Below are 48,969 nucleotides of genomic sequence, written 5' to 3' on the forward strand. Positions count from 1 at the left end.
TTGTGCGCAGCAAGATCAGCACTGGTAACAGGTGTCGAGTCACTCTTGGTGTACGCTTCATACTGCTTAGTCTGATAGATATCTAAGATCAACTGACCTGCAGTACGCGCAATATCAATGACGGCAGGGAGGTGATGAGAAAGATCTGGGCTTATCGGCATAATAGTTCCTTGGGCTATGCACGTATTATGATTTTAAATATCGTAGAGCGAGCATCAATGCAGTAATACTGCGCGCTTCGCTAAAGTCGAGATGTGTTAGCAACTCTTCAGCTTGAGCCAATGGCCAGCGTACAACTTCAAGCGGCTCTGGCTCATCGCCTACCAGTTGTTCCGCATAGAGATCTTGACCGATAAATAAGGTCATTTTGCTCGAGAAATACGATGGCGCAAGCACCACTTCTTTTAATGGCACCAGTTGCTGAGCACCAAAGCCAATCTCTTCTTTTAATTCGCGATTCGCCGCTTCAATGGCGCTTTCACCGGGATCGATCAATCCTTTCGGAAAACCTAATTCATAGCGCTCAGTGCCGGCAGCGTATTCGCGCACCAACAAGAGATCACCCTGCTCTGTCACAGGCACAATCATCACCGCATGGCGGCCACTTGGGCGCATGCGCTCATAAGTGCGCTCTTCACCGTTACTAAAACGTAGCTCAAGCGCTTCAATCGAAAACAGTCGTGATTGTGCGACGGTCTGCTTAGCCAGAATTTCTGGTGGTGTCCGTTTGGCCACAATGTTTCTCCTTCTCTAAGCAATAGATTCTTAATATATGAGAAGACAATACGTTAGACCAGTTTCTCGGCCATCTAATTTGTATAAATCCGTACCAGTCGCCACATATCTCCCCCAGCCATGGTGAGATTCCATCACTTGGAGAGCCAAAACACGTAACAAATACTAGATACAAAAATGGAGCCCTAAGAGCTCCATTTGCACATTCATTCATCCTCGTTTAACGAGGATTGGTAGTGACTCATTAGTAATATGAGTGCTCACCACGGTCATGCTCAGTCGCATCGCGTACTGCAGTCAGTTCACCTTCGAACTGTTGTAGTAGCTCTTTTTCAATGCCATCTTTTAAGGTTACATCAACCATTGAACAACCGTTACAACCACCACCGAAAGCAACAATCGCAATGCCTTCTTCTGTGATTTCAACTAAGTTTACGTGACCACCGTGACCCGCTAGTTGAGGGTTCACTTGGGTTTGAATCGCGTATTCAACACGCTCAACCAGTGGTGCATCGTCAGCCACTTTACGCATTTTCGCGTTCGGTGCTTTTAGAGTTAGCTGTGAACCCATCTTGTCAGTGACATAATCAATTTCTGCATCGTCTAAGAATGGCAGGCTTAGCTCATCTACATAAGCAGATAGCATTGGGAATGTCAGTTCAGTATCAGTAGCTTCTACGGCTTCTGGCGGACAGTAAGAGACACCACACTCAGCATTTTGAGTTCCTGGATTTACCACGAACACACGAATGTTAGTGCCTTCAGGCTGCTGTGCAAGCAACTTGGCAAAGTGTTCTTGAGCGCTTTCAGTAATAGTAATTGTATTTGACACGACGAATACCTGAGTAATTTTGTAGGCTATTTGTTCACCATTCTACTCCTGAAAATTCTGAGATCTAGCCTTTTACGCATAATTGATCGTGCTGAGCTATAACCGAATCATTCAGGAGTACGGCAGATACAGTAAATATCAACACTTTTAACTCCAGCATCAAGTAGTAATTTGCATAATTGCTGCACAGTACTCCCTGTCGTCACTACATCATCAACAATCGCGACGGATTGAAGTTCAGTCACGCTTTTCGTCAGCGTAAATGCGCCACGTAAATTACGTTGTCGTTGCTGGCGATCCATACCCCGCTGTGAACGAGTAGCACGAGTACGCTTAAACAGTGCTCGGCAAGGAAGACCGAGTCGCTGCGCCAACGCTCGCGCTAGAAATTCACTTTGATTAAAGCCACGCCACAATTGCCGATGCCAGTGTAACGGTACATAAGTGATCATCTGAATATTTGGTTGGACTTGTAGAGCAAGCAGATCGGCCAATACCTCAACATAATGCAGCTGACGAGCAAACTTTAATTGCTGAACATAATCGGACAATGGCGGCGTGTAGTCACCAACACAATAGAGTTGCCGCCAAGGTGGCGGTTGCGACAAACAATGACCACATTGAGCAACCGGATGAAGCGTTGTCATACCACAACACTGGCAACGAGACGGTATGCTTAGTCCTTCCAAGCACGCTTGGCACAATAACCATGACCCAGGGCCTGGCTGGTCACGCCCCTCTATCGGCAGCAAACAGTGTTGGCAATAATGAGCCAGCACATGCTGTCTATTTTTCTGCCACCATTGGATTAACATGGACAGGGAGTTAACATAAGCAGGCTCCACTAATAAGTTACGTACATCGATGAATCACGTGGAATCACTTAGATAAAAACTTGATAGTGCCGCTTACTGCGCAGTCAAAAGGATGAATAAAGTGCGAGATACCGAGACAACCACACCAGCATTGCATTGGCAAACTCACGGCTCAGGGCCCGATCTGGTTTTGCTGCATGGCTGGGGAATGAATGGTGCCGTTTGGCAACAAACCGTCACGACATTAAGCCAACACTACTGTGTTCATGTGGTCGACTTACCCGGGTTTGGCCTGAGTCATCAAAGCCACTTTTCCACCATGGCAGATTTAACTGCACAAGTGCTGCTTGATGCGCCGAAACAAGCGATATGGCTCGGTTGGTCTTTAGGCGGCTTGGTGGCCTCTCACATTGCTTTGTACCATCCAGAACGCGCCTTAGGTTTAATCAGTGTTGCCAGCTCCCCCTGCTTCTCAGCCAAGCAAGCTAGTCGCGTTGATGAACAAGGCGATAACTCTGCACCGTGGCGAGGCATTCAAGCGAAAGTGCTCAGCGCTTTTACCGCGCAACTGATGGATGATTTTCAACTGACGATCGAGCGCTTTATGGCACTACAAGCCATGGGAAGTCCTTCGGCAAGACAAGATGTCAAAGCGCTGAAAAAAGCGGTGCTGTCGCGCCCATCTCCAAACCAACAATCGTTACTGTCCGGCTTAAATTTATTGGCTGAAATCGACTATCGTAGTCAACTCGCCAGCATTCGCGTTCCGACACTACGCTTGTATGGTCGCTTAGATGGTTTGGTGCCTATCAAGGTGGCGGAAGACGTGACAAAATTGATGCCCAACAGCCAAAGCTTTGTCTTTAATCAGTCATCTCACGCACCTTTCATGACTGAGCCTGAGGCCTTTTGCGCTCAAGTAATCGCCTTCCAAACGAACAAATTATTTGCATAAAACGCTAAATTTTTGACTCTCTCAGCCGATAGCTTATTCAACTGACAGAACGATAGCCATGTCAGTGGGCGAAGCTGAGGAGGTCTCGGTTATGATCGTGTCACCCACCAACGTGAGTGTGCCACTTATCGCCCCATCGGTTAACGTGCAAACAGAGCAAGCGGCGCGTGATAATAAAATTCGCGAGCCGATTATAGCCACGGTTGCACCAGCCAGAACTAATGCTGAACGCAAAATCAATTCAGATGATAAACGACGTCGCAATGCGGCTTGGGACCCATCTGAACATCCGAACTATGGCGCCGATGATGAGCACGCGATACTCGCCCCTCAACATGACCCGCCAGACAGTCCGTTAGATCGGTTGTTTGAACTGCTGTCTTTGGCCAGCTATAGCGAACAGCAAGGAAAAGGCTACGCAATGCGGTTTCGCTTACCAAAGCGCGTAATCGATGCAGCGATAACCGAAGGAAGAATGGCTAAACGGCGCGTAGTGATTAAGTTTCACTATGGACATGCTGTGGCACCAAACACACCTTCAGAGGTCATTGCGGTGTTGTAGTCGCTATATGTATCGGCCTAAATCCAAGAGATTGAATCCATACTCAGTGAATACCAAAAGACAAAAGCCCCACTCATTTGAGCGGGGCTTTTTTTTATTTTTAACCTGCACAAAAGCGCGAGCTAAGCCAATTAGCGTTTCGCTTTCGCAAAGGCAGCAGCAAACGCGCCACCCATAGCATTGTTGCCTGCCGGTTCTTCACGACGACGCTGTTGACCACCTTGTGGACGCGCTTGGTTTTGATTGTTACGCGGCTCAGAACTACGCTGAGTGCGATTGTCTTGTCCCGGCTCATCGTTAAGGCGCATGGAAAGGGCGATACGCTTACGCTGCACATCCACTTCCATCACTTTCACTTTCACAATGTCACCCGCTTTGACCACTTCACGCGGATCGGCAACATAACGATCGGTCAATGCAGAAATATGCACGAGACCATCTTGGTGAACACCGATATCGACGAAGGCACCAAAGTTGGCTACGTTAGAAACCACACCTTCCAACACCATGCCGACTTCAAGATCCGATACCTTTTCAACGCCTTCGGCAAAGGTTGCCGTTTTAAACTCAGGACGCGGATCGCGACCCGGCTTATCCAACTCTTTGATGATGTCGGTCACCGTTGGCAAACCAAAGCTGTCATTGGTGTAATCAACCGCATGCAAACCACGTAAGAATTCTGTATCACCAATCAAGCTCTTAACCGCTTTACTGTTCTTTTCAGCAATCGCTTTAACCACAGGGTAGGCTTCCGGGTGTACTGAAGACGCATCGAGTGGGTTTTTACCATCCATAATACGTAGGAAACCAGCACACTGTTCAAATGCTTTTGGCCCCAAACGCGCCACTTTTTTCAGCGTAGTACGCGCTTCAAAGCGACCATTCTCGTCACGGTAATCAACAATGTTTTGCGCCATGGTGGTAGACAAACCTGCCACGCGCGTCAACAAAGCGGCCGACGCAGTATTCACATCCACACCCACGGCGTTTACACAGTCTTCAACCACAGCATCAAGACGTTTTGCCAACATTGACTGGCTGACATCATGTTGGTACTGGCCCACACCGATCGATTTAGGATCGATTTTCACCAGTTCCGCCAATGGGTCTTGCAAGCGACGAGCGATCGATACTGCACCACGCAGCGACACGTCCATATTCGGGAACTCTTTCGCTGCCAATTCAGATGCCGAATACACCGATGCACCCGCTTCACTGACCATGATTTTTTGTACTTTCAGATTGCCACGAGCAATCAGATCGCCAACAAAGCTATCGGTTTCACGTGAAGCAGTCCCGTTACCAATCGCAATCAAGTCAACGTTGAACTTACGCACCAACTTATCGACCACTGCCATCGCTTGGTCGTACTGTTTTTGTGGTGGATGTGGGTAAATGGTTTCCGTCGTCAGCACTTTACCAGTCGCATCAACCACGGCAATTTTAGAACCAGTACGTAAACCCGGATCTAAGCCTAGTGTGGCGCGAGGGCCAGCAGGCGCCGCCATCAATAAATCTTTTAGGTTGGTGGCGAATACTTCAATTGCTTCGATTTCAGAACGCTCTTTTAGCGCCCCCATCAGCTCAGTTTCCATGTGCATCGAAACTTTGATGCGCCATGCCCAACTGATCACCTGCTTACGCCATGCATCAGCCGGCGCTTGGCTCAATGAAATGCCGTAGTGATCTGCAATTAACGTTTCACAGTAAGATTGGCGTACGCCTTCTTCTTGCGCCGGATCAGCATTCATTGCCAGAGTCAGAAAGCCTTCATTACGACCACGTAGCATTGCTAATGCACGGTGTGATGGCACCTTGCTCAACGCTTCATTGTGCGCAAAGTAATCTTTGAACTTCTCACCCGCTTGCTCTTGGCCTGTCACCACGCGCGAGGCCAATTCAGCATGGCGCGTTAAGTAACTGCGTACTTTTTCTAGTAAGTTGGCGTCTTCCGCAATGCGCTCCATGATGATCGCACGTGCGCCGTCGAGTGCCGCTTTATTATCCGCGATACCTTTATCGGCAGAGACGTATTTTTCCGCTTCGCTCTCAGGTTCAGTTTGTGGATGATTCCACAGCGCATCCGCTAATGGCTCAAGGCCCGCTTCAATTGCAATTTGACCTTTAGTACGGCGCTTAGGCTTGTATGGCAGGTATAAATCTTCCAAACGAGTTTTGCTGTCCGCTTGTTGAATCTCTTGCTCTAACGCGGCCGTTAGCTTGCCTTGATCTTGAATCGATTTCAGAATCGTCTGGCGACGATCGTCCAACTCACGCAGATAGGACAAGCGGCTATCTAAATTACGTAATTGGGTATCATCCAATCCACCCGTTACTTCTTTGCGGTAACGAGCAATAAAGGGAACCGTATTGCCGTCGTCAATTAAGTTAACCGCGGCAGTCACTTGCTCAGGGCGAACATTCAGTTCTTGAGCAATCAATTTACAGATAGCTTGGCTCATCCGTTGAATCTCTATTTTAAAAGGTGTTTGAGTATATATTAGGGCGAATCGTAAAAAATCCAGCTTCGTGTCAATATTGCCTGCTTGTTAAGTTAAAAGTTGACGGTTCGCACTTACCATCCCCTCATATTTTGTGTTTAGCGCTATTTTACCTTTAGATTATGATCGGCAAGTTCAGCAAGCAGAAAATCTAACCAAGCGCGAACATGTGGTTTGGGATATTCCGACCCTTTATAGATCGCGTAAATTTCACCACTGCCTCCTTCACCATGACTGGCGATCCAATCTGGCAGAACCTCCACCAACTGTCGGGATTGCAAATATGGCTCGACCATCCAGGTGGAGAGCAATAACAACCCTGAACTTTGCAAAGCCGCACTCAACAGTGGTGAACCGCCTCTTGACGCCAAATTACCACTCACTGGGATCCGGCGCTGTTGCGCTGTCTGTGGTGATTGATGCAGGCGATGAGCAAAATAGAAATAGTGTCGCTGGCGAGATTGGCTGATCAGCAAACAGTTATGTTGTTGCACATCTTCGGGCTGCTCAATAGGTGGGTGAGAATTCAGATAGTCTGGTGTCGCCACCAAAGCGGTGAGGTTGTCCATCAACTTACGCGCTTTCAAACTGCTGTCTTGCGGCGTGCCAATGCGAATCGCAACATCGACATTCTCACGATTCAAATCGACTACATTATTATCTAGATCAAGCTCAACCGAGACTTTCGGGTAGCGAGCAAGAAAACGCGGCAAGATCGGCGCGAGCACCAAGTTACCAAAGCTTTCAAAGACCGAGATACGCAGCGTACCTTGTGGCTCGGCGCGATCACCTTTCATCTCACTGATCAGCTTATTAGTTTCTGCCACTATTTTACTTGATTGCTGGTAGAAGTATTCGCCCTCTTGGGTTAGCGAAACATGTCGTGTACTGCGACGAAACAATGTTGATTGCAACCGATGCTCGAGATTATCAATCGCTCTTGATACCGAGGACGGCGCCATGTTGAGTGCGCGTCCCGCTTGGGAAAAGCTGCCTGACTCAACCACTTGTTCGAAGATTTTTATTTGATGTAGCATTTATCACCTTTGCAAAATACGCAAAACTCATTTAGCCACAAGTGCGGTTCTGCTCGTTGCCAGTTTAGCGCACAATTCTCCCCGTCGCTGAGACAGTTCAAGTAAATAAAGGGCAACATTATGAGCAACCGTATCGATATCGCACAAATCCAACCTCAAGCACTACAAGCCTTACTAGGTATAGAAAACTACCTTAGTACGGTGACTCTCAGTGCCGAACTAAAAGAATTGATCAAACTAAGAGCCTCGATGATTAACCAATGCGCTTACTGTATCGAAATGCACAGCAAACAAGCATTAGTTTTAGGTGTGGATGCACAGAAGATCTTTGCACTTTCCGCATGGAAGGAATCACCTCGCTTTGAGGAAAAAGAACAAGCATTGCTGCAACTGGTCGATGAAATGACCCTAATCCAGCAAAACGGTGTCGCAGAATCAACCTACCAAGCATGCATCGACCATTTGGGAGAACAAGGCGTTGCAGAAGCGATGATGCAAATCATCATGATAAACGCGTGGAACCGTTTTGCACTCGCGAGCAAGATGCAACACGTATAAAGCGTCCATGCATGATGGCTTATGCATAACAATCAAATGCTAACGCAGACAAAAAACGGAGCTTAAATAACAGCTCCGTTTAAAGTTGTTCGAACAGTCAAACCAGACTATTGCTGCACGCTAGTATCGTATTCAATCGAATTGATAAACCACTCTTTTTCACCTTCTGGTGTGCGCACGACAAATTCATCATCGATTTCTTTTTTCAATAACGCCCGCGCCATCGGTGAATCAATCGAGATATAACCTTTCGCATCACCATAGATTTCATCTGGCCCAACGATGCGGAATTTTTTACAGTCTCCCGCTTCGTTCTCAATCTCCACCCAAGCACCGAAGAACACTTTACCTTCCTGTTGAGGAGAGTAGTCGACCACCGTGACCTGCTCTAAACGCTTACGTAAAAATCGCACCCGACGGTCTATCTCACGCAAACGCTTTTTGTTGTACTGATAGTCTGCGTTTTCGCTGCGATCGCCTAAGCTCGCCGCCCAAGTCACTTTTTTAGTCACTTCAGGACGATCTTCACGCCAGAGGTAGTCGAGCTCTTTTTTAAGGCGATTGTAGCCTTCACGGGTGATCAGGTTAGTTCTCACGATTGTTATCCATCACGATTAGTATCTGTTGATTGTCGCTGTTTTTTTATCACAGGCAATAGTTAACATGCATCGGCGAGATAAATTGCTCTGCAAATAGACGCGATAAACGCGCCAATCCAGAGATAAAAAGAGCAAAACCTTCCTGATTTGAGCAAATTCATCCGGTAGAAAATGCCTCGCCAATCACGATATAGCGCCAAATTAGGAACAACTGTGCGACACTTTGTTCTGTTTTATCACACTGACAATTGTCCCATGATAAGCCTCAATACTGCGCTTAATGAGGAAAGAACAGATGGGCAATGAAATGACCGCGCCAATACACAATTTCATCGGCGAGACCGTCCTAACTGAACAACAGATCAGTCAAGGTGTGAGTCAAGTCGCTCATCAATTACAGCAGCATTTTGCCAATGAAAATGTAGTGTTTGTCGCCATGGTGCCTGGTGGCATTTTATTTACCGCCGACCTAATGCGAAAACTCAGCACCAACGTAAAACTGGATTATGTCTCTTGCTACCATACCCCAGGTTGTAGCAACAATAGCTCTGACATTATTTACCAGCAAAATGTCTCAATCCAAGATGCTCATGTGGTGTTGCTCGATGATGCAATTGAAAGTGGTGGCACCATGAAGCGTGTCGCGGCCTTTTTTGCCCAACAAGATGGGGTTAAATCGGTTTCTATCGCCACCTTGTTTGTTAAACCAGGTCGAATTGACATCCCGTATCGTCAGTTCTTTGCTTATGAAATGGAGAATGACGACCTGTTAATTGGTTATGGTTTGCCTTGGCAAGATCGTTTTCGCAACTTACCTTATGTCGCTAAATTAATTGTAGAAAACGCATAATGACTTACCTAAAGGACACCAATAAGTGCCCATCATCGTGAGCTGACTCAGTAAAACGTAAGCAGACGCTAAAATTGTAACAATTTGGGCAAGCACGCTTGGCCAAACAGTGATACATTTTTGCCTATATGCTTTGCTTTTGATTAAGGTGTTTCAATGCAAGAAATTCATAAAATTCTGGTCGTAGATGACGATGCCCGTTTACGTGCGCTATTGGAGCGATACCTATCTGAGCAAGGTTTTCAGGTACGTAGCGTTGCCAACGGCGAACAGATGGACCGCCTACTAACGCGTGAAAACTTCCATCTTATGGTGCTGGATTTGATGCTGCCGGGTGAAGATGGCCTGTCGATTTGTCGTCGCCTACGCAATGCTAACAATGAACTTCCTATTCTTATGCTAACGGCAAAAGGCGATGAAATTGATCGCATCGTCGGCTTAGAAGTGGGCGCAGATGATTACCTGCCAAAACCATTTAACCCACGCGAACTGCTCGCCCGCATCAAAGCGGTATTGCGTCGCCAAACCATTGAACTGCCTGGCGCGCCAAGCTCTGAAGAGTCAATTGTTGAGTTTGGTGAGTTCCGCCTAAACTTAGGTACGCGTGAAATGTATCGTGGTGATGAAGCGATGCCACTGACGTCTGGTGAGTTTGCGGTATTAAAAGCCCTAGTAACCAACGCACGCGAACCGCTTTCTCGCGATAAGTTAATGAACATGGCTCGTGGCCGTGAATACTCGGCGATGGAACGTTCTATCGATGTTCAGATCTCGCGTCTACGTCGCATGCTGGAAGTTGACCCAAGCAAACCACGCTATATTCAAACCGTGTGGGGCTTAGGCTATGTTTTTGTCCCTGATGGCAAAGAAGCATAAACCCACATTGATTCAATTTAGTGCGAGCTTTAGGCTCGCACTTTTTATCTTGCTGGACGAAAACCCAATAATAACTCCTATCACCAATAGGCGACGACTATGCGCATTCGCAGCTCCTTTACTCAATCCCTTGTCCTGTTCATCACACTACTGATTGCTAGCCAAGTCTATTCTTACTACGCGGTCTTCAACTATGCGTTACTGCCTAGCTTGCAGCAGTTTAATAAAATCCTCAGCTATGAAATCAACTTGATGTTGGATGACTCTGACGATCTTGAAAATGGCTTGGTGATGGATGCACCGCTGCGCCGACAAATTCTCGAACAGCTCGGGGTGACCATTCACGCCAAAGACAGCGATCTGGCCGATGAATTTCGTCATGCGATCAGTATTGACTTGATGAGTGAAGAGATGACGCAAACACTCGGCACGCAAGCTGATGTGCGCATGGTCTTGGGTGAAGAAAGCTATGTGTTATGGATGAGCCTTGAGTCACTGCCTGATTCTCTGATCCGCATTCCACTCTCCGAGCTACAAGAAGAAGATTTTGCGCCACTGTTTCGCAATAGCTTAGTGATGGCGCTGCTGATCATTGCCGGTGGTTGGTTATTTATTCGCTTACAAAACCGGCCTCTGCTCGCACTTGAGCGCGCGGCAAAAGGGGTTGGCCGTGGCGAAATTCCACCCCCATTAGCAGAAAAAGGCACCTCAGAGATCCGCTCCGTGACGCGTGCTTTCAATCAAATGTCGAAAGGCATTCAAGCGTTAGAAGAAGATCGTGCCTTGTTAATGGCCGGTATCAGCCACGACTTACGCACGCCGTTGACTCGTATTCGCTTAGCGACGGAAATGATGTCACCACAAGATAGCTACCTTGCAGAAGGGATTATTAGCGATACCGAAGAATGTAATGAAATCATTAGCCAATTTATGGATTACCTCAAACCGGTTAATCGTGAATCTTTTGGTGAGGTAGACCTCAACGATATCTCACAAGACTTAGCGAACTCGGAAGGCAACCGCCATCATATTGAGATTGAAACGCTGTTAAGCAATTTAAAACCGGCTTTTGGTAGCCCAATCGCAATCAAGCGCGCGGTGAGTAACTTAGTGGTCAACGCCGTACGCTACGGCAATGGTTGGGTGAAAATCTCGACCGGAATGACCGCAGACAACAAACTGTGCTGGGTGTGTATTGAAGATAATGGCCCGGGGATTGCCAAAGACCAAGTGGCGAAACTGTTTGAACCCTTTACTCGTGGTGACACAGCGCGTGGCAGCGAAGGAACAGGGCTTGGCCTCGCCATCGTCAAACGCATTGTTAGCCAACACAATGGTTCAGTGGTGGTTAACAATCGCAGCGAAGGCGGCTTAAAAGTACAAGTGAGCTTTCCCGTAGCACCATCAAGTTCACGTAAATAGCACCAGATAGCTCCTACTAGGGGCTTTTTTTCTAACGAAAATCAATAACGAATTTTGGTTAATTCGCCACAAAACCCGTTAAATACCAAATTTTTAGTTATAGTAGATCTAGTTAACAATTTAATATAAGTCATTGTATTTAAATGATTTTATTTTATTTTAAAATTGGCACACTTTCTGCTCTAAGGGAAATGTCTCCAAGACAAACTTTAGAAAGGAATTAATAATGTCTGATTTTGAAATGAACAACTTTAACCTACAACGCGAAAAAATCATTGAGCAGGATCGCCGCTTTAAGACCATCGATAACAAGCTTCATTTCGAAGGTGTAGAGCTAGAATCACTAGCAAAAAAATACGGTACACCACTTTACGTTTACTCTGAGCATGAAATTATTCGTAACATTCGCGAAATCGAAGCGGCATTCTCAGCACACAAAAACACCAAGACATTCTTTGCTTCAAAAGCATGTTCTGTCATGTCAGTACTAAAAGCTATCAAAGACGCCGGCATTTATGCTGAAGCAAACTCTATGTACGAAGTGCGCAAGTGTCTTGAAATTGGCTTCCCTGGCTCACAAATCGTATTCAACGGCGTAGTTAAAAAGCCAGCCGATCTTGAATACGCGATTGCTAACGAACTTTACCTAATCAACGTCGACAGTATCTACGAGTTAGACCATATCGATGCAATCTCTCGCCGCCTAGAGAAAGTCGCTAACGTCTGTGTACGCGTTGAACCAAACGTACCATCAGCAACTCACGCTGAGCTTGTAACTGCGTACCATGCAAAATCGGGCCTTGACCTAGAACAAGCGGAAGAAACTTGTCGCCGCATTATCGAAATGCCATTCGTTGCGCTGAAAGGTCTACATATGCATGTGGGCGACCAAGTACCAGAAGCAGAACCATTTGCCAAAGCAACCAAAGTGATGGTGGATGAGTGCCGTCGTTTGGAAGAAAAGCTCGGCATCCAGTTCGAACTAATCAACGTTGGTGGTGGTATCCCAACGCCATACAAATATGACGAAGAGAATGGTAATCCGCTAGAAGATAACATGTATGCGGGTATCACATCACAAGACTTCGCCGATGCCATCATTTCTGAAGTTCACAAATGGCGTGAAGATATCGCGATCGTTATCGAACCAGGGCGTAAAGTTGTCGGTTCAGCAGCGGTACTTCTAACTGAAGTGTCATGCGAAAAAACCAAAACTTTCTATGACTTAGATGGCAACGTAGAGCAACTAGTCGATTGGACATTCGTTGACGCAGGTTACAGCCAACTGTCTGATAGTCAACACTTTAACTGGTTCTTCTATGTATTCAACGCATCAAAAGTAGCAGCAGAACACGACAAATACGTGAAACTAGCTGGCCCTCTATGTGATGGTGGTGATTATTTCCATGTGGGCATCAAAGAAGAATTCTTTGCGGTACCAAACAACACTGAAATTGGTGATGTGATGGTATTCCTCGATGCTGGTGCTTACACCATTGAAAGCCAAACTGTATACAACAACCGTCCTCGTACTGCCGTTGTGATGATTGATAAAGAAGGCAGTGACCGCCTAATCCGTCGCGAAGACACTTATGAAGACATCGTAGGTCAAGATATCTACTAATCCTCATCAATTGATCCCGTGCATCACACGGGATCTTTGAAAGAATAAGGACGTTGTTATGTCAGAAAACAAAAACTTAATGGGAACCAAAGAAGCCGTTTTTATGGCCGTTGCTGCTGTATTAGCTTTGCGTTCTATTCCTATGGTTGCGGGCTATGGCCCATCGGCTATTGCCATTTGGTTGGTCGCCGCACTATTTATGATCATCCCACTGTCCATGGTGTGTGGTGAACTAGCCACCGGTTGGCCAAAAGACGGTGGTATCTTTGTTTGGGTAAAAGAAGCATTCGGCGCTCGCGTCGGTTGGGTTTCAACTGTTTGCTTTCTATTTTCTTGCGTCGTGTTTTTCCCATTAATGCTGCAATTTGGTTTTGCAGCGGTAAGCGGAAACCTACTGTCACCTGAAATTGCTGAAAACAAAGTGTTTATTGGGGTCGGTTCGGCGGTAATTTTCTGGGTACTAACGCTAATCAATATGCGCGGCCTTAAATTCACCAACATCGTTAATAGTCTATCGGTGTATTTAGGCATCTTCATTCCAGCAGCCATTATCGGTTTAATTGCGATTTACTGGCTAGTTTCTGGCCGCCCAATGCAAACCGATTATGTTTCTGAAGCGGCTAGCTTCATCCCAGACTTCTCTAAGCTGTCAAATATCGTGTTGGCTTCTTCTGCAATGTTTGCCTTTGCAGGCTTAGAAGTAACCGGCATGGTTGCGGGCCGCATGAAAAACCCACAACGCGATTTCCCTCGCTCAATGATCATCGCATCACTGTTAATCGTGGGTATCTACACGTTGGCAACTGTCGCAATCAACACCATCTTCCCTGCAGGTCAATTGAACGTGGTCTCTGGCATAAGCCAATCCATTGATTTTGCTAGTAAAGAACTGGGCGTTCCATGGTTGTCTGGCGTGATCGGTGGCTGCTTATTCTTTGGCGCAATTGGTCAAATCAACTCATGGTTGGTAGGCCCGATCTACATGTTCCAAGAAGCCGCGACAGAAGCCAAAATTCTTGCGCCAAACAGTATTGCAGTAAAAATGCACCCAGTGCATGACACTCCTTACATGGCAATGATTATTCAAGCGATTCTAGTGACCATCATGTGTTTCTCTTCATTCTTAAGTGAATCACTTGAAGGCGCTTACTGGATTCTTTCTGCGATGACAACCGTATGTTATTTCGTACCTTACCTACTGATGTTCTCTGCATACATGGTATTGCGTAAGACTCGTATGGACGTACACCGCTCATTTGAAATTCCAGGCAAGGTACTGCCTTACGTAATTTCAAGCATGGGTCTGGCTTCAATCATCTTTGCGATCGCGATTCTATTCATTCCACCAGAAGGCATTGAGATGGGTAACTTCTGGCTTGATACGGCACAAATTTTTGGTGGTGCTGCGGTAGCAATCGTCTTCTCTGTGGTGCTGTATAACCGCGGTCAAAAACGCAATGCCTCCCCTGAGCACCAGCTCGTTCAAGAAAATATTAATGCTTAATGTTGTTAGGGAGAGGCTTCGCTTCTCCCTAGTTAAGGAGTCTGTATGTATAAGCCTACGCTTACAATTAATACCCGCAAGCTAAAAGAGAATACCCAAACGGCGATCAAAGATCTTGGTGAATTTGGCGTGTCGATGATGGCTGTAAACAAGGTGTTTAATGGCTGCCCTGAAACCGCACAAGCAGTGGTTGATGGCGGTGTTCAAGTGGTCGCGGAATCTCGCGTTTACAACCTAGAAAAAATCAAACACATCGATTGTTTAAAATGCCTACTTCGTAGCCCAGTATTAAGCGAGATTAAAGATGTGATTCGCTTAGCCGATTTAAGCTTAAACAGCGAAGAGACGGTGATTAGAGCCCTATCGTCAGAAGCAAAGAAACAAGATCGTCAACACGGTGTGTTGTTGATGATTGATTTAGGCGACTTACGTGAAGGGGTATGGTTTGAACACTACGAGCAAATCCTCAACCTGATCAATCTTATCGAATCACTCGACAACCTATACCTCTACGGTATTGGTTCGAACTTTAACTGCTACGGAACTGTATTACCAACCGTAACAAATGGTGAGATGCTTAAACGCATTAAAGCGCGTTTAGAGCGTGATCGAGGTCAGCCTATCCCACTGGCATCTGCGGGTAACTGTACCAGCTATCACCTGATGGATAAGGGCATTTGGCCTGAAGGGTTAGATCACCTTCGTCTTGGCGGCCTGCAAGAGTTTGGTATTGAATATGTCGAGATGAAATACCTCGATAATTACCACCATTCGCAAAAAGATGTCGGGTTAGCGTGCTCTGATATGTACATCCTTTCCGCTGAAATTATTGAACTCAATGCAAAACCAACGATACCGGTCGGCGAGTTGGGTGTCGATGCCTTCCTGAAAACTAAAGAGTTTGAAGATCATGGTACACGTAAACGCGCGCTGCTGGCGTTTGGTTTACAAGATGTCCCGCATGATGGTTGTCATCCATGTGACGATTCAATCAAGCTATTGGGGCAAACCAGTGACCACACTTTAGTAGATATTGAAGATTGTCAGCAAGCACTTAAAGTCGGTGACCGAATTGAGTTTGAACTGGACTACACTGCGCTACTCATGGCATGTCAAACCACTGGTGTTGAGTACCTATTTACTCAAGAGTAATCCGTAAAGGGAGCCTTACGGCTCCCACTTCGAGGTAATTATGCAAGGTATTCTTTCCATCCAATCTCACGTGGTTTATGGCTGTGCCGGCAATAGCTCGGCCGTGTTTCCATTACAACGCTTAGGTCACACAGTTTGGCCAATCCACACGGTACAATTTTCCAACCACACCCAATACACTCAAGGTTGGACTGGTAAGGTCCTACAGCAAGGTGACATCACCACACTCACTGAGGGCTTAATTAATATTGATGCGGCTAGTAAAGTTAAAGCAATCGTTTCTGGATACATGGGCAGCGGCGTTCAAGCGGATGAAATTCTAGCGACTGTTGAACAAGTTAAAGCACACAATCCACAAGCGGTGTATATCTGCGACCCCGTCATGGGCGATCCAGAAAAAGGATGCATCGTCAATCCTGAAGTCACTGAAGCTCTTTGCCAACGCGTCATGAAACAAGCCGATATTATCGTGCCCAACCAATTTGAATTGGCACGTTTTACGGGCATTGAGATTCACGATATAGACAGTGCGATTGTCGCTTGTCGCCGAGCGTTGGAAATGGGGCCTAAAATCGTTTTAGTAAAGCACTTACATTGCGCTTCTAAAAGGGATTTCACCATGCTACTAGCATGTGAACAGGGCGTATTTATGGTAACACGCCCCCTAATTGATTTTGTTCGTCAACCCGTTGGTGTCGGCGATCTCATTACTTCATTATTTACCGGCCATTACCTAAACAACATTGATGCTGTACGCGCATTTGAACTCTGTAATAACGCGGTTTACAGCGTACTCACTGAAACCGCCAACCGTCAGCAATGGGAATTGCAAATAATCCCAGCACAAGAAGCTTTAGCCAGCACTGCAACACCGCTGTTCTCAGCTAGAGCACTAGAAGTCAATGAATTAGCTGAGGCAATGTAATGGCAAACGAGCTGGGGAAAGGGTTGAATCTTCGCCACCTTATGATGATCTCTATTGGTGGTACTATTGGTACCGGATTATTTGTCGGCATCTCTTCCCCACTTGAGACTGCAGGTAGTCTTGGTACACCTATAGCCTACGCTATCGCAGGTATCATCATGCTACTTACCATGCTTAGCCTAGGTGAGCTAAGCAGTGCCATGCCTCACTCTGGCTCGTTTCAACACTATATGCGCGTATTATTTAAAAGTCCGTACTGGTCTTTTATGATTGGCTGGTTATATTGGCTAAGTTGGGTGCTGACTATCTCGGCAGATCTGACTGCCACGTCAATGACGTTGAACAATCTCTTTCCTTCGATCTCCACTACCGTTTACATCGGTCTAATACTGTTATTCATCTGTTCGGTTCACTTATACACCGTCAAAGCCTACGGTGAGAGTGAAACTCTATTCGCCTCTCTGAAAATCGTCACGATCGTCGCATTCTTAATCGCTTGTTTGTGCCTCATTTTTGGCGATTTAGATACGGTGGCGCAAAGTAGTATCATGAGCGAACAAAGCCGTTTACCTAACGGACTGATTGGCATCCTCGCCAGTATGTCGACGGTGACATACGCTTTTCAAGGCGTCGAAATCATTGGCACATTGGCTGGCGAAGCGGAAGATAAAGGCGCATCAATGAATAAGATCATCAAAATGCTGATTGTTCGCGTCTTTCTGTTTTATATCCTCACTACGATGATGCTGGTGTTTATCTACCCTCCTGGCGCTCAAGCGGCAATTAGCCCATTTATCTGGGTATTTGCTCAAGTCGGAATTGCTCATGCTGATGTGATAATGCAATTAGTGATCGTACTGTGTGGTTTCTCCGCCAGTAGCTCAGCACTGTATGCGAGTTCACGTTTGCTCTGGTCTATGTCGAGTGACAATATTGCTCCGAAAATATTCTCTCGCACCAGTCGTGTCGGCAGTCCTTGGTATGCGGTATTGTTTACGGCCTTAATCGCTTCTGTGGCATTAATTAGTGCGTATATTGCCCCAAAACAACTGTATCTATTCTTGATTGCCAGTACAGGGCAAGTCGGATGTTTGGCATGGTTCTGTATTGCGCTATGTCACTACCGTTTTCGCCGAGCCAAACAAGCCGGATTATTTCCTCAATATCCGCTGTATTATCAAGCGCCATGCTTTCCTTGGCTGCCATTAGCGGCGATGGTGCTCAATGCGATAAGTATTGTCGGACTTTGGTTTTCTGATAACGGAGGGATGATTCTATTGGCTGAAATAATACTGCTGGCACTGCTGTCAACCTTCTATGTATTTTGGCAGCGCCGCTCTGCCAAAATACATACATCACATATTCTCAAGACCAATCATTCACAACCATTGGTCCGTTAACCTCTAGAAATTAAGTGTTTCAATCTTATGCCGCTCGACTTTGTATTGCAGAGTCGAGCGATGCACGCCTAACTCACGGGCAGCTTTGGACAAACAACCACGATTACGGTTCAAAGCGCGCACAATGATATTACGTTCATAAAATTTCACCGCTTCATCCAGATTAACTGGAGTGCTGCCTGTTATGGCCTCTAATGAACTGGGCTCTTCTACATCGATAGCAGAAACTGTTGGGGCTGATACCATGCTCACCACCTCTTCGCGTGGCAAGGAAATATCGATGGTATTGATGCTTGATGGCAACAATAACCCTGGCATGTCTTGGAAAATCAAACTACGAATAATGGTATTTTCCAACATACGTACGTTCCCATCCCATGACATCGACTCTAACAAGGTTTTCGTCGCAGGAGCGATCCCAGTGATCGTATGATTAAGGCTAGATTGGTACTTATCAATAAAGTGCTCAGCCAGCAGAGTTATATCTTCTTTTCGCTCACTTAAGCTTGGAATTGTGATAAAACCAACACATAAACGGTAGAACAAATCTTCACGTAAACGCCCTTCTTGGACTAACTGCATTGGCGCCTCATTCACCGCAGCAATAACGCGCACATTAGAGCGATGCTCTTTATTACCGCCCAATCGCCAGTAAGTGCGATCTTGCAAATAGCGTAATAGCTTAGGTTGCATATCGATACTGAGCGAGTTTAACTCATCCAAAAACAGCGTTCCACCTTCGGCCATTTCAATGTAACCCGACTTATTTTCCGCTCCCGTGTAAGCACCTTTCTCTGTACCAAACATCATGCTTTCAATCAGGTTTTCTGGAATCGCCGCACAGTTTACCGCGATAAAAGGCTTCTCGCGGCGCTCACTATTGTCATGAATCAGATGAGCGAATAGCTCTTTACCCGTGCCCGTAGCACCATAAATCATCACGGGAACATCTTGGGTTGCGATGCGGGTGGCTTGCTCAACCAAACTCGTCATTTTACTGGAACGATGAATAATGGTCGGATTTTTACCACTTCGACTATGACGAGATAAGGTACGAATCAACGCCGACACTTCTTTGGTCATACGTTGAGAAATGTTTTTACTTAAGCCAATTTCAATTGCGCCAATTATGTTGCCAGCGTCATCATAAAGCGGCGAGGTTGAATGAACATATTCAACCTTATTGCCATATTTGTTGTAGTAGATTTGGGTGCACGAACGGTATTCAGCGCCATTCATTGCGGCTTGCAACATAGTACTCGATTCTGCATCCATATCTTTATAGAGACTAAGAATATTGGCTCCCATCGCTTCATTTCGAGGAATTTGATCAATCTGCGCACTGGCCTCGTTATAGTAAATATAAGTGCCATTGGTATCGATAATTGCAATGGGAACATCGAGTAATTCGAAAAATGGGCCGAAAGAATTGACCAAATTAGCAAGCGTAATCATAGGGTTTTTAATAGTGAACAGAGAATGCGAGACAGGCCTCAGATTATAAGAAATTCCATCCGCTGAAACTGTGTTGCACACCCACAATATCGCTAGTTTTTAGACTAATCATCCAAATGGTTAACCAAGAGATAGAAAAAAGCCTCATTAATGAGGCTTTTAGTGATTCGTCAAATTTGGCCACGATAGCTAAACTGGTAACGCCCTTGCGCATCCGGCTTCGGCAACCATTGCAACTGTTCTGACAGCGCCGTTGGCATCGCGGCTTGCGGGATAAACCACGCCTTGGCACTAAAACGTTGATCCGGCATTAACTCAGCGGAAAATTCACTACGCACTTGTGCGCTTTGCTGAGTGCCTTTCACACTGATTTGGCTATCTTGGCAGTCTAGATCCGCAATCACCGGCCCTAGTTGCAGATCCGCTAATGGCGTGCCGACCACATCAGTGTTCCACACCAAACTACCCGTACCTTGCGCACAATAGGGCGCAGCATAGCTCAATTGCTTCACATTCAGCTCTAATTGGCCCTCTAGCGTCAAGGGGATCGGCAATGCAGGAGCCAACTTTAACGCTTCGGTGACAGGCATCGAGGCAAGTAAGTTTTCGGCATAAGCGCCTTTTAAACCGTAGCCGACAGTACCGCGACCTTGCAGCTGCCATTGGCTGCCACGGCCAAAGCGAACCTTGGCTTCGGCATTGCCACTCAATAGCGCACTTGGCGCAAACTGCCAAGAGACCTGCCCAAGCTGGTAGCGCTGCCATCGAACTTGCTGCGCTTGGCCTTGCCATAACGTTCCGCTGGCTTGGCTAATTTTCAGTTGTGTCGGCAGTGGCGCGTATGCCAGCACCACTTGAATCGGAAGATGGACGATGGCACTGACGATAAACGTCAGCAGTAACACCACCATCAAGGTTATCTTTTTTTTCACTGGCGACTATCCTTTGCTTAGTTGCAGGCGCTTAACATTAACCACACCAACGCGCTCGTTCTTATCAATATCAAGAAATTGTGCTTCGACACCATGATTCTGTTGTAAGTACTCCAACCAACTAACCAATTGATTAAATGGCAATGGCTGCACCCAAACTTGCATCTCTTCACCACGTGGTTGCACACGCACAAGTTCGATATTAAAACGACGCGCCGACGAAGAAACCGCTTGGTTAAACGGCAGTGGTGATAACGCCCTAGCACCATTACCACGCAAGACGACAATGTCATCCGCTTTATTCTGTACCCAGCTCAATAACTGCTTTTCGGTACGCAGCTGATTTTGCGCCAATTCGGCACGCTGCACCATCGGTTGGTAAATTCCCCAAAATAGGATACCGATGATCAATGCCACACCACCCACCATCACTAAACGCTGTTCACGCGGTGTAATACGCAGCCACCAAACTTGCAACGAGGCTAATAATTTATTCATGCTTGCTTCCTCATCGCGGCTTTAAAATCAGATCGCCAACTACAAGTTGACCGGATTTACTCAACTGACCTTGCTGCACGGAAAATTGCTCTTCTAGCTTCGCGCGTGCTTGTTCAAAGGCTTGAAAATCTTGACTGCTGGCTTGCAGTTGAATTTCACCACGTTGGCGATCAAACTTAATCCCAGTCAGAGTAAAATCAGGCACCGATTTGATTGCCGATGGCAGTTTTGCCATCCACACCAATAACGACTCATCGCTATTACCACCCGACAGACGCTTGGCTTCATTATCCAATTCACGCTTTAAATAGCTGACGGTCGGGATCTTCGTTTTTCCGACCAGAACGGAGCGGAAAATACGTTCACTTTCAGCACGATACTTAGCGGCTTGTTGTTCTGCTTGATAGGTTTGAATTAGGTTTTGCGCCACCAATACCACCGCGACAACGCCAGCGGCAATAGCCGCCTTTCGCCATACTTTGAGGTAACGACCGACACCAGACTTCGGTTTAAAGCAGCCCGTCAACAAGTTCACTGGCGTAAACATCGCTTGGCGCCCCAGCAATTGCATCACCAATTGTGGCTCCGCTTGTTGCCAATCTTGCTCTGGTGCTAAATTCAGCTTAGGCAGTGGTGAATAGGCATGCAACGCTAGCCAATCATCACCTTTCTTAACCCATTCAGATTGAGCCACTATCGCCAACCAATCAGATTCAATAGTCAGCGCTTGGTATGCTTGTTTCTTCAATAACCATTGGCCCGCCAATTCAACCGCTGCAATGCCGTCAACATCTGGTAATGCCAGCGCATCTGGCAGAACTTTAGTCACGTTAAAGCCTGCTTGTTTGAGCGTCTCTAATTCACGCGCTAACCATTCACGGTCGACACCAGCAACATGGGCAATCTGACCTTGCTTAGCCAGCACCGTAAAATGCATACCATCGACATCTTGTGCGACGTCATCTTCGACCAAGTACGGTAGCATCGCATCAAATTGACGCGCGCCACCAGCGGGAATGTTGACCTCTTTCAACAGCACATCAGCACTGTTTAATAACACGATGGTGTGACGTGCTTGCGCGTAGCTCGCGATCTCATCAAGCGCTTGCTCAGCGCTTAATTCACCACTGGCGATCACTTCTTGCTGGCTTTCAGACCAAACCAACCACGGCTTTTTTGCCTGGCGATTATTGCTCAGTCGAACGATTAAGTACTCGCTCACCGATTCCTCCAAAGCGACGGCTTATCACCGTTGCGGTTTCTCTATTTGCACTGAACAGTAGGCTGCGAATACGCACTTGCGATTCCCCCACCACGATTCGTGCATCCAATTCAAAATAAGCACTGTCTACCGTGAGATAGGCTTTAACTCGTTTTTTAACTTCATCGCTTAATGAGGCGAGTTGTGACTCGGCCAAAAACTGATCAACATCGCCCCAACCATCGAAAGGGCGATTTTCTAGTAAACTTTGTGCATCGCTGTCGCTTAACTGATCACCAAACATCGCCACTAACAAGCGAGATTGTTCCGCAGGCAAAGTGTTCACATTAAGACGGAACTCCGCGGTAGGCAGCGCACAGGTATAAGGCTCTAGCTTCGTCATCACTTCACCTGACACCAGGTTGACCGCGCGTAATTCACTCGCCTCAGCCAATACGCCATCCGCCGTCATATAAGCGGGAGCCATCGATTCATAATGGCTATCTTCCACGCCCGTTACTGAGTTGATGTGATTATTGGTATCAATAAACTCCCAACTTGAATGCGCGACCACTTCGGCGACATGACTATCGATATCCAATTCAGACATGAGCTGTTGCAAGACGGTCACTAAATAAGGCGCACTGTCCGAGCCCGCTTCCGCCTCAAGATCCACCAACGCATTGATATTGAAACAAGCTTGGCGATCACGCAGCTGCCCAGTAAGGCTGCCGTAATCCAGCGGAAAGTTTTGCTCTTCCAACGCCCAAGGCTGCGACATATTGATGGTGTCGCTGTCTTGGTAACTCTGCTCGATGCCTACCACTGCCAAGGCTTCCGCACCAATGCTATACCAGTAAGCTTGTTGATAATTTAACTGATTGGATGAGCGCTTAAACTGCCCAAACAAACGTTCCGACATGGTCGCTGCCACTCCCGTCATCAAGGCTAAAATCAGCAGCACCACTAATAAAGCCACGCCACGCTGACTACTCTTCATCGCGACTCTCCACCGCAATCGATCCACCACCCGTCAGATAAATGCGTTCAATTTCGCCATAATCACTAAAGGTCAGTGAGACTTGCACCGCCTTGGGCAGTGTCATGGTTTTGTCCCACTGCTTGAGCCATTGTTTGCCATCAAAAAAACGCATATCAAAACTGTCAACTTGATCAATCAACGGCATGATCATGCCTTCTTGACCTGCTGGCGTATCTACGTAGCGCCACCACACTCGCTGCAATTGATTATCCTTGATGCGATAACCTACTTTGGTGACTTCACCACGCGGGAATTGCTGCTGTGGGTTATGCCAACCGGCACGCGCAAACATCACGCCTTTACCATCCGAATCGAGCAAGTAGTCTTTCCATTCAACTAACTTAGTGCTTGGTTCTTCCCCATTGGTGCGCATTTGACGCAAAGCCATTTGGCGAAAATCGTTATCCATAAAGACCAGAGTACGCTGCAAGGTTTTGAGGCGCTCGCTACGCTCTTGCGAAATCGCATTGCTGCGATACATCTGATTCAATACCTGCTGAGCCCCTGCGGCGAGGAAAGCAAAAATCGACATCGCCACCAGCACTTCAATCAAGGTAAAGCCTGCACGTTTGCCGCCACGCGCCGCACGCGATTTAAATAAGCGTTTATTTAGCGACATAGCTTCTCACCGTTAAAATCGGCGTCCCTTGTCGCGAACTTGCCACTGAAACATCAAAAGCACGAATCAAACCGCCAGAAGTCGATACCGGAGCGACCGTCCAGTACCAAGTGCGTTCTGCCAATTGGTCTTTACCGCTCTGTTTTTTCAATGCTTGCGGGTTGAGCATCACTTTGGCCATTTGGTTATCCACCACCATGGCCGCAAAGGCTTTTTCTTCCATCAGCGTCAGAGTATTTATGTGCTGGCTCACAGAGCGCACCAAGGCCATCGCTGACATGGCGAAAATCGCTAACGCAACGAGCACCTCAAGTAAGGTAAAGCCACGTCGCTGGCGTTTGCTTGAGCGAGGTTTGCTTAAGCAAGGTTGGCTTGAGTTATCTCTCATCGGCTAATTCCTCTTGCTCTCCCGGTTGCAACAAGATGATTTGGCCATTTTCTTTTGCCACTACCTGCCATGCGCTTTGCTCTAAATCAGCGTCGCTTGGATAAATAGCAATAGAGAATGGGGTGACTTCACCACTCGACATCACGAATACCTGCGGGGCGGGTAACTTTTTCTCTTCTTCTAGATCGGCAAACATCTCTTCATCAAACAGTGAAGTAGGATTAAATAAGCGTTCTTGATCCTGCCATGCCGAACCACCCAGATTAAATTCCATCTTCAATGAGTCGACCAACTGTGTTTCGTAAGGTAAGCGATCTAACTTAAGTGGTTGCCAGCCCTCATTTTCGAGCTGCTGCAAGAAGTAACGCCCTTTGGCTTGCTCAATACGCAGCCCAAAATCACGGCCACTGAGCATTGCTTCTTCATTGAGTAGCTGTAAGCGTAACCAAAGCGATTTAGCTTGGTGCTCCGCTTCATCACGACTGTTATCAGGTAAAGAAAACACCACTGTTGAAGCCATGATGGCAATCAACGCCACCACCAATAACACTTCGATTAGGGTAAAGCCTTTACTTTTCGACATGCCGCGCACTATTTAAATTCAACCAACATCAGAGTGAAAAACTCATCCAGTGAAGAGAGAAATGGCGGCCTATGCCGCCAAACTCATCAATAAGAAGATTATTGGAAATCTTGTAGATTCCAGTTGCCGACATCGGCATTAACACCATCACCACCTTCTTGGCCATCAGCGCCTAGCGTGAAGACATCAATGTTGCCGTTATCGCCTGGGCTTAGGTATTGGTAATCGTTGCCCCATGGGTCTTGCGGTAGACGCTTGATGTAACCATCTTGTGGGTAGTTGCGTGGCGTTGGGTTGCTTGGCTCAGTCACCAAAGCTTCCAAACCTTGATCGGTGGTTGGATAAACGTTGTGGTTAAGCTTGTACGTATCAAGAGCCGTTTCCAGCGCTTTAATATCAACCGTGGCTTTCTTCTGTGCCGCGGTGTCTTTACTGCCGAGCAAGTTTGGCGCAACCACACTGGCTAAGATACTTAAAATAACCACTACCACCATCAACTCTAACAAGGTGAAGCCAGACTGTTTTTTATTATGTTGTTTTTTCATTATTGTCTCCAAGAAGTCTCTTTCTGGTCAGCGTTATTTGCCGCTCATTAAGTTGTTCATTTCTAAAATAGGCATCATAGTGGCCATTACAATAAACAGCACCAATCCCGCCAATACAGCAATCATTAATGGGGTAAAGATCCCCAACGAAATATTCACCATCGACTCAAAGTTGGCATCTTGGTTGTCTGCCGCGCGAGTCAACATACTCTCTAATTCACCACTTTGCTCACCCGAGGCAATCATATGCAGCATCATCGGTGGAAACAGTTTGGTTTGATCCAACGATTTTCGCAGGCTAGCCCCTTCACGCACCCGATCCGATGCGAGCAACACTTGTTGTTTGACGTATTGGTTCGACATCACGTCAACCGCGACTTTCATACCATCCAAAATGGGAATGGCACTCGAGGTACAGATCGATAATGTACGCGCGAAACGGGCGGTATTAAGGCCGCGAGCAATCTTACCGATCACTGGCATCGCGATCACTTTGCGATCCCAACTCAAACGAATGGAAGGCTTAGATAAGGCGTAACGCACCAAATAAGCCAACGCAATAAGGGCTATCGCAATGGTGATCCACCAATGCTGCACAAACTCACTGGCGCTGATCAAAATGCGGGTTGAAAGAGGCAGTTCTTGGCCCATCTGGACAAATTGGCCAACAATTTTAGGCACCACCGAAGCCAACAAGAACGCGACAATCGCAATCGCAAACACCACCAGCACCACTGGATAGATCAATGCTTGTTGAAGTTTGCTGCGCATCTTCTGACGATTCTCTGCGTAGTCGGCAAGGCGCTCAAGCACACCATCAAGGTGGCCCGATTTTTCACCCGCGGCGACCATCGAACGAAACAGTTCATCAAAGACATGTGGGTAATCCCCCAAGCCGTCAGCCAAGGTGTGTCCTTCAACCACCTTAGCTCGTACCGCCATTAACATGGTACGAATACGCGGTTTTTCCGCTTGCTCAGACACCGCACGCAAACACTCTTCGAGCGGCATGCCCGATTGCACTAGCGTAGACAGCTGACGAGTAATCAACGCCAAATCTGGCGTGCTGATCCCGCGCTTAAAAGTGAGAGCTTCGGTTTCTGGCGTGTTGGCTTGCTGCTTCGCGCGCGTCGCCACCACATCAATCGGCACTAAGCCTTGCTCTTTAAGGCGTGAACGGACTTGGCGGGCATTGTCGCCTTCCATCACCCCTTTTTGTGATTTGCCTTTCGCATTAAGTGCTTTGTATTCGAACGCCGCCATTAGCCTTCCTTGGTTACTCGCATCACTTCTTCAAGTGATGTTACGCCTTGGCGAACTCTTGCTAGGCCGTCACAACGAATCGAAGGTGTGTGCTGACGAACCACTTTTTCCATCGCCTGCTCACCCGCTTCGTTATGGATCAGCTCTTGAACTTGTTCGTTAACCATCAATAATTCATAAATACCAGTTCGGCCGCGATAACCCTTGTGATTACATTTCTCACAACCCGCGGGCTTGTACAGTGTTAATGAATCATCTGCACTCAGGTCAAACAACGCTTTTTGCGCAGTATCCGCTTCATAGCTTTGCTTACAGCTTGGGCACAATGTGCGGACCAAACGTTGCGCGAGAACGCCCAGTAGTGAAGAGGAAATCAAAAACGGTTCGATGCCCATATCACGCAGGCGCGTAATCGCACCTACCGCGGTATTGGTGTGCAGCGTCGACATCACTAAGTGACCAGTCAACGAGGCTTGCACGGCAATTTGCGCTGTTTCTAAGTCACGAATTTCACCAACCATCACCACATCAGGGTCTTGACGCAAAATCGCACGCAGACCACGGGCAAACGTCATGTCCACCTTAGGGTTCACTTGCGTTTGGCCAATGCCATCGATATCAAATTCAATCGGGTCTTCAACGGTAAGAATGTTGCGCTCGTTACTGTTGATCTCTTGCAAGCCCGCATACAAGGTGGTCGACTTACCCGAACCGGTCGGGCCCGTCACCAAAATAATGCCGTGCGGTCGAGCAATCATCGCTTGGAACTGTTGATGCGTTTTCGCTTCCATCCCAAGGCTGTGCAAATCAAGACGTGTGGCATTTTTATCCAGCAAACGCATAACCACACGCTCACCATGTGAAGACGGCATCGTCGAAACACGCACATCAACCGCTCGGCCACCAATACGCAGTGAAATACGGCCATCTTGCGGGACACGTTTCTCTGCAATATCGAGCTTCGCCATGACCTTCACGCGTGACACCAATAACGGTGCCAACTTGCGACTTGGCGACAACACATCACGTAACACACCATCAACGCGGAAACGAATCGATAAGCTCTTCTCGAACGTTTCGATATGGATATCCGATGCGCCTTCTTTGATCGCTTCACCCAACATGGCATTGATCAATTTAATGATCGGCGCATCGTCTTCTGACTCTAACAAATCTTCATCGTGCGGCAGATCTTCTGCCAACGAGAAAAAGTCATCGCTATCGGCGCCAATATCTTCCATCAACTGACGCGCTTCCGAAGAATCGCGTTGATAGGCTGTGGTGAGCTTTTTCTCAAAAATTTCTTTGCTCACCGCCTGCAAAATAAAGCTCACCGAGGTGGTGCGCTTTACTTCTAACAGCGCTTCAATCGACAACGGCTCAACGTAAAATAACGTCAAACCCTCTGGCTCTTGTTCTAGCACCAAGTTAAAACGTTTGGCAAAACCAAACGGTAAGCGGCGATGCAGATGCACCGCATCTAACTCCATCATTGCACGCTTTCCATTTGATCAATAAAGGCTTGAATCTCAGCCGGGTGTTGACGTTCGTGACCAAATTCAGGCAATACCGGAATGTGGCTGTCATCCATCAACTTCAAACCCTGTTCTGATTTGAACAACTGCTCAGCACGAATGAAATTGTACTTACGTTGAGTAATACCATCGGCGGTCACCCCATCGCGAATGATGGTTGGTTTGATAAATACCATCAGGTTCTTTTTCTCAACCTGAGTGCTGGTTGATTTGAACAAGTGACCAAGCACAGGGATATCACCCAATAGCGGCACTTTCGATTCGCTTTCCATCGCACGCTCATCAATCAAACCGCCTAAGACAATCATCTGACCATCTTCAACAATCACTGAGGTGTTCAACTGACGCTTAGCAAAACGTACGTCCACCGCGCCATTAGCACCAAGTACATTGGAGACTTCTTGCTCAATATTCAGTTGCACTGAATTACCTTCGTTGATTTGTGGCACCACTTTCAGTTTGATACCGACTTCTTTACGATCAACGGTTTGGAATGGGTTATCGTTATTAGAACCTGCGGTAGAACCGGTTAATACCGGTACTTCTTCACCAACGATGAATGAGGCTTCGCCGTTATCCATCACCGTAATACTTGGTGATGAAAGAATATTAGAGTTCGAGTCGGTTGATACCGCGGTTAATAGCGCGGTCCAGTCACCCATCATGATGCTCACCGCCGCACCGTTAACACCCGACAGAGCAGAAGCTAAGGTGCTGTAGTCGCCAGATTCGGTCACGGTATAAGGTACGCGATTACCATTGCTATCGTTGTAATATTCGGTGCTGGTTTGATCTTTTGCCTCTTCCAAACCGACCATCACTTGGCCAATTGGTGCACCCGTGTTGCCATATTGAATGGTCGCTCCAGTTTCTAACGAGCCCCACTGCACACCAAGATTGATGCCGTCACCTTCGGCCATTTCGACAATCAAGGCTTCAATCAAGACTTGTGCACGACGAATATCAAGCTGAGCAATTACGTTTTGCAGCGCGGTCATGATGGATGGGGGCGCAGTGATCACCAATGCGTTGGTGGATACGTGCGCGGCAATCATCACTTGGTCAGAATTGGATTTCGCCCCTTTACCGCCAGACGTCTGTTCCGCTTGTAGATTGTCCGAGACACCTTTCAACACATCGACCAAGTCTTCCGCTTTGGCGTATTTAAGGTAAACCACTTGGTTGTTACCACGGCTGGCCATTTCAACATCAAGTTGTTGGATCAATTTACGCAGACGCTTACGCACCTGTGGGTCACCAGAAATCAGTACTGAGTTAGTACGATCATCGGCCACCAGCTTAGGTTGTAAAAATCCTGGGGTGTTTTTGCTGTCGCTGCTCTTATTCAATGCATCAACAATGCGCACCATTTCAGCGGCTGAAGCATTTTTCAGATCCACCACTTCAATTTCTTTGTCACCCGCTTGGTCAACGCGCTTGATGATATCGGCTAAACGGTTCACTACCGCGGCACGGCCAGTGATCAAGATGATATTGGCCGGGTCATAGTGAACAACGTTACCCGCACCGGCATTATCATTCAGTTGGCGTAGCAGAGGAGAAAGCTCACGCACCGAGACATTACGCACCGTGACTACGCGAGTGACCACTTCGTCGCCTTTCACGTCGCCATCACCCACTACTGGGATCGCCGATGTTTTAGCGTCTTTCGACTTAATCACTTTAAGGATGCCGTTATCCATCTCGATCACAGCGTAGCCATACACTTCTAATACATTGAGGAAGAAGCTGTAGTACTGCTCTTCGCTCAAGGTGTCATAGCTACGGACATCAATTTTTCCACGCACAGACGGATCAACAATGATGGTTTTTTCTAAGTTTCGACCAACAATATTAATAAACTCTTGAATGTCGGTGCCCTTAAAGCTGGCGCTGTATTCGCTGGCCATCGCTACTGGAGAAACCACTAAGGTTGCGGCTAATAGCCATGCGCTTTTCTTAAGCCAATGCTTCACTTGATACTCCTCAAAGGATAATTTTTTCTGCGCGTTTTATAATTCAATGTAGATATCGTATGGCTGGCCATTACGCTCTACCGTTAAATTCAATTCGGTTAACTCTGCCAGACGGCTGAAAATTTCACCCATCGCTGCGGCATTACGTAAATCTTGTCCATTTAAGTGGGTGGCAACATCGCCATTTTTTAATCCCACCGAGTCAAACAACTCGCGGCTTTTACCAGCACTTAAACGATAACCCACAACCTCGCCATCTTGCTTCATTTGCGACATGCGAACGTATTGGAAAATTTGTTTTGGATCTTTGGTGATTTCAGCGCGGATTTGTTCCAGCTTATCTTTAGTATTGGCGCTTAAGGCAGGGGATGTTTGCGCCGCGCGTTGCACCGGCTTGGAGTACTTAATTCCTTCGAGCATCACGGTTTCATTACGGCCAGAGTTATCAACAATAATGCGATCGGATTGTACTTGCACAACCTTCGCTTGTGTCCCCGCAATCACTTCGTTAATGCCATAAGTGGCTTGCTTGCCACCCTTGGCGATGACCGCCAAGCTTTTTCCCGCATCACTACTGGTCACGACACCCACCAAGACCACATTCAAACGGCTCTTCGGCGCATCTTCTAGTTTAGGTTTGGCAACAGGAGCGACGACATCGGCTTGATAACGACCAAACAAATGGCTGTTTTGTAATGTTGATAAATCAAGGCGAGCTTGCTGACTACCAGCAGGCATATTGCGACTGGATGGCTGCCACGTGACGACATCCACTTGTTGATACGGAAACCAGATCAATTTCCCGGCAACCCAAGCCGCCGAGAGCAAAAGAATGACGGTAACCCAAGCGCTAATCACCGCTTGATTGGCTACGAGCTTTTGCAAAGAGGGAGAACGAAAGCTGAACGGCTTCACTGCATTTCCTTGATGATGATTGATCCATATCGACACTGTGTAGCGATATAAACATGAATAAAAAGATGTATATAACCCACGACTGTTAATTCTAACAAACTATATTATGGCTCTATATAAAAATGTTCCGTCGCCCCCCCTTTAAAGTCTATTTTCTAACCTTACCTTGAAAAGTGCGCACAACATCACCATTGTTAGGGCGATAGTTAACCTAGTTAGAGGGTAAAGAGTGCAATGAGTTCCCCAATAGACACGGTAAGATTGGATAAATGGCTTTGGGCTGCGCGCTTTTACAAAACGCGTTCCATCGCACGAGATATGGTCGATGGTGGCAAAGTTCACTATAATGGACAACGCAGCAAACCAAGTAAGAATGTAGAACTTGGTGCGGTGCTTACTTTGCGTCAAGCCAACGAAGAAAAAACGATCATTATCGAAAAGATTTCTGGCCAACGTCGTGGTGCGCCAGAAGCGCAAACTCTTTACTCTGAGACGACGGAAAGCGTAGCAAAGCGTGAAGAATATGCACGCCAGCGTAAACTGAACGCTCACAATCCTAGCCCTGAACGCCGCCCTGATAAAAAGCAGCGCCGCGATATCATTAAGTTTAAACATCAATAAGCCGGACTGTCCTAATGACTGATACTGTAATCACAAACAACGTTTTAAATCGCTACCTATTTGAAGATCTATCAGTACGTGGCGAAATGGTGCAACTGGATGAAGCATACCAACAAATTATCGCAAGCAAGGAATACCCGGTTGCACTGCAAAAACTGCTGGGTGAGCTACTGGTATCAACTACCCTTTTAACCGCAACGTTGAAATTTGAAGGTTCGATTACGATTCAACTACAAGGTGACGGCCCGGTTTCTCTTGCGGTTATCAACGGCGATCACGATCAAAAGATCCGTGGTGTTGCGCGCTGGGAAGGTGACATTGCTGATAATGCCACACTGCATGAGATGATGGGTAAAGGTTACCTAGTGATCACGATTGAACCGAAAAAAGGTGAACGCTACCAAGGCGTAGTTGGCCTAGAAGGTGAAAATCTAACGCAAGTGATTGAAAACTATTTTGCGAACTCAGAACAGCTAAAAACTCGCTTGTGGATCCGTACCGGTGAACTGAACGGCAAAGCACACGCTGCTGGTATGTTGATTCAAATCATGCCAGATGGCACCGGTTCAGCAGAAGACTTTGAACACCTAGAGCAATTAACCAACACAGTAAAAGACGAAGAGCTATTTGGCCTAGAAGCGCAAGAGCTACTTTACCGCCTTTACAACCAAGATAAAGTTCGCCTATTTGAACCTCAACCAGTGGTATTCCACTGTGGCTGTTCACGTGAGCGTAGTGGTGCGGCGATAATTACCGTCAATCGTACTGAAATTAATGACATTTTAGCAGAAGAAGGATCGGTATCCTTACATTGTGATTACTGCGGTACAACATATTCATTCAATGAATCTGAAGTGGAAGAACTGTTTATCAACGCACAGAGCGGTGATAAAACTGTGCATTAATTTGCACAGTTTAACAAGCACGTAAAATCCCGCACAAGCCAGCATCTCGCTGGCTTTTTTTGTGACCTAAACCTAGTAATTACGGGAAGTTAGACAACAGTACGCTGTACTTAATTTCTGTACATTATTAATCCATTTGATCTAGCGCAACCCTTTGCCTACGCGATAAAATATCACTACCAATATGTGACGAGTCACCTAAAACCACGTGAAAATCATGGTTAATATTTGAACTACCTCCCTGTTTTATCTGGGCCTCGTTGCTAGCATGGTTAATAGAGAAAAATAAAACATTATTACAAAATCCCTACAAAAAACTTCCCACAAGGAGCACCTATGACCGTTATGGAACATACAAAGGCTGCAACAATTGATCTAACCAAGCATGGGCTTCATGACGTAAAAGAGGTTGTACGCAACCCTAGTTACGAATTGTTGTTCGAAGAAGAAACGCGTGCTGATCTAGAAGGCTACGAACGTGGAGTAGTCACTGAACTTGGCGCCGTCGCTGTCGACACTGGTATTTTCACCGGTCGCTCCCCAAAAGATAAATATATCGTTAAAGATGCCACTACAGAGGAACATATGTGGTGGACGTCAGATGCGGTTAAAAACGATAACAAACCTATCAACCAAGCGGTTTGGAATGATCTGAAGCAATTGGTGACTAACCAGTTGTCAGGTAAGCGCTTGTTTGTGATTGACGGCTACTGCGGTGCTAACCCAGATACCCGTCTGAGTATCCGTGTTATCACTGAAGTGGCGTGGCAAGCGCACTTTGTGAAAAACATGTTCTTGCGACCAACAGAAGAAGAGTTGGCAACGTTCGAACCGGATTTTGTGGTAATGAACGGCGCGAAGTGCACCAACCAGAAATGGGAAGAGCATGGTCTTAACTCTGAAAACTTCACCGTATTTAACCTAACTGAGCGCACTCAGTTGATTGGTGGTACTTGGTACGGCGGCGAAATGAAGAAAGGCATGTTCGCCATGATGAACTACTTCCTGCCATTGAAAGATATCGCTTCAATGCACTGTAGTGCCAACATGGGTGAAGACGGTGATGTTGCAGTATTCTTTGGTCTATCAGGTACTGGTAAAACGACTCTATCAACGGATCCTAAGCGTGCACTGATTGGTGATGATGAGCATGGTTGGGATGATGACGGCGTGTTCAACTTTGAAGGCGGCTGTTACGCGAAAACCATCAAACTATCGAAAGAAGCAGAGCCTGATATCTATAATGCGATTCGTCGCGATGCGCTACTGGAAAACGTTACAGTACGTGGCGATGGCTCAATCAACTTTGATGATGGTTCAAAAACAGAAAACACGCGTGTTTCTTACCCAATTCATCATATCGACAACATCGTTAAACCTGTGTCGAAAGGTGGGCATGCCAACAAGGTGATCTTCCTATCTGCTGATGCATTTGGGGTGCTACCGCCAGTGTCTAAACTGACACCAGAGCAAACTAAGTACCACTTCCTATCTGGCTTTACTGCTAAGCTAGCGGGTACTGAGCGTGGCATTACAGAGCCAACACCAACGTTCTCAGCTTGTTTTGGCGCTGCGTTCCTAACGCTTCACCCAACCAAGTATGCAGAAGTGCTAGTAAAACGTATGGAAGCGGCAGGCGCAGAAGCCTACCTAGTGAACACCGGTTGGAATGGTTCTGGTAAACGTATTTCTATCCAAGATACGCGTGGCATCATTGATGCGATTTTGGATGGTTCGATTGAAAATGCGAAAACCACTCATATTCCAATCTTCAACCTTGAAGTTCCGACATCTCTGCCAGGTGTTGATCCAGCGATCCTTGATCCGCGTGATACCTATGTTGACCCGCTACAATGGGAAAGCAAAGCACACGATCTTGCCCAGCGCTTTATCAACAACTTTGATAAATACACCGACAATGCAGAAGGTAAAGCACTCGTCGCCGCTGGCCCACAGCTAGATTAGTGACGTTTGCTTAAATATCCGCTATTAGCCCCTCAATGAGGGGCTTTTTTGTTGCAGAGCGCCTAGTTTGCCGACAGAATCATAACTCACCCTCATTATGGATTGGGCCTTGTGAAAAAACGACTTAGCTACCTATTGCTTGCTGTGCTGCTGCTTATTTCTCTTTCCATCGCCATTTTCTATGCCGTGATGCGCAGCCACTATGCAACGCAGGTCGTCAATCAAGCCTTAGCGCAGTTTTCAACCCAACCCATGCAGGTTGAACAAGCCGAATTTACCCCGCCATTGCAGCTCACTTTACACGGCCTTACCATTGGGGAAGAAGCACCGCTCTATTTACCTAAAGTGGCATTGTGGTTGCACCCGTCGTTACCAACCGAGCAAACATGGCGCTTTGATGCGATCGTGATTGAGCAGGCCAATCTCAACCTCTCTCAACCCGCTTGGGCGACGCTACGCCAATTTGAAATCGCTCAACTCGCATTTAAACAGAGTGAGTTAGTCGTGAAAGATTGGTCAGCACGCGGCGTCAATCTGCAGATCGACCAGCCAACTTGGCAAGATGAGCAGCAAGTGCTGCCTTATGGTGATATGCAGTTTTCTGCCGATCAACTTTATGTCGCAGGTCATGCTCTCGATAATCTCCTGATCGATGCCCGCTACCAAGCCGAAAATAGCACGGTGTATGGCGCTTCCTTCAACTGGAATGGTGCGCAGATTTCCGGCCAAGCAGAACAATACCCACAAGGCTGGTCGCTGATCAATGTCACTATCAACAAGCTTAATCTTGATGATAAGCAGCCCATTGATAGCTGGTTACAGCAATTGGATAAAACCGGTTGGATACGCGATATCAATAGCCTTGATGTCTTGAAGAGCAACCTCACCTATCAAGGCGTGCGCGTAGTAAACCTCGATCTGTCGGCCGAAAACATCACGCCACATCAGTCGCTTTGGCAGCAAGACAACGGCTATCTTTCTTTTGATGCTGACTCGGTTAACTATCAGAATCAGCAATGGGTCGAGCCAAGTGCAACGTTCTATTTCACCCCAAACCAAATCGAAGTGGCAGAATTAGATAGTGACTGGCACCAAGGCCGCTTGCAGTTACAGGGCGTGTTTACTCCTGAGTCAGTGCACCTTAAGCAACTGTCGTTATCTGGGGTTAAATGGTTAGAAGAGGCCCAGTACGATCTCGCTAACGCATGGCATTGGAGCCAATCAGTGCAAAACCTGGCGATTGATAAGCTCGACATCAATAACCTCCAAATTATCCAGCTCAATCAAAAGCCATTTTGGCAGATTTCAGGTCTCAACATCGATGGTAGCGATTTAGTGGTTAAGCAGCATGGGGAATTGGGCTTATGGCAAGGTGAGCTTAGTGCCAGCGCCAACAGTGCCAGTATCGACAAGCACCTCACTACCCAAGCAACGATTGAAATGAATGCTAAGCAGAACAAATGGCATCTAACGCGTCTATTTGTGCCTCTGGACCAAGGCTATATTGAAGCGGAAGGGGTATGGAATAGAGCCGAACTCAGTGCACCATGGCAGCTTAATGCCACCATGGATGGCTTACCGTTAGATAGCCAAATAGAAACCCATCAATTACCGATTAACATCCGCGCGCTTGCCGAGGTGCACATGGAACTGTCGGGCCTTGCGGGCGATTATTCGATGCTAGCACACTCGTTGAGCGGCACAGTATCGGCGGCATTGCGCCAAGGCTATCTCAATGTTGGTGAACATGGTGAGCAAAGCTTACTAGAACAGAACTTTGAGCTAGATAACCTCTCAATCGATGCTGATCGCGGCAGAATCACCCTACAATCGCCACCACTAATGCAAGGAATACAAGTGGCTGGCAATATCGACCTCACTCAACCGTCGCTGGCGACACTGCTATTACAAAGTCAAAGCCAGTGCCAAACATTGCAATGGGATATCGCCGCAAAGGTTTATCAGTTACGAGAGACTTGCCAGGCAGAGCCAACTCAAACATCTAATCTTGAATCGAGCACCGACTTGTAATTCGGCAATAGCATGTACGTACCGATAAACTCGACGGCGGCCGTTTTTCCGCTGTAAATCGTTACATGAATGACAATGCGCGCTTTGCGGCCACTGGCTAAACGGTCTAAATCGCCACTGATGCCATCTAATGATGTTTGTGCGACCGGATTTTGCTCGACTGGGTGACGATAGCGAATTCGACTGTCTGCCAGAACAATATCACCATGCAGACTGCGCTCTTTGAGGAGTAACCATGCCATACCCCAACCCGTTAAGGTTGCGAGCGTAAAAGCCGAACCAGCAAAGAGAGTGTTGTGAGGATTAAGGTTGGGATTGAGTTGCGCGCTACATTCAAACTGATAACCCGTGTACTGATTTATCTTAATGCCCATTTTGTCACTGATCGGGATATGGTGTGCCCAGCGTTCTTGCAGATCAGTGCACCACTCTGGCTTACGCAATACATTAGCCATCGGATCAAGTGGCTTTACCATTTGTAAATGGCGTGTCGGTCCGCGTTCATCAGAGAGATCGCCGCGACGTTCAAAGCCATTGCGCTCATAAAAATCGATCGCCTCTTCCCGAGCATTACACACCAAGCGCTTCACGCCATCTTGGCGAGCAAGAGATTCAAGTGCCACCAGCAATAGTGAGCCCATGCCTTTGCTACGGCGATTACTTTTCACCGCCATGTAGCGGATCTGCCCTTCGTGGTCGGGCGTCACATACAAGCGACCAATCGCCATTGGGCGGCCTCGCCCATCAACGATCATGCGATGATGACTCATCGCATCAAACTCATCGCGCTCTGAGCCTGCTGGCATACGCCAAGGCTCACGCAGCATTTGCCAGCGAAAGTGGTAATACTTTTTAAGTTGATTGTCGGTATTTGGCGTAATCAGCTTAAACATAAAATTCCTTTTTCATTGCCGCTCACTCTCCGGTGAGCCTGCCAATTAAGTGCTTATGTCGCGCTTATGGCGGTGAATTAATGCTGTGTGTACCGCAGCAGCAAACCTGCTAGACCTGCAGCCAAAACGTCACTGGGCCATCATTGACCAAAGAGACTTTCATATCAGCAGCGAAGCGGCCACGTTCCGTCGGCAGAACCGTTGCACACTGATCAGCGAAGTAATCATATAAGCGTTCAGCATCAACCGGATGGGCACCACGAGAGAAACCCGCACGTGTCCCTTTGTTGGTGTCAGCGGGCAGAGTAAACTGAGAAACCACCAACACTTTACCTTCCACTTGTTTAACGTTGAGATTCATCTTGCCTTCTTCATCGCCAAATACGCGGTAAGTGGTGACACGCTCCATCAAACGCTTTGCTTTGGCTTCATCATCATCTTTCTCGACGCCAATCAAGACTAATAACCCTTGTTCAATTTCACCCACAACGTCGCCATCAACACGCACCGTTGCTTCACTCACTCGTTGAATTAGAGCTATCACTCTGACTTCCTTCTGGTTTACTACTTAGGTATTTTCCGCTTGAGTGTACCACGCTTGTGTCGTCACTCCACTGTTCCTGCTCACCTAATGCGGCAGTCACTTCCGCCCCCACTAATACAATCAACCAACACAAATAGACCCAGATAAACAGGATCGGAATCGCTGCCAATGCGCCGTAAATCACTTGATAGGATGGAAACTGAGTGATGTAGGCAGCAAAGCCTTTTTTACTCAGTTCAAACAACAGTGCCGCAACAAGAGCCCCTATCATGGCATGGGAAAGTTTCACTTTTTTGTTCGGCACCACCATGTAGAGACTGACAAACGCAAGGAAGGACAAAATTAGTGGTAGCCAGCGTAAAAACTCATCATATGCGCTGGATAAAACATGACTCTCCAAGACACGTAATGAGGTGACATACGAGCTCACCGCAATGCTCGCACCAACTAGAATCGGCCCCAAGGTAAGGAACATCCAGTACATTGAAAAAGAGAACACCACGCGGCGCTTTTTGGTCACTCGCCAAATGTAGTTGAGGTTGTTATCAATATTTGAAATCAGCATCACAGCGGCAACAAACAAGAAAGCACCACCGACCGCGGTCATCTTGCCGGTATTGCTAATGAATTCCAGTAACGCGTTTTTCACCACATCGCCCGCCGTTGGAACGAAATGGGTAATAACAAAATCCTGAATGGTGTTGCCGACATCGGCGAAAATTGAGAAAGAAGACAATACAGAAAGTAATACTGTCAGCATTGGCACAATGGAAAGCAAGGTAATGTAGGCCAAATAGCCCGCATTGACATTAATTCGATCGTGCAACATACGCGCTAGGAGGTAACGCGCAAATTGAATACACTGTTGAATGAAGGGGGTCATTTTCAACTTGTATCTCCCAATCATCTGATTCATCCTAATTCTGTTATTGCTCAATTTTATTATTAATCGCTTAAAGGGACGCTACGATGCCTTATCTGATTGCTTTGCTGGTTGCACTGACGACCTTGACAGGATGCCAATCCACCTATTATGCGGCGATGGAACAAGTCGGCGTACATAAACGCGATATCATGGTCGATCGCGTCGAAGACGCTAAGCTCTCACAACAAGAAGCACAGCAAGAGTTTACCAGCGCACTAGATGCACTGTCAGCCCTAACCCAGTTTGATGGTGGTGAGCTAGAGGCCGTTTACAATCAAATCAATGATAAATATGAAGCCAGTGAGGACGCCGCGCAAGAAGTAAGTGATCGAATTGCGGCGATTGAAGATGTCTCAGCTGCACTCTTTAGCGAGTGGGAACAAGAACTCGATCTCTACACCAATGCTTCTCTACGTCGCTCTAGTGAACAAAAGCTACGTGAGACACGTACATCTTACAATACCATGATTAAGGCGATGCAGCGTGCTGAGCAGCGTATGACACCGGTTCTCAATGCCCTACGCGACAATACGTTATTCTTAAAACATAACCTTAATGCCAGCGCGATTGGTTCCCTGCAAGGTGAGTTTGTCAGTCTCGAGAAAGAAATTGAACAGGCCATTAAACAAATGAACCAAGCGATCACCGAATCCGATAAATTCCTCAACAAACTACAAGCAAAATAAGCGCTATTCAGTGACAATCGAGAGTGCCAGTGCGCTCTCGATGAACCTCACTCGCTCATCCAACGTCCCCCAAGGCACTTCCACTACCTGATAGTCTAGTTGCTGATATATCGCCACCAGTGAGTTATGAATCGCTAATGCCCCATCAAATGGATACGGGCGTACCTCATCTTGCACATAGATCGCTTGGTGTGGACGACAGAAAAATACCTGCGCATGATAGCCTGCACTCGCCTGACGATAACGCGCATCAATCTCTAACTCTGCTTGCGCTAAATAACCACAAATATCGGGAATAGCTCGATCCAAAAACGCCACTTCCTGCAAACTTGCTTGCTGCTTTTGCTCGCCCATGCTGTCTAAACACAACGCGGCAAAACCGGGCAAGTCATGCCAAGGTAAAATGCCATTCTCCAATTGCGCTTGCTGCTCGATTAACGTGCGAGAAACTTCCGCAAAAGTCGCATAGCCTTTGCCTGCCAAGGCATTAATTAAGCTGGTTTTCCCTGCGCCCGGGCCACCGGTAATAATGATCGGTAACATCTCAATTCCTGAATTTTAAGACCAAACTAATCTGGCTGCTGTCGCGAGCCAAAGCCTGCTTTCACTTGCGATATGACAGCTATAAAAAAGGCCCTGATATTATCAGAGCCTTTGATTTAATCGACTAGCGACTAATTATTTTGGTGCACGACCTGCGCGTTTACGATCGTTTTCAGTCAGGTGACGTTTACGAATACGAATGCTTTCAGGTGTTACTTCTACTAGTTCATCTTCATCGATAAACTCAAGAGCTTGCTCTAGCGTGTACTTGATTGCTGGAGAAAGAACTTGCGCTTCATCTGTACCAGATGCACGAACGTTGGTTAGCTGCTTACCTTTTAGACAGTTTACAGTCAGGTCGTTTGAACGGTTGTGGATACCGATAACTTGACCTTCGTATACTTCGTCAGCGTGCTCAGTAAATAGACGACCACGATCTTGTAGGTTGAACAGTGCGTAAGTCAGTGCTTTACCTGTTGCGTTTGAAATTAGTACGCCGTTGTTACGCATACCGATTACGCCACCTTTGTGTGGACCGTAGTGATCAAACGTATGGTAAAGAAGACCAGAGCCTGAAGTTAGCGTCATGAATTCAGTTTGGAAACCGATTAGACCACGTGAAGGCATCATAAAGTCCATGCGAACACGGCCTTTACCATCTGGAGCCATATCAGTTAGCTCACCTTTACGTAGACCGATTTTCTCCATGATGCCGCCTTGATGCTCTTCCATAACATCAATCGTTACCACTTCGAATGGTTCAGAAAGGTCGCCGTTCTCATCTTTCTTGATGATTACTTCTGGACGAGATACTGCTAGCTCGAAACCTTCACGACGCATGTTTTCGATCAGGATAGATAGGTGAAGCTCACCACGGCCTGATACGCGGAAACGGTCTGGGTTGTCAGTTTCTTCAACACGTAGTGCAACGTTGTGTACTAGTTCTTTTTGCAGACGCTCAAGAATATTACGTGACGTTACGAACTTACCTTCTTTACCCGCGAACGGAGAAGTGTTTACTTGGAATGTCATCGTTACTGTTGGTTCATCAACAGATAACGGAGTCATTGCTTCAACTGCGTTTTGGTCACAGATAGTGTCTGAAATTTTCAGCTCACCAAGACCAGTGATTGCGATGATGTCGCCCGCGTTTGCTTGCTCGATCTCATGACGGTTAAGACCAAGGTAGCCCATTACCGTGCCAACTTTGCCGTTACGTTTGCTGCCATCAGCGCTAACGATAGTGACTTGTTGGTTTGCACGAACGCTACCACGAGTAACACGAGCAACACCGATAACACCTACGTATGAGCTGTAATCTAGCTGAGAGATTTGCATCTGTAGTGGACCATCAAGGTCAACGTTTGGTGCATCAACAGTATCAACTACTGCTTGGAACAATGGTTCCATGTTCTCGCCAGTTTCGCCTTCTTCAAGCGTTGCCCAACCGTTAAGTGCTGATGCGTAAACTACTTGGAAGTCTAGCTGTTCGTCAGTTGCACCTAGGTTGTCGAATAGGTCGAACACTTGGTCCATTACCCACTCAGGACGTGCACCTGGACGGTCAATCTTGTTGATTACAACGATTGGCTTAAGACCGTGAGCAAATGCTTTTTGCGTTACGAAACGAGTTTGTGGCATTGGGCCATCAACTGCGTCTACGATAAGCAATACAGAGTCAACCATTGACATGATACGCTCAACTTCACCACCGAAGTCCGCGTGTCCCGGAGTATCTACGATGTTGATGCGGTAGTCGTTCCAGTTGATTGCTGTGTTCTTAGCAAGAATGGTAATACCACGTTCTTTTTCGATGTCGTTCGAGTCCATGACACGCTCTTCAGCTTCGCCACGAGACTCCAAGGTACCTGATTGTTGTAGCAGTTTATCAACCAGTGTTGTTTTACCGTGGTCAACGTGCGCGATGATCGCGATATTTCTCAATTTATCAATCTGTGTAGTAGCCATGGATTATGATTCACTTATAAAAGAAATGACCCTCAGCGGATATAATTCAGCCAAGCATCACTTATTTGATTAAAAAAACGTCCGTAATGTACCAGATTTTAGCGAAAAACCTAGAAATATGTGATCCATCCCCGAGGTTTTCGACAATATTAGGCGTTTTAAGCAGCTAACTTTTTACTCAACTCGCCGCAACACCCTAAGCATAGTCAACAATCTCGGCGTCTTGGGCGAAATTATTGACGAAATAATGGAAATCGCTCTCCAGTTTAATCGTAAAATCGTTGACATATTGTGCAAACGGCGGCTGAATGGAATCGCCTTTTTTGCTGCATTATTGTGCACCACCCTTTTATTGCACCAATGTAGTGCAACCACAAACCAAAGTGGTGCAACAAAATAGCGCAAACACAAGGTAAATCGCATAATGCATTGAAATTAATGGATTAATTTTTTTGGCACGAATTTAGCTAAGTAAAAATCAGCATCGATTAATTAACTCTATTCAAGATTAATCAATGCTAGATTACCCAAATCGAGCTAATACCGCTTTAATAACACTGGAGGTTATCCAAGATGTCAGTTGAAAACGTTCTATCGCTGATCCAAGAAAACGAAGTTAAGTTTGTTGACCTACGCTTTACTGATACAAAAGGTAAAGAGCAACACATCTCTATCCCTTCTCACCAAGTCGATGCAGACTTCTTTGAAGACGGTAAGATGTTTGATGGTTCTTCAGTTGCTGGCTGGAAAGGCATTAACGAATCAGACATGGTGATGATGCCTGACGCAACATCAGCTGTTCTTGACCCGTTCACAGAAGATGCAACGCTAAACATCCGTTGTGACATCCTTGAACCTGCAACAATGCAAGGTTACGACCGTGACCCTCGCTCTATCGCAAAACGCGCTGAAGATTACATGCGTGCAACAGGTCTAGCTGACACAGTTCTTGTTGGTCCAGAGCCAGAATTCTTCCTATTTGACGATGTAAAATACTCAAATGACATGTCTGGTTCTTTCTTTAAGATCGATGACGTGGAAGCGGCATGGAACACAGGTGCAGATTTCGAAGGCGGTAACAAAGGTCACCGTCCAGGCGTTAAAGGCGGTTACTTCCCAGTAGCACCTGTTGACTCATCACAAGACATCCGTTCTGCAATGTGTCTAATCATGGAAGAGATGGGCCTTGTTGTTGAAGCTCACCACCACGAAGTAGCGACTGCGGGTCAAAACGAAATCGCAACTCGCTTCAACACGCTAACGACTAAAGCCGATGAAATCCAAATCTACAAGTACGTGGTACACAACGTAGCACACGCATTTGGCAAGACAGCGACATTCATGCCTAAGCCACTTGTTGGTGACAACGGTAGCGGCATGCACGTTCACATGTCTCTAAACAAAGATGGTCAAAACCTGTTTGCTGGTGACAAGTACGGCGGCCTATCTGAGATGGCACTGAACTTTATCGGTGGTATCATCAAACACGCTCGTGCAATCAACGCATTTGCTAACCCATCAACAAACTCATACAAGCGCCTAGTCCCAGGCTATGAAGCACCAGTTATGCTGGCATACTCTGCACGTAACCGTTCTGCTTCAATCCGTATCCCAGTGGTACCAAGCCCGAAAGCGCGTCGTATCGAAGCTCGCTTCCCAGATCCAGCAGCAAACCCATACCTAGCGTTTGCTTGTCTACTAATGGCTGGTCTTGACGGTATCAAGAACAAGATCCACCCAGGTGAAGCGATGGATAAAGACTTGTACGACCTACCAGCAGAAGAAGCAGCTGAGATTCCAAAAGTAGCAGAATCACTAGAAGTGGCTCTAAAAGCACTAGACGAAGATCGTGAATTCCTGACTTCTGGCGGCGTATTCTCTGATGACTTCATCGATTCTTACATCAAGCTAAAAATGCAAGATGTTGAGAAAGTGAACATGGCAACACACCCACTTGAGTTTGAACTTTACTACTCAGTGTAATTTGTTGGCATCAATACAAAGGCTCGCCTGATGGCGGGCCTTTGTTTTTTCCGCTTAATGTAAACTCATCCTCCATCGCAGCAACCCACGAACTTCGAGTCACTGCACTGCATTTCAATCACAGCTTGAGATATGCCAAAGCGGCAAGTAAATTGCATTATCTCTTACTATTACAGTGCCCCTTTATCGCGCGAAACTTCAACAGCAAAAAGCGTGATTTAAAGCGCTCTAAACGGCACTTTCGCTTTCTCTTCAATAGGGAATACGCCATACTTGATTTACAATGCACCATATTGGTGCACTGACGGGCCAATATGATGTGAATGGAGAATATAGGTGAGTCACGATCTCGATACGGTAATACTTAATCATCAAGTCACTGCGATTTTGATCATGGATGAATCGCTGTGTATTCAGTATGCCAATCCGGCTGCCGAACAACTGTTCTCACAAAGTGCCAAACGTCTGATCAATACCGCACTCCAGCAACACATCCAACACGCATCGCTCGAATTGAGCTTACTCTCTCAACCGCTGCAAAGTGGTCAAAGTATTACCGACAGCGATGTAACGCTTATTGTCGATGGCAAACCTTTAATGCTCGAAGTAACGGTAAGCCCAATCAGCTGGCAAAAACAGTTATTACTGCTGGTTGAAATGCGCAAAATTGATCAGCAACGTCGCTTATCACAAGAGCTTAATCAACACGCGCAACAACAAGCAGCCAAATTATTAGTACGCGGGCTAGCACATGAAATCAAAAACCCGCTCGGCGGACTTCGCGGTGCGGCGCAATTACTCGAAAGGTGCTTACCCGAGCAAAGTTTAAAAGAGTACACCCAGATCATCATCGAGCAAGCCGATCGTCTGCGTTCTCTGGTTGATCGCCTGCTTGGCCCACAGCGGCCTGGGGTTAAAAAAGCCGAAAACCTGCATCTGATTTTAGAAAAGGTACGTCAATTGGTGGCATTGGATGTCGGCAGCCAAATTGTGATTGAGCGCGACTACGATCCTAGCCTGCCTGACATTATGATGGATGTGGAACAAATCGAGCAGGCATTACTCAACATTGTCAGCAATGCCGGACAGATCCTCAGTAAGCAAGAGCTCGGCCAGATCACCATTCGCACCAGAACGGTGCATCAAGCCAATATCCATGGTCAACGCTACAAATTAGCCGCCAGTATTGAGGTAATTGATAACGGTCCCGGCATTCCTGCCGATCTACAAGACACCCTATTTTATCCAATGGTTAGTGGCCGAGAAGGGGGCACAGGTTTAGGCCTCTCGATTTCACAAAATCTGATCGACCAACATAAAGGCAAAATTGACGTGGAAAGCTGGCCAGGTCGTACATGCTTTACTATTTATCTGCCAATTACATAATACATAACGTGACACGCACAGCCGTGAGGAACAAAAAATATGAGCAAAGGATACGTTTGGGTTGTAGATGACGATAGTTCCATTCGCTGGGTGATGGAAAAAACGCTCTCATCGGCCAATATAAAATGTGAGACCTTCGCCGATGCGGAAAGCGTGTTGCTAGCACTGGAGCGGGAAACCCCTGATGTGCTCATTTCCGATATTCGTATGCCCGGAATCAGTGGCATTGAGTTGTTGAATCAAGTCAATGAGCGTTCACCGGATTTACCCGTGATCATCATGACGGCGCACTCCGATCTCGATGCTGCGGTCAATGCCTACCAACAAGGTGCGTTTGAATACCTACCAAAACCGTTCGATGTGGATGAAACTCTCACCTTGGTTGAGCGTGCGATTGCCCATAATCAAGAACAACGCCAACAACAAGCGAAGGCGGATAATCAGCTTCAGCCTACTCCAGAAATTATTGGTGAAGCACCCGCAATGCAAGAGGTGTTTCGCGCGATTGGTCGTCTCTCTCGCTCTTCTATTTCAGTCTTAATTAATGGCGAATCCGGCACAGGTAAAGAGTTGGTTGCTCATGCTCTGCATCGCCACAGTCCACGCGCTAAAAGCCCGTTCATTGCCCTTAACATGGCGGCAATTCCTAAGGACTTGATTGAATCGGAACTGTTTGGCCATGAAAAAGGCGCGTTTACTGGCGCAAATAGCGTGCGCCAAGGACGCTTTGAACAAGCCAATGGTGGCACACTGTTCTTAGATGAAATTGGTGATATGCCACTGGATATCCAAACGCGCTTGTTACGCGTATTAGCCGATGGTCAGTTCTACCGTGTTGGTGGGATTTCGCCAATCAAGGTCGATGTTCGCATTGTCGCGGCGACTCACCAAAACCTTGAGAAATTGGTGCAACAAGGCGATTTTCGTGAAGATCTTTTTCACCGCCTCAATGTTATTCGCATTCAAATCCCATCGCTAAGAGAGCGACGCCAAGACATCGAAAAACTCACCCTACACTTTCTGCAACTAGCGTCAGAAGAGCTCAGTGTCGATGTAAAAACCTTACACCCCACGACCGTTGAAACATTATCCAAACTCGATTGGCCAGGTAATGTGCGTCAACTGGAAAATATCTGTCGTTGGCTTACGGTGATGGCCAGTGGCAGTGAAGTTCTGCCCAACGATCTACCGGCCGAATTAATGGAAGTGAAACCAGCCTTAGCCAACAGCGCGAGTGATAACTGGCAGCAGCAGTTGTCTGATTGGGCTAAAGAAGCACTGGCAAACGGCGATTCTGAATTGCTCAGTTACGCTCTGCCAGAATTTGAACGTATTCTGCTAGAGGCCGCATTGGACCATACCAATGGCCACAAACAAGATGCCGCAAAGGTGTTAGGTTGGGGCCGAAATACTCTGACCCGAAAACTCAAAGAGCTGTATTAGCTATGCTTTGAGTCATTAACAAGCTTTTCAGGGGGTCGTTGTCAGTGACATTAAGCTTGAAACGTTTAATGTCTTTCGCCGTAACCAACAAAAGGAAACCGCAACGACCATCTATCTAATACCTCTACAGCAGATCCTCCTTAATGACGAGTGGCCAACAGATTTAGTTAACATGAAGTAAAACTCATCAAAATCAGATGAGTTTTAGCGCTTTCTGGGCTGACACTGATCAATTTGATTCTTATACTTAGCTCAATTTACCCCATTGAGATAAGTATAATGATAACTAAGAATTTGCCGCTCACTGATTTGCATCGCCACTTAGATGGCAACATCCGCACTCAAACTATTCTCGAACTGGGTCAGAAGTTTGGTGTAGCGCTACCTGCGTATGATATTGCAGGCTTAACACCCCATGTACAAATCGTTGAAGCGGAACCTTCGCTTGTCGCTTTCTTATCTAAATTGGATTGGGGCGTAGCGGTTCTCGGTGATCTAGAAGCCTGTCGACGTGTCGCCTACGAAAACGTAGAAGATGCTCTCAATGCACAAATCGATTACGCCGAGCTACGCTTTTCTCCTTACTACATGGCGATGAAACATAACTTGCCAGTGGCTGGCGTTGTTGAAGCGGTTGTCGATGGCGTACAAGCGGGTGTACGTGATTTTGGTGTTAAGGCTAACCTGATTGGCATCATGAGCCGTACGTTCGGTACAGACGCTTGCCAACAAGAGCTTGATGCCATTCTTTCGCAGAAAGAACATATCGTTGCTGTCGATCTTGCCGGTGATGAACTTGGCCAACCTGGCGAGCGTTTTGTTAGCCACTTTACTCAAGTTAAAAATGCCGGTCTTAATGTCACCGTTCATGCTGGTGAAGCCGCTGGCGCAGAAAGTATGTGGCAAGCCATTCGTGAGCTTGGCGCAACGCGTATTGGTCATGGCGTAAAAGCGATTCACGATCCAAAACTAATGGATTACCTAGCGGCTAACCGCATTGGTATTGAATCTTGCTTAACTTCGAACTTCCAAACCAGCACGGTTGAATCACTGGCTCATCATCCAATCAAACAGTTCCTTGAACATGGCGTTTTAGCGTGTCTAAACACCGACGACCCAGCTGTAGAAGGCATCGAGCTACCGTACGAATATGAAGTGGCTGCACCGCAAGCAGGCCTATCTCAAGCGCAAATTCGTCAAGCACAGATCAACGGCTTAGAGTTGGCGTTCTTATCTGAAGCAGAGAAACAAGCACTGCGCGATATGGCAGCCAAACGCGTTTAAGCGATGACATAAATTGAACTTCAAAGCCGGCCTTAGGGTCGGTTTTTTTGTATCTGCACCAATTGAGAGTTGAGAGTTGAGAGTTGAGAGTTGAGAGTTGAGAGTTGAGAGTTGAGAGTTGAGAGTTGAGAGTTGAGAGTTGAGAGTTGAGAGTTGAGAGTTGAGAGTTGAGAAATTGTATCTCTTTAGGATATAGAGCGGTCAAGCTATCGCATCGAATCTATCGATGACGATGGAGGCTCTACATTTTTAGGCGTTATAAACGAAAAAACCCCAGTCTTTCGACTGGGGTTATTCGAATGTGGCGGAGAGATAGGGATTTGAACCCTAGGTGGGCTATAAACCCACGCCGGTTTTCAAGACCGGTGCTTTAAACCACTCAGCCATCTCTCCACGTTCTTTCATCATCAGATTAGTACACTGACGATGTTGTTATTTGCGTGCAAATAACGGTATCTCTTGTCTTCACTTGGCTAAAGATGAAAACGAAATT

45 protein-coding genes and 1 tRNA gene (1 of these 46 cut by a window edge) are annotated in these 48,969 nt (G+C 46.8%); 20 read left to right on the top strand and 26 right to left on the bottom strand.

Going from position 1 to position 48,969, the window contains the following annotated elements:
* The 4 genes from cysQ to RH86_RS10890 form a co-directional block, all read right to left on the bottom strand.
* Nucleotides 1–161 carry the 5' portion of a 3'(2'),5'-bisphosphate nucleotidase CysQ gene (cysQ, locus tag RH86_RS10875; protein WP_005596941.1) on the bottom strand. The gene continues 667 nt to the left of window position 1, outside the view, so the window shows 161 of its 828 coding nt (coding positions 1–161); it begins with the start codon at nucleotides 159–161; its stop codon lies beyond the left edge, outside the window.
* A 25-nt stretch (nucleotides 162–186) separates the two neighbouring features.
* On the bottom strand, nucleotides 187–735 hold the full coding sequence (nudE, locus tag RH86_RS10880; RefSeq protein WP_009386224.1) for an ADP compounds hydrolase NudE: 549 nt from the start codon (nucleotides 733–735) through the stop codon (nucleotides 187–189).
* Nucleotides 736–979: 244 nt separating this feature from the next.
* Nucleotides 980–1,567 (bottom strand): Fe-S biogenesis protein NfuA, encoded by a 588-nt coding sequence (gene nfuA / locus RH86_RS10885; RefSeq protein ID WP_005596938.1) that lies wholly within the window; start codon nucleotides 1,565–1,567, stop codon nucleotides 980–982.
* A gap of 107 nt (nucleotides 1,568–1,674) precedes the next feature.
* Nucleotides 1,675–2,382 carry a ComF family protein gene (locus RH86_RS10890; protein ID WP_411572008.1) on the bottom strand — a complete coding sequence of 236 codons (708 nt, stop codon included), beginning with the start codon at nucleotides 2,380–2,382 and terminating at the stop codon, nucleotides 1,675–1,677.
* Between the two features lie 112 nt (nucleotides 2,383–2,494).
* Between RH86_RS10890 and bioH the strand changes: the two genes are divergently transcribed.
* The gene (bioH, locus tag RH86_RS10895; RefSeq protein WP_038219590.1) at nucleotides 2,495–3,337 is read left to right on the top strand and encodes a pimeloyl-ACP methyl ester esterase BioH; all 843 of its coding nucleotides are present in this window, start codon (nucleotides 2,495–2,497) and stop codon (nucleotides 3,335–3,337) included.
* Nucleotides 3,338–3,428: 91 nt separating this feature from the next.
* Nucleotides 3,429–3,899: a hypothetical protein gene (locus RH86_RS10900; protein WP_005596930.1), complete on the top strand. Its 471-nt coding sequence runs from the start codon at nucleotides 3,429–3,431 to the stop codon at nucleotides 3,897–3,899.
* A 131-nt stretch (nucleotides 3,900–4,030) separates the two neighbouring features.
* Here RH86_RS10900 and RH86_RS10905 read toward each other — a convergent pair whose 3' ends face one another.
* Both RH86_RS10905 and RH86_RS10910 read right to left on the bottom strand, forming a co-directional pair.
* On the bottom strand, nucleotides 4,031–6,361 hold the full coding sequence (locus tag RH86_RS10905) for a Tex family protein (RefSeq protein WP_009386228.1): 2,331 nt from the start codon (nucleotides 6,359–6,361) through the stop codon (nucleotides 4,031–4,033).
* Between the two features lie 143 nt (nucleotides 6,362–6,504).
* On the bottom strand, nucleotides 6,505–7,437 hold the full coding sequence (locus RH86_RS10910) for a LysR family transcriptional regulator (protein ID WP_009386229.1): 933 nt from the start codon (nucleotides 7,435–7,437) through the stop codon (nucleotides 6,505–6,507).
* 120 nt (nucleotides 7,438–7,557) lie between these two features.
* Here RH86_RS10910 and RH86_RS10915 point away from each other — a divergent pair, with 120 nt between their 5' ends.
* Entirely contained in the window at nucleotides 7,558–7,995 is a 438-nt protein-coding gene (locus RH86_RS10915; RefSeq protein WP_009386230.1) for a carboxymuconolactone decarboxylase family protein, read from the top strand.
* Between the two features lie 107 nt (nucleotides 7,996–8,102).
* On the opposite strand, the gene greB is transcribed toward RH86_RS10915, so the two are convergent.
* Nucleotides 8,103–8,591: a transcription elongation factor GreB gene (gene greB / locus RH86_RS10920; RefSeq protein ID WP_009386231.1), complete on the bottom strand. Its 489-nt coding sequence runs from the start codon at nucleotides 8,589–8,591 to the stop codon at nucleotides 8,103–8,105.
* 298 nt (nucleotides 8,592–8,889) lie between these two features.
* Here greB and RH86_RS10925 point away from each other — a divergent pair, with 298 nt between their 5' ends.
* The 8 genes from RH86_RS10925 (at nucleotide 8,890) to RH86_RS10960 (ending at nucleotide 18,347) form a co-directional block, all read left to right on the top strand.
* On the top strand, nucleotides 8,890–9,444 hold the full coding sequence (locus RH86_RS10925; RefSeq protein WP_009386232.1) for a phosphoribosyltransferase: 555 nt from the start codon (nucleotides 8,890–8,892) through the stop codon (nucleotides 9,442–9,444).
* A gap of 156 nt (nucleotides 9,445–9,600) precedes the next feature.
* The gene (gene ompR, locus RH86_RS10930) at nucleotides 9,601–10,320 is read left to right on the top strand and encodes a two-component system response regulator OmpR (RefSeq protein WP_005596925.1); all 720 of its coding nucleotides are present in this window, start codon (nucleotides 9,601–9,603) and stop codon (nucleotides 10,318–10,320) included.
* A 99-nt stretch (nucleotides 10,321–10,419) separates the two neighbouring features.
* Entirely contained in the window at nucleotides 10,420–11,742 is a 1,323-nt protein-coding gene (envZ, locus tag RH86_RS10935) for a two-component system sensor histidine kinase EnvZ (protein WP_009386233.1), read from the top strand.
* A 226-nt stretch (nucleotides 11,743–11,968) separates the two neighbouring features.
* Nucleotides 11,969–13,366 carry a diaminopimelate decarboxylase gene (gene lysA / locus RH86_RS10940; RefSeq protein WP_009386234.1) on the top strand — a complete coding sequence of 466 codons (1,398 nt, stop codon included), beginning with the start codon at nucleotides 11,969–11,971 and terminating at the stop codon, nucleotides 13,364–13,366.
* 58 nt (nucleotides 13,367–13,424) lie between these two features.
* Nucleotides 13,425–14,870 (top strand): APC family permease, encoded by a 1,446-nt coding sequence (locus RH86_RS10945; protein WP_009386235.1) that lies wholly within the window; start codon nucleotides 13,425–13,427, stop codon nucleotides 14,868–14,870.
* A gap of 45 nt (nucleotides 14,871–14,915) precedes the next feature.
* Nucleotides 14,916–16,022 (top strand): alanine/ornithine racemase family PLP-dependent enzyme, encoded by a 1,107-nt coding sequence (locus tag RH86_RS10950; RefSeq protein WP_009386236.1) that lies wholly within the window; start codon nucleotides 14,916–14,918, stop codon nucleotides 16,020–16,022.
* 40 nt (nucleotides 16,023–16,062) lie between these two features.
* A complete protein-coding gene (pdxY, locus tag RH86_RS10955) occupies nucleotides 16,063–16,947 on the top strand; it encodes a pyridoxal kinase PdxY (RefSeq protein WP_009386237.1) in 885 nt (294 codons plus the stop codon).
* Complete coding sequence (locus RH86_RS10960; protein ID WP_009386238.1) at nucleotides 16,947–18,347, top strand: amino acid permease; 1,401 nt, start codon at nucleotides 16,947–16,949, stop codon at nucleotides 18,345–18,347. The genes pdxY and RH86_RS10960 overlap by 1 nt, the downstream gene beginning before the upstream one ends.
* Before the next feature lie 3 nt (nucleotides 18,348–18,350).
* On the opposite strand, the gene RH86_RS10965 is transcribed toward RH86_RS10960, so the two are convergent.
* From RH86_RS10965 to gspC, 13 genes are all read right to left on the bottom strand, one after another.
* Nucleotides 18,351–19,802, bottom strand: a complete 1,452-nt coding sequence (locus RH86_RS10965; RefSeq protein WP_009386239.1) for a sigma-54 interaction domain-containing protein — start codon at nucleotides 19,800–19,802, stop codon at nucleotides 18,351–18,353.
* A gap of 170 nt (nucleotides 19,803–19,972) precedes the next feature.
* Entirely contained in the window at nucleotides 19,973–20,734 is a 762-nt protein-coding gene (locus RH86_RS10970; RefSeq protein WP_009386240.1) for a type II secretion system protein N, read from the bottom strand.
* Between the two features lie 6 nt (nucleotides 20,735–20,740).
* A complete protein-coding gene (locus RH86_RS10975; protein ID WP_009386241.1) occupies nucleotides 20,741–21,232 on the bottom strand; it encodes a type II secretion system protein M in 492 nt (163 codons plus the stop codon).
* 10 nt (nucleotides 21,233–21,242) lie between these two features.
* Nucleotides 21,243–22,454, bottom strand: a complete 1,212-nt coding sequence (gspL, locus tag RH86_RS10980) for a type II secretion system protein GspL (protein WP_009386242.1) — start codon at nucleotides 22,452–22,454, stop codon at nucleotides 21,243–21,245.
* On the bottom strand, nucleotides 22,420–23,433 hold the full coding sequence (gspK, locus tag RH86_RS10985) for a type II secretion system minor pseudopilin GspK (RefSeq protein ID WP_009386243.1): 1,014 nt from the start codon (nucleotides 23,431–23,433) through the stop codon (nucleotides 22,420–22,422). The genes gspL and gspK overlap by 35 nt, the downstream gene beginning before the upstream one ends.
* On the bottom strand, nucleotides 23,423–24,094 hold the full coding sequence (gene gspJ, locus RH86_RS10990) for a type II secretion system minor pseudopilin GspJ (RefSeq protein ID WP_009386244.1): 672 nt from the start codon (nucleotides 24,092–24,094) through the stop codon (nucleotides 23,423–23,425). The genes gspK and gspJ overlap by 11 nt, the downstream gene beginning before the upstream one ends.
* On the bottom strand, nucleotides 24,081–24,482 hold the full coding sequence (gene gspI, locus RH86_RS10995) for a type II secretion system minor pseudopilin GspI (RefSeq protein WP_009386245.1): 402 nt from the start codon (nucleotides 24,480–24,482) through the stop codon (nucleotides 24,081–24,083). Before gspI ends, gspJ begins: the two co-directional genes overlap by 14 nt.
* The gene (gene gspH, locus RH86_RS11000) at nucleotides 24,472–25,065 is read right to left on the bottom strand and encodes a type II secretion system minor pseudopilin GspH (protein WP_009386246.1); all 594 of its coding nucleotides are present in this window, start codon (nucleotides 25,063–25,065) and stop codon (nucleotides 24,472–24,474) included. The genes gspI and gspH overlap by 11 nt, the downstream gene beginning before the upstream one ends.
* Before the next feature lie 98 nt (nucleotides 25,066–25,163).
* Nucleotides 25,164–25,610: a type II secretion system major pseudopilin GspG gene (gene gspG, locus RH86_RS11005; protein ID WP_005596907.1), complete on the bottom strand. Its 447-nt coding sequence runs from the start codon at nucleotides 25,608–25,610 to the stop codon at nucleotides 25,164–25,166.
* A gap of 33 nt (nucleotides 25,611–25,643) precedes the next feature.
* Nucleotides 25,644–26,873, bottom strand: coding sequence for a type II secretion system inner membrane protein GspF (gene gspF, locus RH86_RS11010; RefSeq protein WP_005596905.1), 1,230 nt, complete (start codon nucleotides 26,871–26,873; stop codon nucleotides 25,644–25,646).
* Nucleotides 26,873–28,366, bottom strand: a complete 1,494-nt coding sequence (gene gspE, locus RH86_RS11015; protein WP_009386247.1) for a type II secretion system ATPase GspE — start codon at nucleotides 28,364–28,366, stop codon at nucleotides 26,873–26,875. Before gspE ends, gspF begins: the two co-directional genes overlap by 1 nt.
* A complete protein-coding gene (gene gspD, locus RH86_RS11020; RefSeq protein WP_009386248.1) occupies nucleotides 28,363–30,384 on the bottom strand; it encodes a type II secretion system secretin GspD in 2,022 nt (673 codons plus the stop codon). The genes gspE and gspD overlap by 4 nt, the downstream gene beginning before the upstream one ends.
* 36 nt (nucleotides 30,385–30,420) lie before the next feature.
* A complete protein-coding gene (gspC, locus tag RH86_RS11025; protein ID WP_009386249.1) occupies nucleotides 30,421–31,299 on the bottom strand; it encodes a type II secretion system protein GspC in 879 nt (292 codons plus the stop codon).
* A gap of 234 nt (nucleotides 31,300–31,533) precedes the next feature.
* Between gspC and hslR the strand changes: the two genes are divergently transcribed.
* From hslR to RH86_RS11045, 4 genes are all read left to right on the top strand, one after another.
* A complete protein-coding gene (gene hslR / locus RH86_RS11030; RefSeq protein WP_009386250.1) occupies nucleotides 31,534–31,920 on the top strand; it encodes a ribosome-associated heat shock protein Hsp15 in 387 nt (128 codons plus the stop codon).
* A 29-nt stretch (nucleotides 31,921–31,949) separates the two neighbouring features.
* Nucleotides 31,950–32,825 (top strand): Hsp33 family molecular chaperone HslO, encoded by an 876-nt coding sequence (hslO, locus tag RH86_RS11035; RefSeq protein ID WP_086026446.1) that lies wholly within the window; start codon nucleotides 31,950–31,952, stop codon nucleotides 32,823–32,825.
* A gap of 336 nt (nucleotides 32,826–33,161) precedes the next feature.
* Complete coding sequence (gene pckA, locus RH86_RS11040) at nucleotides 33,162–34,790, top strand: phosphoenolpyruvate carboxykinase (ATP) (protein ID WP_009386252.1); 1,629 nt, start codon at nucleotides 33,162–33,164, stop codon at nucleotides 34,788–34,790.
* A 111-nt stretch (nucleotides 34,791–34,901) separates the two neighbouring features.
* Nucleotides 34,902–36,821 carry an AsmA family protein gene (locus RH86_RS11045; protein ID WP_009386253.1) on the top strand — a complete coding sequence of 640 codons (1,920 nt, stop codon included), beginning with the start codon at nucleotides 34,902–34,904 and terminating at the stop codon, nucleotides 36,819–36,821.
* On the opposite strand, the gene RH86_RS11050 is transcribed toward RH86_RS11045, so the two are convergent.
* The 3 genes from RH86_RS11050 to RH86_RS11060 form a co-directional block, all read right to left on the bottom strand.
* A complete protein-coding gene (locus RH86_RS11050; RefSeq protein WP_005596890.1) occupies nucleotides 36,785–37,714 on the bottom strand; it encodes a bifunctional GNAT family N-acetyltransferase/hotdog fold thioesterase in 930 nt (309 codons plus the stop codon). The genes RH86_RS11045 and RH86_RS11050 overlap by 37 nt on opposite strands.
* 109 nt (nucleotides 37,715–37,823) lie before the next feature.
* On the bottom strand, nucleotides 37,824–38,258 hold the full coding sequence (dtd, locus tag RH86_RS11055; protein ID WP_009386254.1) for a D-aminoacyl-tRNA deacylase: 435 nt from the start codon (nucleotides 38,256–38,258) through the stop codon (nucleotides 37,824–37,826).
* Nucleotides 38,230–39,141 carry a virulence factor BrkB family protein gene (locus RH86_RS11060; RefSeq protein WP_038219598.1) on the bottom strand — a complete coding sequence of 304 codons (912 nt, stop codon included), beginning with the start codon at nucleotides 39,139–39,141 and terminating at the stop codon, nucleotides 38,230–38,232. Before RH86_RS11060 ends, dtd begins: the two co-directional genes overlap by 29 nt.
* Nucleotides 39,142–39,227: 86 nt before the next feature.
* Between RH86_RS11060 and RH86_RS11065 the strand changes: the two genes are divergently transcribed.
* Nucleotides 39,228–39,869, top strand: coding sequence for a DUF2959 domain-containing protein (locus tag RH86_RS11065; protein ID WP_005596885.1), 642 nt, complete (start codon nucleotides 39,228–39,230; stop codon nucleotides 39,867–39,869).
* A 3-nt stretch (nucleotides 39,870–39,872) separates the two neighbouring features.
* On the opposite strand, the gene RH86_RS11070 is transcribed toward RH86_RS11065, so the two are convergent.
* Nucleotides 39,873–40,412 carry an AAA family ATPase gene (locus RH86_RS11070; RefSeq protein ID WP_009386256.1) on the bottom strand — a complete coding sequence of 180 codons (540 nt, stop codon included), beginning with the start codon at nucleotides 40,410–40,412 and terminating at the stop codon, nucleotides 39,873–39,875.
* 135 nt (nucleotides 40,413–40,547) lie between these two features.
* Nucleotides 40,548–42,380: a translational GTPase TypA gene (gene typA, locus RH86_RS11075; protein ID WP_006713712.1), complete on the bottom strand. Its 1,833-nt coding sequence runs from the start codon at nucleotides 42,378–42,380 to the stop codon at nucleotides 40,548–40,550.
* 573 nt (nucleotides 42,381–42,953) lie between these two features.
* Between typA and glnA the strand changes: the two genes are divergently transcribed.
* The 4 genes from glnA to add all read left to right on the top strand — a co-directional run bounded on the left by glnA (nucleotide 42,954) and on the right by add (nucleotide 48,476).
* Nucleotides 42,954–44,363, top strand: coding sequence for a glutamate--ammonia ligase (gene glnA / locus RH86_RS11080; protein WP_006713711.1), 1,410 nt, complete (start codon nucleotides 42,954–42,956; stop codon nucleotides 44,361–44,363).
* A 336-nt stretch (nucleotides 44,364–44,699) separates the two neighbouring features.
* Nucleotides 44,700–45,749: a nitrogen regulation protein NR(II) gene (gene glnL / locus RH86_RS11085; RefSeq protein ID WP_009386257.1), complete on the top strand. Its 1,050-nt coding sequence runs from the start codon at nucleotides 44,700–44,702 to the stop codon at nucleotides 45,747–45,749.
* A gap of 39 nt (nucleotides 45,750–45,788) precedes the next feature.
* Entirely contained in the window at nucleotides 45,789–47,192 is a 1,404-nt protein-coding gene (gene glnG, locus RH86_RS11090) for a nitrogen regulation protein NR(I) (protein ID WP_005596877.1), read from the top strand.
* Between the two features lie 279 nt (nucleotides 47,193–47,471).
* Entirely contained in the window at nucleotides 47,472–48,476 is a 1,005-nt protein-coding gene (add, locus tag RH86_RS11095) for an adenosine deaminase (RefSeq protein ID WP_009386258.1), read from the top strand.
* A 302-nt stretch (nucleotides 48,477–48,778) separates the two neighbouring features.
* Here add and RH86_RS11100 read toward each other — a convergent pair.
* Nucleotides 48,779–48,869, bottom strand: a tRNA-Ser gene (locus RH86_RS11100).
* Between the last annotated feature and the right edge of the window lie 100 nt (nucleotides 48,870–48,969).

The sequence above is a fragment of the Vibrio sp. N418 genome, assembly GCF_000222565.1.
In the GTDB taxonomy this organism is placed as follows: domain Bacteria; phylum Pseudomonadota; class Gammaproteobacteria; order Enterobacterales; family Vibrionaceae; genus Vibrio; species Vibrio scophthalmi.

Bases quoted from the DNA above. Each gene is read 5' to 3' on its own strand.
- RH86_RS10890 (WP_411572008.1), bottom strand. From the start codon at position 2,382: ATGTTAATCCAATGGTGGCAGAAAAATAGACAGCATGTGCTGGCTCAT.
- bioH (WP_038219590.1), top strand. From the start codon at position 2,495: ATGAATAAAGTGCGAGATACCGAGACAACCACACCAGCATTGCATTGG.
- RH86_RS10900 (WP_005596930.1), top strand. From the start codon at position 3,429: ATGATCGTGTCACCCACCAACGTGAGTGTGCCACTTATCGCCCCATCG.
- RH86_RS10905 (WP_009386228.1), bottom strand. From the start codon at position 6,361: ATGAGCCAAGCTATCTGTAAATTGATTGCTCAAGAACTGAATGTTCGC.
- RH86_RS10910 (WP_009386229.1), bottom strand. From the start codon at position 7,437: ATGCTACATCAAATAAAAATCTTCGAACAAGTGGTTGAGTCAGGCAGC.
- RH86_RS10915 (WP_009386230.1), top strand. From the start codon at position 7,558: ATGAGCAACCGTATCGATATCGCACAAATCCAACCTCAAGCACTACAA.
- RH86_RS10925 (WP_009386232.1), top strand. From the start codon at position 8,890: ATGGGCAATGAAATGACCGCGCCAATACACAATTTCATCGGCGAGACC.
- ompR (WP_005596925.1), top strand. From the start codon at position 9,601: ATGCAAGAAATTCATAAAATTCTGGTCGTAGATGACGATGCCCGTTTA.
- envZ (WP_009386233.1), top strand. From the start codon at position 10,420: ATGCGCATTCGCAGCTCCTTTACTCAATCCCTTGTCCTGTTCATCACA.
- lysA (WP_009386234.1), top strand. From the start codon at position 11,969: ATGTCTGATTTTGAAATGAACAACTTTAACCTACAACGCGAAAAAATC.
- RH86_RS10945 (WP_009386235.1), top strand. From the start codon at position 13,425: ATGTCAGAAAACAAAAACTTAATGGGAACCAAAGAAGCCGTTTTTATG.
- RH86_RS10950 (WP_009386236.1), top strand. From the start codon at position 14,916: ATGTATAAGCCTACGCTTACAATTAATACCCGCAAGCTAAAAGAGAAT.
- pdxY (WP_009386237.1), top strand. From the start codon at position 16,063: ATGCAAGGTATTCTTTCCATCCAATCTCACGTGGTTTATGGCTGTGCC.
- RH86_RS10960 (WP_009386238.1), top strand. From the start codon at position 16,947: ATGGCAAACGAGCTGGGGAAAGGGTTGAATCTTCGCCACCTTATGATG.
- RH86_RS10965 (WP_009386239.1), bottom strand. From the start codon at position 19,802: ATGATTACGCTTGCTAATTTGGTCAATTCTTTCGGCCCATTTTTCGAA.
- RH86_RS10975 (WP_009386241.1), bottom strand. From the start codon at position 21,232: ATGAATAAATTATTAGCCTCGTTGCAAGTTTGGTGGCTGCGTATTACA.
- gspK (WP_009386243.1), bottom strand. From the start codon at position 23,433: ATGAAGAGTAGTCAGCGTGGCGTGGCTTTATTAGTGGTGCTGCTGATT.
- gspJ (WP_009386244.1), bottom strand. From the start codon at position 24,094: ATGTCGCTAAATAAACGCTTATTTAAATCGCGTGCGGCGCGTGGCGGC.
- gspI (WP_009386245.1), bottom strand. From the start codon at position 24,482: ATGAGAGATAACTCAAGCCAACCTTGCTTAAGCAAACCTCGCTCAAGC.
- gspH (WP_009386246.1), bottom strand. From the start codon at position 25,065: ATGTCGAAAAGTAAAGGCTTTACCCTAATCGAAGTGTTATTGGTGGTG.
- gspG (WP_005596907.1), bottom strand. From the start codon at position 25,610: ATGAAAAAACAACATAATAAAAAACAGTCTGGCTTCACCTTGTTAGAG.
- gspF (WP_005596905.1), bottom strand. From the start codon at position 26,873: ATGGCGGCGTTCGAATACAAAGCACTTAATGCGAAAGGCAAATCACAA.
- gspE (WP_009386247.1), bottom strand. From the start codon at position 28,366: ATGATGGAGTTAGATGCGGTGCATCTGCATCGCCGCTTACCGTTTGGT.
- hslR (WP_009386250.1), top strand. From the start codon at position 31,534: ATGAGTTCCCCAATAGACACGGTAAGATTGGATAAATGGCTTTGGGCT.
- pckA (WP_009386252.1), top strand. From the start codon at position 33,162: ATGACCGTTATGGAACATACAAAGGCTGCAACAATTGATCTAACCAAG.
- RH86_RS11050 (WP_005596890.1), bottom strand. From the start codon at position 37,714: ATGTTTAAGCTGATTACGCCAAATACCGACAATCAACTTAAAAAGTAT.
- RH86_RS11060 (WP_038219598.1), bottom strand. From the start codon at position 39,141: ATGACCCCCTTCATTCAACAGTGTATTCAATTTGCGCGTTACCTCCTA.
- RH86_RS11065 (WP_005596885.1), top strand. From the start codon at position 39,228: ATGCCTTATCTGATTGCTTTGCTGGTTGCACTGACGACCTTGACAGGA.
- RH86_RS11070 (WP_009386256.1), bottom strand. From the start codon at position 40,412: ATGTTACCGATCATTATTACCGGTGGCCCGGGCGCAGGGAAAACCAGC.
- typA (WP_006713712.1), bottom strand. From the start codon at position 42,380: ATGGCTACTACACAGATTGATAAATTGAGAAATATCGCGATCATCGCG.
- glnA (WP_006713711.1), top strand. From the start codon at position 42,954: ATGTCAGTTGAAAACGTTCTATCGCTGATCCAAGAAAACGAAGTTAAG.
- glnG (WP_005596877.1), top strand. From the start codon at position 45,789: ATGAGCAAAGGATACGTTTGGGTTGTAGATGACGATAGTTCCATTCGC.
- add (WP_009386258.1), top strand. From the start codon at position 47,472: ATGATAACTAAGAATTTGCCGCTCACTGATTTGCATCGCCACTTAGAT.